The sequence below is a fragment of the Streptomyces varsoviensis genome (assembly GCF_000718635.1).
Lineage (GTDB): Bacteria > Actinomycetota > Actinomycetes > Streptomycetales > Streptomycetaceae > Streptomyces > Streptomyces varsoviensis.
On sequence record NZ_JOBF01000027.1, the window covers coordinates 114813 to 165847 of the forward strand.

At 72.3% G+C, this 51035-nt stretch carries 33 protein-coding genes (1 of these 33 only partly in view); 24 read left to right on the forward strand and 9 right to left on the reverse strand.

Annotated elements, in window-relative coordinates:
• Nucleotides 1-269, forward strand: partial view of a hypothetical protein gene (locus IF55_RS30325; protein ID WP_048832761.1) — the 3' portion only. It extends 79 nt beyond the left edge of the window; the window shows 269 of its 348 coding nt (coding positions 80-348); the start codon falls outside the window, past its left edge; it ends in the stop codon at nucleotides 267-269.
• A gap of 356 nt (nucleotides 270-625) precedes the next feature.
• Here IF55_RS30325 and IF55_RS30330 read toward each other — a convergent pair whose 3' ends face one another.
• A complete protein-coding gene (locus IF55_RS30330; protein ID WP_211270058.1) occupies nucleotides 626-1027 on the reverse strand; it encodes a GNAT family N-acetyltransferase in 402 nt (133 codons plus the stop codon).
• Between the two features lie 287 nt (nucleotides 1028-1314).
• Here IF55_RS30330 and IF55_RS30335 point away from each other — a divergent pair, with 287 nt between their 5' ends.
• Nucleotides 1315-1602, forward strand: a complete 288-nt coding sequence (locus IF55_RS30335; RefSeq protein WP_030877546.1) for a hypothetical protein — start codon at nucleotides 1315-1317, stop codon at nucleotides 1600-1602.
• Between the two features lie 4 nt (nucleotides 1603-1606).
• Here IF55_RS30335 and IF55_RS30340 read toward each other — a convergent pair whose 3' ends face one another.
• Complete coding sequence (locus IF55_RS30340; protein WP_078645524.1) at nucleotides 1607-3070, reverse strand: MFS transporter; 1464 nt, start codon at nucleotides 3068-3070, stop codon at nucleotides 1607-1609.
• Between the two features lie 248 nt (nucleotides 3071-3318).
• Here IF55_RS30340 and IF55_RS30345 point away from each other — a divergent pair, with 248 nt between their 5' ends.
• Nucleotides 3319-4107, forward strand: coding sequence for an AraC family transcriptional regulator (locus tag IF55_RS30345; RefSeq protein ID WP_048832763.1), 789 nt, complete (start codon nucleotides 3319-3321; stop codon nucleotides 4105-4107).
• Nucleotides 4108-4422: 315 nt separating this feature from the next.
• Here the strand turns inward: IF55_RS30345 and IF55_RS30350 are convergent, their stop codons facing one another.
• Entirely contained in the window at nucleotides 4423-5385 is a 963-nt protein-coding gene (locus tag IF55_RS30350) for an NADP-dependent oxidoreductase (protein WP_030877540.1), read from the reverse strand.
• A 196-nt stretch (nucleotides 5386-5581) separates the two neighbouring features.
• Here IF55_RS30350 and IF55_RS30355 point away from each other — a divergent pair, with 196 nt between their 5' ends.
• Nucleotides 5582-6655 (forward strand): GlxA family transcriptional regulator, encoded by a 1074-nt coding sequence (locus IF55_RS30355; RefSeq protein WP_030877537.1) that lies wholly within the window; start codon nucleotides 5582-5584, stop codon nucleotides 6653-6655.
• Nucleotides 6656-6761: 106 nt separating this feature from the next.
• Here IF55_RS30355 and IF55_RS30360 read toward each other — a convergent pair whose 3' ends face one another.
• Nucleotides 6762-8984 carry a hypothetical protein gene (locus IF55_RS30360; RefSeq protein ID WP_157854281.1) on the reverse strand — a complete coding sequence of 741 codons (2223 nt, stop codon included), beginning with the start codon at nucleotides 8982-8984 and terminating at the stop codon, nucleotides 6762-6764.
• Nucleotides 8985-9655: 671 nt separating this feature from the next.
• Between IF55_RS30360 and IF55_RS30365 the strand changes: the two genes are divergently transcribed.
• Both IF55_RS30365 and IF55_RS30370 read left to right on the forward strand, forming a co-directional pair.
• Nucleotides 9656-10117 (forward strand): DUF3995 domain-containing protein, encoded by a 462-nt coding sequence (locus tag IF55_RS30365; protein ID WP_211270054.1) that lies wholly within the window; start codon nucleotides 9656-9658, stop codon nucleotides 10115-10117.
• 71 nt (nucleotides 10118-10188) lie between these two features.
• Entirely contained in the window at nucleotides 10189-10737 is a 549-nt protein-coding gene (locus tag IF55_RS30370) for a GrpB family protein (protein WP_037963101.1), read from the forward strand.
• Nucleotides 10738-10822: 85 nt separating this feature from the next.
• On the opposite strand, the gene IF55_RS30375 is transcribed toward IF55_RS30370, so the two are convergent.
• Nucleotides 10823-11800, reverse strand: coding sequence for a LacI family DNA-binding transcriptional regulator (locus tag IF55_RS30375; RefSeq protein WP_030877530.1), 978 nt, complete (start codon nucleotides 11798-11800; stop codon nucleotides 10823-10825).
• Between the two features lie 168 nt (nucleotides 11801-11968).
• On the opposite strand from IF55_RS30375, the gene IF55_RS30380 reads away from it, so the two are divergent.
• The 4 genes from IF55_RS30380 (at nucleotide 11969) to IF55_RS30395 (ending at nucleotide 17616) form a co-directional block, all read left to right on the forward strand.
• The gene (locus tag IF55_RS30380) at nucleotides 11969-13465 is read left to right on the forward strand and encodes an NCS2 family permease (RefSeq protein WP_245661515.1); all 1497 of its coding nucleotides are present in this window, start codon (nucleotides 11969-11971) and stop codon (nucleotides 13463-13465) included.
• 53 nt (nucleotides 13466-13518) lie between these two features.
• Nucleotides 13519-15450, forward strand: a complete 1932-nt coding sequence (locus tag IF55_RS30385) for an adenine deaminase C-terminal domain-containing protein (RefSeq protein WP_078645527.1) — start codon at nucleotides 13519-13521, stop codon at nucleotides 15448-15450.
• 351 nt (nucleotides 15451-15801) lie between these two features.
• A complete protein-coding gene (locus IF55_RS30390) occupies nucleotides 15802-16557 on the forward strand; it encodes a Clp protease N-terminal domain-containing protein (RefSeq protein WP_030877524.1) in 756 nt (251 codons plus the stop codon).
• 243 nt (nucleotides 16558-16800) lie between these two features.
• Nucleotides 16801-17616: an SAM-dependent methyltransferase gene (locus IF55_RS30395; RefSeq protein ID WP_030877521.1), complete on the forward strand. Its 816-nt coding sequence runs from the start codon at nucleotides 16801-16803 to the stop codon at nucleotides 17614-17616.
• 175 nt (nucleotides 17617-17791) lie between these two features.
• Here the strand turns inward: IF55_RS30395 and IF55_RS30400 are convergent, their stop codons facing one another.
• On the reverse strand, nucleotides 17792-21850 hold the full coding sequence (locus IF55_RS30400) for a DUF7927 domain-containing protein (protein ID WP_051776096.1): 4059 nt from the start codon (nucleotides 21848-21850) through the stop codon (nucleotides 17792-17794).
• A gap of 413 nt (nucleotides 21851-22263) precedes the next feature.
• A complete protein-coding gene (locus IF55_RS30405) occupies nucleotides 22264-22668 on the reverse strand; it encodes a hypothetical protein (protein WP_157854280.1) in 405 nt (134 codons plus the stop codon).
• A 241-nt stretch (nucleotides 22669-22909) separates the two neighbouring features.
• Between IF55_RS30405 and fabI the strand changes: the two genes are divergently transcribed.
• From fabI to IF55_RS30470, 13 genes are all read left to right on the forward strand, one after another.
• Nucleotides 22910-23785: an enoyl-ACP reductase FabI gene (gene fabI, locus IF55_RS30410; protein WP_048832767.1), complete on the forward strand. Its 876-nt coding sequence runs from the start codon at nucleotides 22910-22912 to the stop codon at nucleotides 23783-23785.
• A 254-nt stretch (nucleotides 23786-24039) separates the two neighbouring features.
• Nucleotides 24040-25140 (forward strand): MDR/zinc-dependent alcohol dehydrogenase-like family protein, encoded by a 1101-nt coding sequence (locus IF55_RS30415; RefSeq protein WP_245661517.1) that lies wholly within the window; start codon nucleotides 24040-24042, stop codon nucleotides 25138-25140.
• Between the two features lie 42 nt (nucleotides 25141-25182).
• On the forward strand, nucleotides 25183-26529 hold the full coding sequence (locus tag IF55_RS30420) for an NAD(P)/FAD-dependent oxidoreductase (protein ID WP_030877505.1): 1347 nt from the start codon (nucleotides 25183-25185) through the stop codon (nucleotides 26527-26529).
• Between the two features lie 64 nt (nucleotides 26530-26593).
• Entirely contained in the window at nucleotides 26594-33346 is a 6753-nt protein-coding gene (locus tag IF55_RS30425) for a type I polyketide synthase (RefSeq protein WP_048832768.1), read from the forward strand.
• The gene (locus tag IF55_RS30430; protein ID WP_078645531.1) at nucleotides 33343-38010 is read left to right on the forward strand and encodes a type I polyketide synthase; all 4668 of its coding nucleotides are present in this window, start codon (nucleotides 33343-33345) and stop codon (nucleotides 38008-38010) included. The genes IF55_RS30425 and IF55_RS30430 overlap by 4 nt, the downstream gene beginning before the upstream one ends.
• A complete protein-coding gene (locus tag IF55_RS30435) occupies nucleotides 38007-39686 on the forward strand; it encodes an NAD(P)/FAD-dependent oxidoreductase (RefSeq protein ID WP_048832772.1) in 1680 nt (559 codons plus the stop codon). Before IF55_RS30430 ends, IF55_RS30435 begins: the two co-directional genes overlap by 4 nt.
• A 53-nt stretch (nucleotides 39687-39739) precedes the next feature.
• Complete coding sequence (locus tag IF55_RS30440; RefSeq protein WP_030877494.1) at nucleotides 39740-41167, forward strand: FAD-binding oxidoreductase; 1428 nt, start codon at nucleotides 39740-39742, stop codon at nucleotides 41165-41167.
• 98 nt (nucleotides 41168-41265) lie between these two features.
• On the forward strand, nucleotides 41266-41520 hold the full coding sequence (locus IF55_RS30445; RefSeq protein ID WP_048832774.1) for an acyl carrier protein: 255 nt from the start codon (nucleotides 41266-41268) through the stop codon (nucleotides 41518-41520).
• Nucleotides 41517-43004: a beta-ketoacyl-[acyl-carrier-protein] synthase family protein gene (locus IF55_RS30450; RefSeq protein WP_211270055.1), complete on the forward strand. Its 1488-nt coding sequence runs from the start codon at nucleotides 41517-41519 to the stop codon at nucleotides 43002-43004. Before IF55_RS30445 ends, IF55_RS30450 begins: the two co-directional genes overlap by 4 nt.
• Nucleotides 43005-43093: 89 nt before the next feature.
• Nucleotides 43094-43813: an ABC transporter ATP-binding protein gene (locus IF55_RS30455; RefSeq protein WP_030877486.1), complete on the forward strand. Its 720-nt coding sequence runs from the start codon at nucleotides 43094-43096 to the stop codon at nucleotides 43811-43813.
• Nucleotides 43813-44550 carry an ABC transporter permease gene (locus IF55_RS30460; protein WP_030877482.1) on the forward strand — a complete coding sequence of 246 codons (738 nt, stop codon included), beginning with the start codon at nucleotides 43813-43815 and terminating at the stop codon, nucleotides 44548-44550. Before IF55_RS30455 ends, IF55_RS30460 begins: the two co-directional genes overlap by 1 nt.
• 165 nt (nucleotides 44551-44715) lie before the next feature.
• Nucleotides 44716-45339: a TetR/AcrR family transcriptional regulator gene (locus IF55_RS30465; protein ID WP_030877479.1), complete on the forward strand. Its 624-nt coding sequence runs from the start codon at nucleotides 44716-44718 to the stop codon at nucleotides 45337-45339.
• A gap of 188 nt (nucleotides 45340-45527) precedes the next feature.
• Complete coding sequence (locus tag IF55_RS30470) at nucleotides 45528-46217, forward strand: LuxR C-terminal-related transcriptional regulator (RefSeq protein WP_063764066.1); 690 nt, start codon at nucleotides 45528-45530, stop codon at nucleotides 46215-46217.
• A gap of 192 nt (nucleotides 46218-46409) precedes the next feature.
• On the opposite strand, the gene IF55_RS30475 is transcribed toward IF55_RS30470, so the two are convergent.
• Nucleotides 46410-47939: an AMP-binding protein gene (locus IF55_RS30475; RefSeq protein ID WP_030877473.1), complete on the reverse strand. Its 1530-nt coding sequence runs from the start codon at nucleotides 47937-47939 to the stop codon at nucleotides 46410-46412.
• Complete coding sequence (locus IF55_RS30480; protein ID WP_030877470.1) at nucleotides 47939-49084, reverse strand: acyl-CoA dehydrogenase family protein; 1146 nt, start codon at nucleotides 49082-49084, stop codon at nucleotides 47939-47941. The genes IF55_RS30475 and IF55_RS30480 overlap by 1 nt, the downstream gene beginning before the upstream one ends.
• A gap of 531 nt (nucleotides 49085-49615) precedes the next feature.
• On the opposite strand from IF55_RS30480, the gene IF55_RS30485 reads away from it, so the two are divergent.
• Nucleotides 49616-50926: a cation:proton antiporter domain-containing protein gene (locus IF55_RS30485; RefSeq protein ID WP_052405177.1), complete on the forward strand. Its 1311-nt coding sequence runs from the start codon at nucleotides 49616-49618 to the stop codon at nucleotides 50924-50926.
• The last annotated feature ends 109 nt before the right edge of the window (nucleotides 50927-51035 follow it).

The following is a 51035-nucleotide window of genomic DNA, read 5'->3' on the forward strand; positions in this document are numbered from 1 at the left end:
GCCTCTACACCGCCCTGCGCACCACCGCCCCCGGAGCGCGAAGAGACCAGCTCATGACCGACCTGGCCCGAGCCGGCCGGCGCCTCGCCGCCGTGGTCGAGGCGACCCCGTCTACGGCGTCCCCGTCTTCGGCCGCTTCTGTTTCCGCTTCTGCTCCCGCCTCCATGCCGGTGGGTGGCGGGGTCGTGCCGCCCCGGTCGCGGTGGCAGCGCCGCCGCGCCTTGGCTGCCCGTGGCGCCGGCTGGCTCGCCGCGCGTACGGGGCCGTGAGGCGGGGGCGGCATCGGGCTCGGGATCGGGAGCGGCGACTTGGTACGTACCGGGGGCGGCGGGGCGGTTCGTGGTGCCGGTGCTGGTACGTACCGGGGGCGGTGCGAGGGTGGTGATGCCGGCCTTGGTCCGTACCGCGTTGAGCGGAGCGGCTTGGAGTACCGGCGCTGGTCCGTACCACCGGGGGCGGCTCGGGTCGCCGGCGCTGGTCCGTACCACGATCGGGCCGACGCTTCGTCACGCCGACTCTGGTCCGTACCACATGCGGTCCGGCGGTTGAGGAATGTCGGACTTGGTACGTACCGCGCGGGGCTGGACGTCCCGGTTCCGCCTCCGGGGCATCCCGGCTCCGCCTCCTACCGAGAGGTGGCCGGTGTCCAGCGCATGGTCATGTCGGGCAGGCTCTCCATGTTGCGGCTGCCGTCATTGGTGTCGAGCACGGTGAAGCCGTGGCGCTCGTAGAAGCGGCGGGCGTCCGTGTTGAGCTGGAAGACGCGCAGCGACATGCCGCCGGGGCTGTGCCGCCGGGCCTCGTCGAGCAGGAGCGTGCCGATGCCGCGGCGGCGGACGTCCGGGCGCAGATAGAGGTGTTCGAGCATGTCGCCCTCCAGGGCGGCGTAGCCCAGCACCTCCGCGCCGAGGACCGCCACCCACACCCGGCACTCCTTGAACACGATGTGCTCGATCCACCACACGACCTCGTCGGCGCCGCGCCGCTGGGCCGGAAGGTACGGCATCGTCGCCGCGCGCGACTCCATATGAATACGCGCGATCACCGCAGCGTCCGCCGTGCCCGCGTCCCGTATCTCCACCCCGTCGCCATGATTCACGGGCCGACCCTACAACGGCCCGCTGTCGGCGGTCCGGGCCCGTCTGCCGGGAAAGGCGGGAACGCGCCTTCCGAGGGGCGTGAATTCCTGGGAACATCCAGGGCCACGGTGACGGAGCGGAAATACGGACGTACCGGCTCCATGGCGCATCACAGCGCATCAGCGCATCAGCGCACCGGCGTACCGAAGCACTGGGTTACCCGGAGGAGGGCATCATGCCCGAGGTGACAGTGAACGGTCGGACATTCACCTACTACGAGAGCAGGACCGGCAGCCGAGCCGTTGGGATCAGCGCCAACGGGGTCGCGAATTCGCAGCACGAATACCGGTTCCGGCCGGACCCGCACACGCAGCGCGATTACAACAGCCGGCAGGCGGAGTTCTATCGGGCGGCCGCCGAGGCCGCCGCCGGGCTCTTCACGCTCCAGGACGGCGTGGCGCGGTGGCCGTCCGACGGCGCGTTCAGTTGGCGGGGACAGGACTACGACCTGGAAACCCGGTAACGCGTCAGGGCTCCCCGCGCGCGGCCGGCGACTTGGCGTGAGCGTCGTGCGAGGCCGGTGTGTCGAGTGAGGTTGGCGCCTCGTGTGACCCCTGTGCGCCGTCTGACCCGTCAGAGTCCGCAGAACCGCCGGAGCCGCCGGAGCTGCCGGAGCCCTCTGAGCCGCCCGAGGCCCGTATGGCGTGTGACGTGTGCGAGGCGTGTGTCGCCGCGTGGGCGTCGTAGCGCCAGAACGGGCGTACGGCGAAGGCCCCGATGAGCACGAGGCCGACGCACAGCACGGCGCTGCCCGACCAGGCGATGCTGAAGGTGGTGGCCGCGGCCATGGCGCCCGCGCGCAGGTCGCCGAGGCGGGGGCCGCCGGCCACCACGACGGTGAAGACGCCCTGCATGCGCCCGCGCATCTCGTCCGGGGCGTACGTCTGGAGGATCGTCTGCCGGTAGACGGAGCTGACCAGGTCGGCGGCGCCGGCGAGCATGAGGAGTGCGACGGTGAGCCAGAGCGTACGGGAGAAACCGGCCAGGGCGATGCCGGTCGCCCAGCCGACGACCGCGAGGGTGAGCGCCACCCCCTGACGCCGCACGCGGGAGATCCAGCCGCTGCACAGCCCCGCCAGCAGCGAGCCGATGGCGATCGCCGAATACAGCAGTCCGATTCCGCCGTGGAAATGCGTGGCGGCCGCCTGGGGGAAGAGCGCTTTCGGCATGGCGAGCACCATGGCGGCGATGTCCACCGCGAACGACATCAGCAGTATCGGATTGCCGCCGATGAAGCGGAGGCCGTCGAATACGGCCCGGGCACCCGCCTTGACCACCGTGCCGGCCGGTTTGATGGAAGGGAGCCGGAATGTCGCGTACAGGGTCGCGGTGAAGAGGAGTACATCGGCGCCGTACGCGTAGGCGAACCCATGCGGGAAGGCGATCAGGATTCCCGCGATGAGCGGTCCGAGGATCTGCCCGATATTGCCGACCGTGAATTGCAGCGTATTGGCGGCGGGCACCAGTTCGCGCGGCACGATGCGCGGGATGATGGCGCCGCGCGCCGACGAGGAGGTGGCGAAGGCGGCGCCCTGCACGGCGACGAGGGCGAGGAGCAGCGCCTCCGACCGGACGTTCAGGAGGGTCTGGACGAGGAGGAGGATCGTCACGGCCCACGTCACGAGCGACGAGCAGAGGGAGAGCAGGCGGCGGTCGACCGCGTCGGCGATGGCGCCGCCGTAGAGGCCGAACACGACGATGGGTGCGAATCCGGCGAGTCCGGCCAGACCCACGTACATCGACGAGTGCGACATCGAGTAGATCTCGACGGGGACGGCGACCTCGGTCAGCATCGTCCCGATCAGTGAGGCGCCCTGACCGATCAGGACGCGCCGGTAGGCCGGGACGGCCAGCGGGCGCGTGTCGAGGGCGGCGCCACGGAGGCGGGCCGCTATGCCCGTGGGGCTCTTCGGCTTGTCGACCACTGTCACCGGAGCCCGGCCTCCGGCTCGCTGGTACGGAGCTGGGGCGCGGCCACGGAGTCGTAGTACGTCCGGGGCGGGAGCGGCCGGGACGTACGACTCCGTGGGCTGGTTCGGTGGCGCCGCCGGAGCGACGCGCTGGGTGTGGTGTGCATGCCGTCACTTTGCCAGCGGGGCATGGCGGCGCACTTCCATTATTCTGCCTACTTGTGTCGAAGAATGGCCAAGCGCACGGCGGACCCACGACCCCGACCCCAATGCCGGTCGCGGTACCGGTCCCGATCGCGACCGCGCACGTCCATGCGGCGGGCGAGGTCATCGACCGCCACCGGCACGACTACCACCAGCTCCTCTACGTCAGCACCGGAGTCACATCGGTCCGGACCGAGCGCGGGACCTGGGTGGTCTCCAGCAACCGGGCCGTGTGGACCCCGGCGAAGATGTGGCACGAACACCGGGTCTACGGCGAGAGCATGATCCACACCATCGGCTTCCCGCCGGGCGACGCCCCGCTGCCCGACGGGACGCCGACGGTGCTGGCCGTGGACGGCCTGCTGCGGGAACTCTTCATCGCCTGCACCGACCGGGACCTGCCGGAACCCGAACTGCGGCGCCTGCGGGCCGTGGTCCACGACCGGCTGCGCCGCGCGGACGTGCAGCCGCTGCGGCTGCCCACTCCCCAGGACCCGCGCCTGGCCCACGCCTGCCGCGCGGTCGAGGAGGACCTGAGTCGCCCGCGGTCCCTGGCGTGGCTGGCCCGCCGCGTCGGGGTCGGTGAGCGGACGCTGACCCGGCTGTTCCGTACGGAGTTCGGCACGACGTACCCGCAGTGGCGGACCAGCACCCGCGTCTTCCACGCCATGGTCCAACTGGCCGAGGGCGCCAGCGTCACCGGCACGGCCCGCCGTTGCGGCTGGGCCACCACCAGCGCGTTCATCGACACGTTCGCCCGGACCATGGGCCAGACCCCCGGCGCGTACCGCAGCGCGGCCGTCCGCACGGAGGCCATGGACCACCCGCCCGAGGAGCACGTACACCGAAGGTGAAGGCATCCACCCCGAACCATCCCGCAGCGGACTCTCGCAGCAGGTGTCCACGTCGATGACACCACCCTCCACCGACGGCCCGGCCCACATCGAGTGGCCCCCGAGCCGCAACGGAATCGGCTGCCCGGGGTGGTGGGCCCCGGGTCTCGCCTGCCACCCGGCCCGGCAGCGTCGCGGCTCCGAGCCCCGAGCCCCGCTGCTCGTAGCCCGCGGCGAGCGTACTTGCCACGACCAGCGCCGCCGGTCCCGCCATGACGGCGGGGCCGGGGCCTGGTCTGTGTGGCGGGCCCGGCTGACCTCTCCGGTGAGGGGGCGTCAGTCGGTCGTGGTGAGGACGAGTTTGCCGCGGGTGCGGTTGGTTTCGCCTTGCCGGTGGGCTTCGGCTGCCTCTTCCAGCGGGAAGGTGCGTTCGACCTCGACGCGGACGGCGCCGGAGTCGACCAGGCCGGCGATGGCGGTGAGCGCGGTGGCGTCGGGCTCGACCAGGAGAGGGCTCGTACGGACGCCCGCTCGCGCGGCCGCGTCGGCCAGGTTCTGCGAGACGCCGCTCGGGACGGAGATGACGAGGCCGCCGCGGCGGGTCGCCGCCACGGACCGTGCGTCGGTGTCGTCCTGGGGGCCGACGAGGTCGATGACGACGTCGACCTCGCCCGTGGCCTCCTCGAAGCGCTGCCGCGTGTAGTCGATGGTCTCGTCCGCGCCCAGTTCCCTCAGCCAGGCGTGGCGCGGCTCGCGGGCGGTCGCGATCACCTCGGCGCCGAGGTTCTTGGCGAACTGCACCGCGAGATGGCCGACGCCGCCGGCCGCCGCGTGCACCAGCACCCGCTGGCCGCTCGTGACGCCCGCCGTGTCGACGAGGGCCTGCCACGCGGTGAGCGCGGCGAGCGGCAGCGCCGCGGCCTCGACGTGCCCGATGGACGCGGGCTTACGGGCGAACTGGCGGGACGGGGCCGTGACGAACTCGGCGTAGCCGCCCGCCGGCCGCGGGAACCACGGCATGGCGTAGACCTCGTCGCCGGGCGCGAGCGTGGTGACGCCGAAACCGACCTCCTCGACGGTGCCGGAGACGTCCCAGCCGAGGATCAGCGGCATCCTCTGGAGCCCCGCCATCCCCTGTCCCGCGCGGGTCTTCCAGTCCACCGGGTTGATCCCGGCGGCGTGCACGCGCACCAGCACCTCGGTCGGCAGCGGCTCGGGCCGCGCGACGCGACCGGGCGTCAGCACCTCCGGCCCGCCGAACTCCTCGATCGTGACGGCCCGCATCGTCTGCTCGCTCATGCTCTCCTCGCTCATGCTCATGCTCATGCTCGTTGTCGTTTCGCGTGTTCACCGTTCGGGTGCCCGCTGCTCGCGGCCGTACGTCCCGTACGTCCCGACGCGCTATGTCCCGTCCGTCCCGACGCGCTGACCAGCCTCTCCGCTGACCGTGATCGCGGCGAGTGGCCGTACGGCCATCTGTCGTACCATTACGGCCATGCCGCACCGTGTCGTCGTGCTCGCCCTCGACGGGGTCATACCGCTGGACCTGGGCATACCGGCCCGCGTGTTCAACGGGGCCCGCGGCCCGGACGGGGCGCCGCTCTACTCCGTGTCGACCTGTTCCCTCGGCGGCCGGCCGGTCCGTACGAGCGAGGACTTCCGGATCGTCGTCGACCACGACGAGTCGCTGCTGGAGACCGCGGACACCGTGGTGATCGCCACCCAGGAGCCCGAGGAGCGCCTGGTCGCCACCGGCAGGCTGCCCGAGGACGTGGCCGCCGCGCTCGACCGCATCCCGCCGCGGGCCCGCGTCGTCAGCCTGTGCACGTCCGCCTTCCTGCTCGCGGCGGCCGGACTGCTGGAGGGCCGGCGGGCCACCACGCACTGGGCGCTGTGCGACCTGTTCGCGCGGCTTTTCCCCGGCGTCGACGTCGACCCCGACGTGCTGTTCGTCGACAACGGGCGCATCCTGACCTCCGCGGGCGGAGCCGCCGGCATCGATCTCTGCCTGCACCTGGTCCGGCTGGACCACGGGGCGGCGGTGGCCGGCGCCGCCGCGCGGCGGTGCGTGGTGGCGCCGTGGCGCGAGGGCGGCCAGGCGCAGTTCATCGAGCACCCGGTGCCCGAGGACGCGGACCGCTCCACCTCGGCCACCCGGCAGTGGGCCCTGGACCGGCTGGCCGAGCCGATCACCCTGGAGGACATGGCCCGGCACGCGCACATGAGCGAGCGCACGTTCACCCGCCGCTTCCGCGGCGAGGTCGGCACCAGCCCGCTCAGATGGCTGCTCCAACGCCGCCTGGTCCAAGCCCGCGACCTCCTGGAATCCACCGACCTCACCGTCGCCCGCATCGCCACCGCCTGCGGCTTCGGCGACCCGGTCGCCCTGCGCAAGCACTTCCACACCCACCTCGGCCTCTCCCCGCTTGCTTACCGCCGCGCCCACTCTGCCCCGGAGCCGGAGCGGCCACAGGCGGAGGCGGCAGCGGGAGTGGGGGTGGGGGTGGGCGTGGGGATGGGGGTAGAGGCCGAGGTGGTCGCGGATGCGGTGTCGGGGCGGGTGGGGTGAGCGGCGGCGCGGTGACCCGTCGGCCTGGCGGCCCGGCGGCACGGTGACCCCTCGGCCTGGCGGGCCGGCTGCCCGGCGGACCGGCGGGGGCGCGGCCGGGGGCGCCTCAGAGGAACTTCTTGAACGCCCAGAGGTAATCGTTTTCGCCTGTCTCGGACAGGACGACCCGCCCTGGGACGCCCTCCTTCTGCGCCAGTTTCTTCTTACTGCCTTCCAATTGCAGAAGTCCGATTTCGGTGTGCTGGTAGAACTGCGCTGGATCGCCGCTGTACAGTTCGCCGTTCGCGTTCAGCCTGAGTCGGACCTGCCCCCATCCGACGTCGTACTTGTTCTGGAAGGCCACAGAGAAGGGTTCGTTGTAGGCGAGTTTGTCGTACGGCGGCTTGAAGTCCTTCTTCGAGATGCGGACCTGCTGTTTGGGCGCCGACGTCACCAGAAGCAGCTTCTTCTTGTCGTCGCTCACGCTCAGATACGTCGAGGACGAACTGAGCAGGACCAAGTAGTAGTCGTCCTGGGGATTGACGGGATTGCCGTCGACGTCCAGGACGAATTCACTCACAGGGTCCACGGGTTTCTCGTCGGGTGTGACGAAGCAGATGTCGGCCGCGCACAGTCTGCTGCCCGCCGGAAATTCCAGCGTGTATTGACCCTTCTTTTCGAAGTCGTGCGTGCCGAAGTCCATGTAGACGTATCTGACGTAGTTCTCCTTGTCGAACCCCTGTTTTACGCCGGTTCGGTTCCAGAAGGTGTTGTTGTTGTCCCGTGTGTCGTGGATGATGCGGTATTTGACCTCCTTCTCTGCTTCCATCGGGTGTCCGGTGATCGAAGTCCCATTGAGTTTGATCTGGTCGGGGATCGGGTCGCCCGCGTTGCCCTGGCTCGGATGATCGCTGTGCACGCTGGCGAACAGGCAGCGGATGGTGAACTGCTCGGTGTCCGCCTTGTCGCGGTCGATGGAGGCTTTGACGCTGTATGGTGACGTGGCTTTCTGCGGAAGGCGCTCCGAACCGAGATGGAACGGCTGGAGAATCGTGGTCTCGGGCAGATTCGGGCGGATCTGGAGATCCAGCCCCTTCTTGTCGATGGTGCCCGTTCCCTGTACCGGCTTGATCTCGTTCTTGTAGCGGCGGGGATTCATGTAGGCGTGTCCCCGCATCACCCGCATGACCTTCATGATTCCCGACAGGGTGTGCTGGGTGTCCAGCTTGTTGTTTCCTGTCGGGTCTTTTCCGATGAGGCTGTCGGTCCGTCCGGCGCTGCCCTGGTAGTAGTAGAGGAGCGGCAGTTCGAACAGGATCTTCTGCATATTGACGAAGAAGTCCCAGGCCGTCGTGGAGAGCTGGTTCTTGAGGTCCCCGACCTCGGGCGGCTTCAGTCCCCATTCTTGGTGGAAGATCAGTCGATCGCGTACGGCGGTGCAGTACAGCGACATGGTCAGGCAGTAGATGAAGACGAGTGTCTCCCCGCCTTTCTCGGACGACTGGGACTCGCACTTCGAAAGAATGGTGCGCGCTCCTTGCGCGACGAACCCGTACTCGTCGTTGACCCGCTTCCGCCAGTAATCCTTGTCCTCCGGCTTCGCGTTCTTGTATTCGGTGAGGGCGGTCGTATAGGGGACCGCGTGCTCTTGGAAAGTCTTGTAGGCCGCCAGGATGTCGTTCTTCACCACGTCGCTGATCTCCTTGGCGACGTACACCTTGGTCCACTCGACGATCTTGTTGAGCTTGTCCTCCAGCGTCACCTCCTGATAAATCTGCCCGCGCCACCAACTGAAGAACTTGTCCCATAGGAAACTGACCGCACTTCCACCGGGAACCTTGCCCAGCGAGAAGATCGTCTCAATCCCGGTCTTCATGGCGGCGTTGAAGTAGTCGAGATACTTCTCCAGGTAGCCATCGGTCTCCTCGAACACGAGGTCGTCGTTCTTCTGCACCTTCCAGTCGGCGGGGAAGATGTCAAAGGAAACATCGACGAATCCGGAGGAGATTTCCGACGCTCCGGCGAGCCGAGCATTCCCATTGCCGGCGGGGGCCAGGCAGATGGTGTCACCGAACCCTGCCGCGTTGATCCGGTCGCCTTCGTAGACCCAGACCGGCTCGCTCCCGTCCAGCGGGCCGAGCCGGAGCACACAACGATCCTTCTGATCGAAGTCCAGAGCCTTGTTGTAGTGCCTGTTGGACAGGCGTCCCCCCTTGCAGGTCCAGATCAGCTCAGCCCGTGCCGCGGCCTCCTGCGGCCTCAGTTTCACCGCGTCACCGGATTGCGCGGCCAGATACAAATTGCTGGACCGGTGACGAATCACGAATGCCTTACCGTCGGGAAATCCCACATGAATCACCTTCTGTGCGCGTCGTCTGGCAGGGTGTGCAGAACCGAGGTGCATTCGAGGGCGATAGACGGCGGCCTGCCTATGCGGGACAGAGACCCATCAGCTCACCATCCATGACCAATGGCCCTCATTGCCGATGCCCTTGCACAATCCCCGTCACCGATCACGCGCCAACCCGGAGCGATCACTTTTCACCTGTCCGAGCGCCCCGACCCGTTTCCTTAACCCATGCGCCGCCCAGCACTTGCGGTCAATGCTTGGGCCGCCGCATGGCGTTTGTCGTGGCTGAGCTGGGGAGGGGCTTGAAGACGACGCCGCCAGTGGGGCCCGCGAAGCCGGTGGTCGGCCTATTCGGCGACGGGGTTCGACCCGGGCGACCCCTGGCTGCGATGCGGTCCATCAGGTCCTCGAATGCTGCCTGCCAGCCGGAACCGCGAGCAGTGACCAGCAAGGCCCAGTTCGAGGCCGCGATGTCGGCTCGGGAACGGAATCGGCCGCACGGGAGCTGGAACAGGCCACGCAAGCCGCGGAGAACATAGGCAACGGAAGGGCCGTGTAGGCCGGGAAAGCTGAAAAATGGCATGCTGCCCGCTATGCGTCAAGATCTGCGGGACAAGACGGAGTCGGGGGCACGGGGGAGTGTCGCAGGGGTGTCGGGGAGCGCTGGGGGGATGTGGGGGTGGATTGCCTGCGGGTGGGCGGTCGCGTTCGCCGGGCTGCATTTCTTCTGGGGGCTCGGCGGTAGCTGGGGCTTGAGCGTTTCCGCGGGCCCGCTGGCCGACGAACGTCCCCTCTGGTTCGTCGTGGTGGGACTGTGGGGCGTGGGGGCGCTGTGCCTGGTCGGCGGCGTCCTGGGGCGGCTGCTCGCCGGGCGGCGGCGGCCCGGGCCGGTGGGGCGGGTGCTCGCGTTCCTGGGGTGGTGCGTCAGCGCCGTGCTGCTGGGGCGCGGCCTCGCCGTCGAGGTGCTGCTGCTGACCGGTGACTCGGGGCCGGGGCCGGGCGTCAGTTCGGCTCAGCGCCTGTGGACCCTGCTGTTGTGGAACCCCTGGTTCCTGCTCGGCGGCCTCATCTTCGGCCTCGCCGCGTGGGAGTTCGGAAAGGCGCGAGGGGGCAGTCGCGGTAGCGCTCCCTGACGGCCGTACGTCCCGGGGTCACGCCCGCCCGGGCCCTCGGCGAGCGCTTCGCTTCGCTACCGTCGGGCGGCATGAGCGATCTCGACGAGCCGATTCACCTTGCGCCGCACGATCCGGCCTGGGCGGCGCGGGGGCGCGAATTGGCGGAGGCCGTGGCGGCGGCGCTCGGCGGGCTGGCGGTGGAGGTGGCGCATATCGGGTCCACGGCAGTGCCTGGTCTGGTGGCCAAGCCGATCATCGACATCCAGGTCGGTTGCCCGAACGCCGAGGCCACGGCCGTCGTCCGGCGCCTTGAAGGTCTCGCCTACGAGCACTTGGGCCAGGCCGGCGTCCCCGGCCGGGAGTATTTGCGCCGGCGTTCCGGGCAGCCCGGGCAATCGCAGTCCGGGCAGCCGGTCAATGTTCATGTCGTGGAGCGGCGCGGGCGGCTGTGGGTCGACAACCTTCTCTTCCGCGACTATCTGCGCTCGCACCCGGAGGCCGTGTCCGAGTACGCGGCGGCCAAGCGGTACGCCGCCGAGCGGGCGCCGCACCTCCTGGCTTACTCGGAGCTGAAGGCCCGGACCGTAACCCGGATCATGACCGCCGCCCGCGCCGCAGCTCGTTCCCCTGTGACGTGACCTCCCGCCGCGCCGCAGCTCGTTCCCTGAGACGCGACCTCCCGCGGCACCACGGCCCGTTCTCCCACGGGCCCTGCCCGCCCCCCTACCGCCCCGGCGCCCGCCCCGTCGACTCTCGCGGGTGCACGCGCGTCGGGAGGAGCGTGCGGACCGTGCGGCGGGTGCCGTCGCGGACTTCCAGGAGGCGGGTCACGGCGAGTGCGCCGGCCTCCTCGACCGGGACGTCCAGGGCGGTCACGGACGGTACGGTCGCGCCGAGCGCGGTGAGGTCGTCGGCGGCGGCGAGGCTCACGTCCTCGGGCACCCGCACGCCCGCCGCCGTCAGCCCGTGCAGCAGGCCCAGCGCGAGATAGCTGTTGTACGCGACCACGGCGCCCGCCCCGGCCGGCAGCTCGGCGGCGGCGCCGATGCCCGCGTCGAAGGTCGGGGGCAGCGGCCCCAGTACGCGCAGCCGGGCCCCCGCCTCCTCGATCTGCTCCGCCATGGCCGCGCGCCGCCGCCCGTCGGCCCAGGAGCCGGGCGGCCCCGATACGTACACGATGTCGCGGTGGCCCAGCTCCAGCAGGTGGCGGACCAGCGCGGCGGTGCCCGACGCGGTGTCGAGGACCACCGCCGGCAGCCGGCCTACCCGGCGGTCGACCAGGATCAGCGGGCGGCGGTCGGCCAGCTCCCGCAGGGCCGCGTCCGAGCCCACGGGCGCGACCAGCACCACCCCGTCGACCTGTTCGGACAACCGCGCCACCAGCGCGGCCTCGCGCTCGGCGCTGTACTCGGAGACCGTGAGCAGCAGGTGGTTGTCGGTCTCCTCGGCCGCCCGCTGCGCGCCCAGCACCAGCGGGGCGAAGAACGGGTTGGCGAGGGTCGGCACCACCAGCCCCACCATGCCCGTACGGCCCGTGGTCAGGGCGCGCGCCGCCCGGTTGGGCTGGAAGCCGAGGCGCGCCGCCGCGGCCCGTACGTTCTCCAAGGTGGGCCGCGCCACCAGCTCGGGGCGCATCAGCGCGCGCGACGCCGTGGCCTTGGACACGCCCGCCTCGCGGGCCACGTCCGCCAGTGTCGACACCGTCCGCCCTCCCCTCCCCGCCGGGCCCGGGCGCGTCCCGGGGCCGACCCATGTCATCCTATCTGCAACCGCTCTCTGCAACCGGTTTCATCGAAGGTGTGCGGCGACCGGCCAGCGACCGAAGATCCTTCCTCCGACCGAGGTCCACCGAGGCCCACCGAGGTAGCCATGCCCCACTCTGACGGGACGCCCGTACGGCCGTACGCGGAGCCGCCCGCCGGGCCGACCACCGGACCCGGCGGCCCCACCGACCCCTCCACGACCACTGACCCTTCGGGTTCCCCCGCCCCCACCGACCCCTCCACGACCTCCACCCCTTCTGATCCCGCAGGCGACCCCGGCTCCTCCGGCCCCGCCCCCGGCTTCCTGGAGCGCCGCTTCCACATCCGCGCCCGCGGCAGCAGCCCCCGCACCGAGGCCGTCGCCGGGCTGTCGATGTTCATCGCCGCGGCCTACGCGGTCGTCGTCGTCCCCGGCCAGCTCGCCAAGGCCGGGGTCCCGCACGGCCCCGTCACCACCGCCGTGATCATCGCGATCGTGCTGGCGACGCTGGCCATGGGCCTCTTCGCGAACCTCCCGTTCGTCCTCGCGCCCGGCCTCGGCGGCGTCGCCCTGCTCGCCGTGACCATCGTCGGCCAGGACCACGTCCCCTGGGACGCCGCGCTCGGCATGGTCCTGTGGTCCGGCGTCGCCTTCCTCGTCCTGACCGTGCTCGGCATCCGCGACCTGATCACGCGGCTGATGCCGCAGAACCTCAAATACGCCATCAGCGGCGGCCTCGGCCTCTTCATCGCCCTCCTCGGCTTCAAGGACAGCGGCTTGGTCGTCGCAAAGCCCGCGAGCAACGCGCTCGCGCTCGGCGACCTCTCCCGGCCCGCCGCGCTGCTCGCGCTCGCCGGGCTGGTCCTGCTGACCGCCCTGGCCTCGCGCAAGGTGCCCGGCGCGTTCCTGATCACCATCGCGGCCGTGACCGTGGCGGGCATCCCGTTCGGCGTGACCGAACTGCCGGGCCACTTCTTCGGCGCCCCGGACAGCCCCGCCTCCGTGGCCTTCCACATCGATGTGTTCGGCGCGCTGAAGCCCGAGTACTTCCCGTACATCTTCGCGTTCTTCGTCTCGGAGTTCTTCTCCATGACGGGCACGCTGCTCGCCGTCGCCGACCGGGCGGGCCTCACCGACAAGGACGGCAACGTCCCCGGCATCCGGCGCCCGTTCTACGTCGACTCCGCCGCCGTGATCGGCGGCGCCGGGCTCGGCGCGCCCAGCATGACCGCGTACCTGGAGTCCTCCGCCGGCGCGGACAGCGGCGGCCGTACGGGCCTGTCCTCGGTGGTCGCCGCGGGCGGCTTCGCCGCGCTGCTGCTCGTCACCCCGTTCGCGACGCTCATCCCGTCCGCCGCCACGGCCCCCGTGCTGATGTACATCGGGCTCACGATGCTCGGCGCCCTGCGCAACGTCGACTTCAAGGACCCGACCAACGCCGTCCCGGCCGCGCTCACCGTCGCCACCACCGTCTTCTGGGGCAACTTCGGCACCGGCATCGCCGCCGGGCTCGTCGCCCACGTCCTGGTCAAGGCCGCGTCCGGCCGATTCCGGGAGATCCCCTGGGGGCTGTGGGTCGTGATGATCCCGCTCGGCTACTACTTCTACACGCTGCTGCCATGAGGGTTCCGCGCTCCCAAGACCCTCTCCCGACCTCCCCAAGGAGTGTGCATCCCATGGATTCCACGACCGAGCAGCCGCAGCAGGCCCAGCAGGCCCATCAGCCACAGTCGCAGCAGCCGCAACAGCACCAGCAGGCCCAGCAGCACCAGCAGCCGCACGACGTCCGGATCAGCGGCGGACGCGTGGTGTCGACCTTCACGGGCGAGGAGTTCGCCGCCGACGTCCTGCTGCGCGGCGACACCATCAGCGGCGTGCTGCCGCCCGGCGCGCCCGGTGCCGCCCTTGAGCACGTCGACGCCACGGGGCTGCTGGTCGTGCCCGGTTTCGTGGACGCGCACATGCACATCGAGAGCTCGTTCCTCACGCCGCGGACCTTCGCGGCCCTGACCCTGGCCCGCGGTACGACGACGGTGCTCGCCGATCCGCACGAGATCGTCAACGTGGCGGGGGCGCGGGCCATGCGCTGGATGATCGAGGCGGGCCGCGGCACCCCGCAGACCCAGCTCTGGGGCGTGCCCTCGTGCGTACCCGCGCTGGAAGGGCTGGAGCACGCCGGGGCGAGCCTGTCCGCCGACGACATCGCCGAATTGCTGCGCCTGCCCGGCGTCGTCGCCCTCGGCGAGGTCATGGACTACCGCGCCGTGGTCGCCGACGACCCCCGGATGCGCGGCATCGTCGCCGCCGCCCGCGCACAGGGCGTGATCCTCGACGGGCACTGCCCCAACCTCAGCGGCGCGGAGCTCAGCGCGTACATGGCCACCGGCGTCGACTCCGACCACACCAAGAACCGCACCGAAGTGGTCCTGGAGAAGGCCCGGATGGGCATGCTGATGATGCTTCAGGAGAAGTGCCTGCTGCCCGAGACCATCGAGGCGCTGCTCGCGCTGCCCCAGTTGCCGCCGCTGTGCCTGGTGACGGACGACCTCGCGGCCGACCACATCCTCGGCGCCGGCCACCTCGACCACATCGCCCGGGTCGCGGTACGCGCCGGCCTGCCCGCCGCCGCCGCACTGCGGGCCCTGACCTGGACCCCCGCGCAGCGGCTGCGGCTGCACGACCGGGGCGTGATCGCCCCCGGCAAACGGGCCGACCTCGTCCTCCTCCGCGGCGAACTGGCCGACTTCGACCCGGCCGTGGTCTTCGCGGGCGGGAGGGAAGTGGCTCGGGACGGGGCCGCTACGTACGAGGCGGCGACGTATGAGGCGGAGGCGTACGAGAAGGGGGCCTACGAGACGGGGGCGTACGAGGCCGCGACGCGCAAGGCGGAGGCGTACGAGGCCGGGGCGGACAAAGCGGATACGGAGGCGGCGGAGGCCGACGGCGGTCGCCCCGCGGCGGATACCCCCGACCCCCTCGCCGACACCGTGACCGTGGAGCCGCAGACGCCCGACGGCTTCCGGTGGCGGGTCGAACTCCCCGACGGCACGCATCGCTTCCGGGCCATGCGCGTCAACTCCCGCGACACGTACACCGAGGCGGCGGAGGTCGAACTCCCCGTGCGGGACGGGGAAGTGGCGTGGGAGGGGCGGACCGCGCTGGTCCGGGTGCGGAACCGCTACGGGCGTTCGGGCACGGTCTTCGCGCCGCTGCTGGGCCGCACCCTCACGCCGGGCGCGGTGGCGACCACGTACGCCCACGACAGCCACAACCTCCTCACCATCGGCACCTCCCGTTCCGCGATGGCGGCCGCCGCGGCGGCGGTCGTCGAGGACGGCGGCGGCGTCGCCGTGGTCCGCGGGGACGAGGTCGCGGCCCGGCTGCCGCTGCCGGTCGGCGGGGTGATGTCCCCCGCCTCCGCGACCGAGGTCGCGCGGCAGTCGCTGGCGGTGCGCGACGCGCTCACCGGCTGGGGCTGGGACCACCTCAACCCGTTCATGAGCGTGTCGACCCTGACGCTGGCGGTGTCCCCGAGCCTCAAGATCACCGACCTGTCCCTGGTGGACGTGGTCCGCCGCGAACCGAGCGGCGCCGTCGCCACTGCCTGAATCCCGACCCGACGGCCGCCGGTCCCAGGCCCTCTGGTCCGACGGCCGCCGGTCCCAGAGCCCCCGGCCCGAAGGCCCCAAGCCCCCCGGCCCGACGGCCAGCGGTCCCAGGCCCCCTGGTCCGACGGCCGCCGGCCCCAGAGCCCCCGGCCCGACGGCCGCCGGTCCCAGGGGCGGCGGCCCCCCAGGGTCGGCGGCCCGAGGGCCAGCCCCCGGTCACCGCTTCCGCCTGACGGCGTCCAACTTCGGAGGCGGGGCTTCCAGTTCTGCCTCGCGCCGGCCTCTAGGCGGCTAACCCCATTGGGGTTACCTTCGGGTTATTGCTGAGCCCCGATCCCGGAGGTGTGCGCGATGCCGAAGATCAACGTCTATCTGCCCGATGACCTGGCCGACGCGGTGAAGGAGGCCGGCGTGCCGGTCTCGGCCGTCTGCCAGCGCGCTCTGGAACAGGCCGTACGGCGGGTGACCGCCATCCGTGAGACGCCGCTGGCCGACCTGGACGGCGAACCGGCCGGCGCGCTGGCCCACTTCACCGCCAAGGCGCGGACCGTGCTCAAACTGGCGGTGGAGTGGGCGCGCGCGGCCGGCGCGCCGCGCCTCGGCACCGAGCACCTGCTGGGCGCCGTGCTGGACGAGGGCACCAACCTGGCCCTCCACGTACTGCGCGCCATGGAGATCGAGCCGGAGCAGGTCGGGCGCGAACTGGGCCGCCGGACGCCCGAGGTCCGAGGCGCCGACGTGTCCGACAGCGACCCGCGCCGCTTCGACGGGCCCGCGGCCAACGCCCTGGAGTTCGCGGTCACCGAGGCCACCTCGCTCGGCCACAACTACATCGGCTGCGAGCACCTGCTGCTCGGCCTCGTCACCGAGCCCGACGGAACCGCCGGCCGCGTCCTGCGGTCCATGGGCGCCGACCCGAAGCTCGCCCGCCGCGCCGTCACCGCCGCGCTGGCGGGCTACGTCTACCTGCGGGCCCAGGGCGGGCAGGGGCAGCAGCAGCCGGCGGACGCGGGGGCACGGGAGGCCCTGGCCGCGACCGTCCGTAAGGAACTCGAACCGCTGGGTGCGCGGATCGCGCGGCTGGAGGCGCACCTCGGACTCGCGTAGCCGGCCCGGACGACTCCTCCCGCACGCCGCCCGGGGCTGCCGCGAGGCGCGCTCGCCGGAGCCGTGCCCGTACGGTCCGCGCAGCTCACGACCGTACGGGCACGGCGACTGACCGGCGTGGCGCGGGAGTTCCCGGGCCGAAAGCCCGGGCCCCGCGCCGCCTTCCCGGGGGGCCACCGGTCAACTCCCAAAGAGGGCGGACTTACACTCCGGGGTGACGCAGAGCAATGTTTGAGGAGCGAGATGGCGCATCAGGGCTTTTCAGTGGACAGAATCAACACGGGCGAAGCGCACTCGGCGCGCGTGTACGACTACATCCTCGGCGGCAAGGACCACTACGACGTGGACCGCGACGCGGGTGACCTGATGTGCCAGGAGTGGCCCGCGCTTCCGATCCATATGCGCGCCAACCGGCAGTTCATGCACCGCGCCGCCCGGTACCTCGCCCGCGAGCAGGGCATCCGGCAGTTCCTGGACATCGGCACCGGCCTGCCCACCGCGCCCAACCTGCACGAGGTCGCCCAGGAAGTCGCCCCCGACGCGCGGATCGTCTACGTCGACAACGACCCGATCGTCCTGACCCACGCGGACACCCTGCTGACCAGCTCCGCCCAGGGGCGCACCGCCTACGTCGACGCCGATATGCGCGACCCGGACGCGATCATCAACTCCCCGGAGTTCCAGCGCCTCCTGGACCTGCGGGAGCCCGTCGGCCTCATGATCATCGGCATCCTGCACTTCATCCTCCCGCCGGACGACCACCGCCTCGTCCAGCGCCTCCTGGAACCGCTGCCCGTCGGCAGCTTCCTCGCCATGACGATCGGCACCGCCGACTTCGCGCCCGAAGAGGTCGGCCGAGTCGCCGCCGAGTACGGGCGGCGCGGCATGCAGATGCAACTGCGCACCCGCGCCGAGGCGGAGGCGTTCTTCGACGGCATGGACGTCGTCGAGCCCGGACTGACCCAGGTCCACCACTGGCAGCCCGACCCCGACCAGGAGCCCGTGAACGACCGCGACATCGCCATGTACGGAGCGGTGGCCCGCAAGACGCGCGCATAGCACGCCGCGGGCGGGGCCCGCGCGTTGGACGCCGAAGGGGCGCCCGTGGCCGGCTGCCACGGACACCCCTTGTCCGTACGGGCGCCCCTCCCAGGGGAGACGCTGCCCTCAGAGGCGGTCGCCCCCTTCAGAACCGGACGACGCCTCTGTCAGGTCCCTCCTCTCAACTGTCCTCTCAACTGTCGCCCCGCCGGCGCCTGCGGAGGACGACGGTGAGGCAGAGCCCCCCGAGCACCAGCGCGGCGGCGATCCCGGCCGTGGTGAGTACGGCGGTGCCGGTCCGGGCGAGGATGCCGGACGGGGACGGGTCGGACGGGGAGTCGTCGGACGGCGGGCCGCTGTCGCCCGGCGGAACGTCGCCGGACGGCGAGCCGCCGGGGCCCGGCCGACCGCTCGGGTGCGCCGAACCACTCGGCGAAACCGAACCACTCGGCGACGGCGAACCACTGGGGGACGCCGAACCGCTGGGCGACCCCGGACCACTCGGCGACGGCGAATCACTGGGCGACCCCGGACCACTCGGCGACGGCGAAGTACTCGGCGACCCCGGACCGCTGGGCGACGGCGTCGGGCTCGACCCCGGCCGCACCGTATGGTCGGTTTCGCACCCCTTCTCGGTCGCGCAGTGGCCGCGCTTGTCGTCGGGGGTGGTGACGACGTTGTGCAGCTCGGCGTCGCCGCCGCTGGTGGCGACGGTCACGGAGTAGGTGATCGTGGCCTTTCCGCCGACTGGTAGGTCTCCCTTCCAGACGAGCTTGCCGTCCTTGATCTCGGCCGTGCCGAGGGACGCCTTCACGTCACCGTTGTAGGCGGCATCGTCGAGGACCTTGGACAGATCGTCGACGACGGTCGCGTCCTTGACCTCGCCCGCGCCTTTCTGGGTCACGGTCACGGTGTAGGTGACCTTGTCGCCCGCCCGCACGGTCGAGCCCGGCTTCGGGTCGGCGGTCTTGGCGAAGACGTACGAGCCCATGGTGTGCCGGGTGGTGCAGTGCGGTGTGCTGCCGTCGTCGGCGGGCTCGCAGCCGGGGGACAGCACGGAGTTGACGAGTTCGGTGTCCCCGCCGGCCTTGGCGGTCACGGAGTAGGTGATCGTGGCCTCGCCGCCGACCGGGACGGTGCCGTTCCACGTCAGTACGCCGTCCTTGATCTCCGCCGTGCCGAGGGACGCCTTCACGTCGCCGTTGTAGGCGGCGTCGTCCAGGACCTTCGACAGGTCGTCGGAGAGCGTCGCGTCGGCCGGGGCCGTGCCCTGCTGGGTGACCTTGACCGTGTAGGTGATCTTGTCGCCCGCCTGTACGGCCGAGCCGGACTTCGGGTCGGCGGTCTTCTCGACCTTGTAGTTGGTCACCTCGATCCCGGCCGGGTCCGGCGGGATGACCGGCGGGGTCTTGGCGTCGGGCGGGGTGTCCGCCGTCGCGGAGGCGGTGTTGATGAGCGTGCCGGGCGCCGACTCGTCCAGCACGGTGCGGTACTCGTGCGACTCGCTCTTGCCCGGCTCCAGGGACGCGATCGTGAAGGCGCCCAACTCGGGGAACTTGTCGTCCGAGACCTTGACGTTCTTGAGCGTTCCCTCACCGGTGTTGGTCACCACGATCCGGTAGCGGACCTCGTCGCCGTGGCGGAAGACCGGATAGTCGGCCGCGTCGTTGGCGTCGTGCCACTTCCCGTCCTTGCCCTGGACGGACTTCTTCAGCGAGGCGGAGTAGTGGTTCGCCACGGTGATCGGCGCCGAGGTGCGCATCACCAGCTCGGTGTGGCCGGCCCGCGCCTGGGCCCGGTTGACGAGCTTGTCGCCGCCCTTGGCCCCGTCGGTGGCCACGGCGACCTGGAACTGCTGACGCGCGCCCGGGGCCAGCGAAGGCCCGATCACGCGCACGGCCGTCGCGTCCGGCGTGAACGTCCGCGTCCACCCCACCGTGTTCCCGGTGACGTCACCGGCCTTGCCGTTCGACGCGTGGCCCGGGTCGTCGGACAGCGACCCCGGGTCGGCGGTGGTGTAGTACACCGTGGCCCCCGCCGCGTCCGGTGTCACCTTCTCCAGCTTGTACGAGCCGGAGTACGACGTGCCGCGTTTGTCGCCCTTGTGCGGCAGGATGTCGATCGCGTCCGTGAACGCCTGCGCCATCGGGTCGTACGACCGCAGCGTCACCGTCCACGAACCCGAGCCCTTCCCGTCGCCCGCCACGTTCGGGATGAACGCGGCGTTCGGGGTCTTGCCGATCGTGGTGTATCCGTTGGTCGCCACCGTGACCTGCGCTGTCGCCGGCGCGGTGGTGACATCCCCGTACGAGGCGGTGGCCGAGTTGGTGAGCGCCTTGCCCGCGGGCACGGAGTCGGCGGTCACCGCCTGGTACGTCAGCGCGTGGTCCGTGTTGGTGGTCACGCCGTCGAGGGTCCAGGTCAGCACCTGCTGCCCCGACGCGTCGGTGGTCACCGCCGGTTCGGGCGTGGCGGACTTCGGAACGTACGTCACTCCGGCGGGGAGGGTGTCGACGATCTTGTAGCCGTCGACCGTGGCGGGGATGGCCCCGGCCCCGTTCGCCGAGTAGGTCAGCGTGAAGCCCGACGGGACGCCCGGGGTGACGACGGCTCGGTCGGCGGACTTGCTGATCGCGGGGGACGCCGTGGTGACGCGCACCAGATCCCGGAAGCCGTTGGTGCACGGGTAGCGGAGGCCGGGTGTGTTCAGGATGCAGCCGGTGCCGTTCCACCAGTTGTTGAGCGGGGTGTCCACGATGCCGGAGAAGAAGGTCCACACGTCCGTGCCGGGAGCGGTGCCCGGCTTGATCTTCTGACGGATGAGCTGGTTGATGTGGGGCTGGTCGGAGTACGCCTCCATCTGCCCCTGGGTCGCCGTCACCCGCACGGCCCGGACCTGGGTCGGATCGGCGGGCGGCGTCGTGCTCCACCCGTCCTTCCCGCCGCAGTCGAACCCGTTCGGGTCGTACGAGGCGCCGGCCGGATCGAGGTGCGCGTCGTCACCGGTGTAGTACTCGGTGGTCGCGCCCTTGACCCCCGCGGCGGGCGAGGACCACTGGAACCCGTCGAAGACGACGTACTTGGTGTCCAGCGCCGAACACATGCCGACCAGGCGGTCGTCGGGCCGGTCGGTGTGCACCTGGTAGGCGGTGTCCATGTACTGCCCGACCGTAGTGCCCGCCGCCACCCGGTAGGTGTCGTCCCACGTCGTGCCGCCGCTGCCGGTGTAGCCGCGCCCCCAGCCCGCGGAGTAGGTGCCGGGAGTGGTCCACGACTTGGACTCGCGGTTGTTCGCGGGGTCGTCCTCGGCCGTCTGGCCGGTGGTCGAGGTGTAGGTGGGGGCGCTCGCCTTCAGTTCGGCGGAGCCGCCGGCCTGGGTGAGTACGCGCACCCAGACCGAGCCGGAGGCCAGGGCCACCCGGTCGGACGGGAGCCTGGCGCCGGTCGAGTCGAGGGCCGGCGGGCTCGCCGGGTCGTAGTCGATGCCGGAGAGCGTGAGCTGGAACTTCCCCGGGCCGGTCGGCGTGAGCTTGCAGTCCTTCACGAAGGACGCCGTCTGCTTCGCCGGGTGGCCGCCGCCCGACCACGGGTGGCCGGTGGCCCGGGCGTCGATCGAGTACGGCGTGCACCCCTGCGGGGCCGCCTCGATCTGGCCGCCCTGCTGGGAGCCGATCTCCAGGTCGTACGTCACCGTCTGCGGTCCGGGGTCGCCGCCCTTGCCCTTGCTCAGCGTCCACTCGTAGTCGAGCTCGAAGTACTCCTTCGTGGAGGTGAAGTTCGCCGCGCCGACATCCCAGCGCATGTCCATGCCGAAGCGGTTGGTGATGTCCAGCGGCGGCACCGCGGCCTTCTGGTCGCCGATGCTCCCGACCGCCGTCACCTGGCCGCCGGTCGGCCCGTCGACCACCACCGGGGCCTGCACGACCACGGAGGTGCCTTGCCGGTGCGACCCCAGATCGCAGGTGAGGGTCTTCTTGTCGTCCGACAGGGACGACGCCGGATCGACGCCGGTCGTCGAGCAGACGTCCGGCAGTTTGTCGAAGACGCCGTTGGTCAGCGTCACGCCGAAGGTGACGTTGTCGACCATGTCATTGGAGGGGGCGGGCTGGTCGTCGTTGACGTTCACCCGCCACTCGGCCGTCACCACCGAGCCACTGGCCACCTTGGCCGGTGTGCCGTCGACCCAGCGGCCGGCGATCTCGTGCACCGGCTTCGCCGACGCCCCGGTCGGCAGGCCGAACACGGTCAGCATCAGGGCTAAGACCACGGAAAGCGACAACCAGCCGGACGGCCCGGGGCCGGATATCGGGAACGGGCGTCCCCCTGCGCCGTACGCGGAACCGGCGGCAGGGGGCCGCCGTCTCTGTGCTCTCACTCGCATCACCTTTTGAGTTCTCATGACACGGGCACGCGCGCCGCCACGGCCACGAGCGGCGGTCCGCGACCGCCGGGTGACACGAGGTCAGGCGCGCGTACGCCTGAATCGGCCGGCGGACGCCAGCACCTGAGCGAGAGTTAAACACGCATATGGGCGATTTAAAAGTATTAAAGGTCGTTTAGTTCGCGTCTTACCGGCTTCGTGACCGGTGGCCGCTCCGCCCCCTGCCGGAGCGGCCACCGGCCCGCGGACCCCGGGGTGCGCGCCCCGGGCCGTGGGAGGCGGGCTCAGTACTCGGTCATCGCGTGCACCTCGTCCGTTAGGGCGATGAACTCCGGCGACTGGAGCGAGGGGATCATCGAGCGCAGGCGCGCCACGTCGCCGCCCGGCCGGATCTTGCCCGTCACCAGGCCCACGAGGGCCTTCATCTCCCGCGTCGTCAGCTTGACGCTGGTCTTGTACGCCATCCGCAGCGAGCACATGGGCTGTTCCAGCGTGCCGCGCCGGGCCTCCACGAGCCGGCCGTCACGGATGCGGAAGTAGTACGCGATCTCGCCGCCCTCCGGCGCCTCCCGGATGATGTGCTGGATCTCCAGGTCGAGCCCCGGCTTCTCGGGCATTCGGCCGCCGCGCTTTTCCAACTCCGCCAGATACTCCGCGGAAAGGTATTTGATCTTCGGCGTCACAGGCATCACACACTCCGGCATGGCGTGTTCCAAGAACCTCGGTTCCGGCACCGTATCGGCTCGCGCCGCGCGAAATCGTCATCACTGCTGGGGAATCGGCGGCGCGGTCCCGCGCCCCACCCCCTCCCAAAGAATGAGGACGTGCGGCCGTATTCACCCGCTTCCGGCACGTGAATTCTGGAGGGCCGGAAGACGCCGAGGCCATGACGTCACGTCAGGTCAGCTACGGGAAGCGGGAGAGCCGACCATGCTGCTGGAGAACAAACGCCTTCTCGTCACCGGGGTGCTGACCGAGTCGTCGATCGCCTGGCGAGTGGCGCGCCTCGCCCAGGAGCAGGGCGCCGCGCTCGTACTCACCGGCTACGGGCGCGGGCTGCGGCTGACCGAGCGGGTGGCCCGGCGGCTGCCGGACCCGCCGGACGTGCTGGAGCTCGACGTGACCCGCGAGGACCACATCGCCGCCGTGGCGAAGGACCTCGACGCGCGGTGGGGCCGGCTCGACGGCGCGCTGCACGCGGCGGCCTTCGCCCCGCCGCACATCCTCGGCGGCGGCTTCCTGACCGCGCCCTGGCCGGCGGTCGCCGCGTCCCTGCACGTCTCGGCGTACTCGTTCGTGGCCCTCGGCCGGGGCCTCGGCGCGCTGCTGGCCGCGGCGGGCGGCGGCTCGGTGGTCGGCCTGGACTTCGACGGCCGCGTCGCCTGGCCCGCGTACGACTGGATGGGCGTCGCCAAGTCCGCGCTGGAGAGCTGCTGCCGCTACCTGGCCCGCGACCTCGGCGGCCAGGGAACGCGCGTCAACCTGGTCGCGGCCGGGCCCCTGCACACCGCCGCCGCGCGGGCCATCCCCGGCGCGGAGGCGGTGAGCGGGCCGTGGCCCGACCGCGCGCCGCTGGGCTGGGACCCCGCCGACGCCGAGCCCGTCGCGCGCGTCGTCTGCGCCCTGCTCTCCGACTGGCTGCCCGCCGTCACGGGCGAGATCGTGCACGCCGACGGCGGCGCCCACGCCATGGGCTCCGCCCCGAGCCCCCCAAGCGCTGCCCCGCCCTCGCCGGACGGCCCGCCCGCCCCACCGGCTCTCGCCCCGCGGCCACCGGGCCCCGCCCCGCGGTCACCGGGCCGCTGAGCCTCGGCCCGCTCGCACCAAAGGATGAGCGCTCATCCTTTGGTGGTGCCCGGTGAATTCATCAGGCCGACGGAAGACGGACAGAACCCTTCGAACGTAGATTTCCATGCGTTGCGCCAAGGGCCGACGAGTACCCGGCCGTGGCAGATTCCGAACTCACCGAGGGGCCTACTCAGGTGATCACCACCGATGCATGGGTATTGCATGCGGGACCCGCACACCAGGAATCCGGAGATCCTGTACCCGGAGAACTGGTGCGGGAAGAATTCAGTTTTCCGGATATCACCGAGAACGAAGTCCTGGTGGCGCCGCTCTACGGCTCCTGGGAAGCGAACATGAGCCACGCCCTGGACCGCACCCCGGTGGACGTGTGCCGCCAGCGCGGCGAGGACCGCATGGTCATCGGCAATTTCGGAGTCGTCCGCGTCGAGCGCCCGGGGAAGGCGGTCACCCGCGTCAAGGAGGGCGACCTCTGCCTGATCCAGGCGTTCGCCCGTACCGACCAGGACGGCTACGTCAAACTCGTGCACGCCTACGACGCCCCCGGCACCACGGGCGTCCTGGCCCGCCGCACGAAGATCGGCGAACACCTGCTGCTGCCCCTGCCCAAGGACACCCGCTACTCGCTCCAGCAGTGGGCCGCCTCCTACGGGCGCTACTGGACGGCATGGGACAACTGGAAGGTCGCCCACGCCTGCTGGCGCTCCCAGGTGCGTACGGACCCGGCGGACATGGACCCGCCGCCGCTCGCCTTCGGCTGGGGCGGCGGCGTGGCCGTGGCCGAACTCGAACTCGCCCAGCGCGCCGGCTTCCGCGCCGCCATGGCCTCCGGCAATCCGCGGCGGCTCGCCGAGATCGAGGCCAAGGGCATGATCCCGGTGGACCGGCGGCTCTTCCCCGACCTCGACCACGACGCGGACCGGATGGCCGCCGACGCCGGATTCCGGCAGCGCTACCGCCAGTCCGAGCGGACGTTCCTGAAGATTGTGAGCGAACTCAGCGGGCGCCGCGGGGCCGCCGTCGTCATCGACAACATCGGCCGGCCCGTGCACCGGGCGACCCTGCGGGCCCTCGGCCGCCAAGGGGTGCTCACCACCGTCGGCTGGAAGCACGGCATGCGGCTGGAGACCGTACGCGCCAACGAGTGCATCAAACGCCATATCCACGTCCACACCCACGCCTGCTGCTTCCACGACATCGAGGACATCCTCGAATTCCAGGAGCGGTCGGGCTGGATGCTCGAAGTGGGCGACCAGCGCGTCTACCGCTTCGACGAGATACCGGAACTCGCGCGCGACTACGCGACGGGACAACTGGATTCCTATTTCCCGCTGTTCCGCGTCGACGAGGAATGAACACAGAAGAAGAGAAGAAGAGAAGGACAGAAGGGGAGAGCTGTGTCTGAGGTTGACTTCGATATCGGCATCATCGGCGGGGGTCCGGCCGGCGCCACGGCCGCTTCCTACCTGTCCAAGGCCGGTCTGAACTGTGTAGTGTTCGAGGGCGATCTCTTCCCCCGCGAACACGTCGGCGAATCGCTGATACCCGCCACCACGCCCGTACTCGCCGACATCGGGTTCCTGCCGCAGATGGAAGAGGCCGCGTTCCCCAGGAAATACGGGGCCGCCTGGACCTCGGCCACCGAACAGTCCATCCCCACCATGGGGTTCAAGGGAATGTCGCACGGCTTCCGGGCCGCCGAGGTCGAATTCCACGAACGCGAACAGCTCGGCGTCAACCAGGACTACACCTACCACGTGGACCGCGGGAAATTCGACCTCCTGCTGCTCCAGCACGCGAACAGCCTCGGCGCCAAGGTCTACGAGGGCATCCGCATCCGCCGCGTCGACTTCTCCGGGCCCCGGCCCCGGATCATCTTCCCGCTCGGCGCCGGCGAATCCTCGGTCACGGTGCGCATGGTCATCGACGCCAGCGGCCGCGGCACGTTCCTCGGCCGGCAGCTCGGGCTCAAGGTCAGCGACCCGGTGTTCAACCAGTATGCCGTCCACACCTGGTTCGACCGCCTCGACCGCTCCGCCCTCGCGGTCAACAAGGAACAGGCGGACTACATCTTCATCCACTTCCTCCCCGTCACCGACACCTGGGTCTGGCAGATCCCGATCACCGACACCGTCACCAGCGTCGGCGTCGTCACCCAGAAGAAACACTTCAAAGCGTCCAGCTCGGACCTCGAAGGCTTCTTCTGGGAGTGCGTCGGCAGCCGCCCCGACCTGCGCGACGCCCTCAAGAACTCCCAGCAGGTCCGCCCGTTCAAGGCCGAGGGCGACTACAGCTACGCCATGAAGCAGATCTGCGGCGACGGCTGGGCCCTCGTCGGCGACGCCGCCCGCTTCGTCGACCCGATCTTCTCCAGCGGCGTCAGCGTCGCCCTCAACGGCGCCCGGCTGCTGTCCGGCGATGTCATCGCCGCCGCGGAGAAAGGCGACTTCAGCAAGGGCTCGTTCCACACGTACGAGACCAAACTGCGCCGCGCGGTCGGCAACTGGTACGAGTTCATCTCCATCTACTACCGGCTGAACATCCTGTTCACGGCCTTCGTGCAGGACCCGAAGTACCGCATGGACGTCCTCAAGATGCTCCAGGGCGACGTCTACGACGACACCGAGCCCAAGGCGCTCGCCGCCATGCGCGAGATCACCCGGCAGGTCGAGGAGAACCCCGACCACCTGTGGCACAAGCACCTCGGTTCGCTCCGCGCCCCCAGCGCGGCGCCCCTGTTCTGACCGTGATCTGACCGTACGACCGTCCACCGTCCGGGCCGCAGCAGTTGTTGGAGGGAACGCGCCGATGCACGAAGCGATCGCCATGGTGGGAGCGGGCTGCCGGTTCCCCCGCGGGGCCGACGCGCTCCCGGAGTTCTGGCGGCTCCTGCGCACCGGGACCGACGCCATCGAGGAGGTCCCGCCGGAACGCTGGGACGTGGACCGCTACTACGACCCGGACCCGCGCCGGCGCGGTGCCATGTACAGCAGGTGGGGCTCGTTCCTGGCCGGCGTCGACCGGTTCGACCCGGCGTTCTTCGGAATCGCGCCCCGCGAGGCCCACGAGATGGACCCCCAGCAGCGGCTGCTGCTGGAGGTCGCCTGGGAGGCCCTGGAGGACGCCGGCCAGTCGCCCACCGCCCTGGCCGGCACCCGGGCCGCCGTGTTCACCGGCGTCATCGGCATGGACTACACCCTGCTGCACGCCCGGCAGGCCGGACTGGACGGCATCGGCGCCTGGTACGCCAGCGGGCGCGAGTTCAGCTTCGGCCCCGGCCGAATCTCCCACGTGCTCGGGCTCCAGGGCCCCAGCATGTCCGTCAACACCGCCTGCTCCTCCTCGCTCGTCGCCGTCCACCTCGCCTGCCAGAGCCTGCGCGCCCGCGAGGCCGACATCGCCCTCGCGGGCGGCGTCAACCTGATCCTCTCCCCGGAACTCAGCATCTTCCTGTGCAAGGTCCGCGCCATGTCCAGCGACGGGCGCTGCAAGCCCTTCGACGCCGCGGCCGACGGCATCGTACGAGGCGAGGGATGCGCCGTCGTCGTACTCAAACGCCTCTCCGACGCGCTCGCCGACGGCGACGACATCCTCGCCGTGATCCGCGGCTCCGCCGTCAACCACGACGGCGCCAGCGCCGGGCTCACCGTGCCCAGCGGCGCCGCCCAGCAGCGGCTGCTCACCGACGCGCTCGCCGCCGCGGGCGCCGCGCCCACCGACATCGACTACGTGGAGGCCCACGGCACCGGCACACCCCTGGGCGACCCCATCGAAGTGGGCGCGCTGCGCACCGTACTGGGCGCCGGCCGCCCCGAGCACCGCCCGCTCGCCATAGGCTCCCTGAAGAGCAACTTCGGCCACATGGACGCCGCCGCGGGCGTCGCCGGACTGCTCAAGGCCGCCCTGATCCTCCGGTACGGGCAGCTCCCCGCCACCCTCCACATCCGCGAGCGCAACCCGCGCATCCGCTGGGACTGGCCCGTCACCGTCCCCACCGAACTCACCCCGCTGCCCGCCGCCGACGACGGCCGGCCCCGGCTCGCCGGCATCAGCGCCTTCGGCCTCAGCGGCACCAACGCCCACGTGATCATCGAGGCGGCGCCGGAGGGGGCGTGGGGGGCGACGGCTCGCGCCGCGGAAGGGAACACCGCCGGGGCGCCGGAGCGCTCCCGCCCCCGCGTCCCGGAGCGTCCCGGGCCCGTGCTGCTGCCCATCTCCGCGCGTGACGGAGCGGCCCTCACCGCGCTGGCCCGCTCCTACCGCGACCGGCTGACCGGGGAAGCGCCGCCCGCTCCGCGCGACCTCGCTCACACGGCGGGCGTGCGCCGCGCGCACCACGCCGAGCACCGGCTCGCCGTCACCGGCGGCAGTACGGCCGAACTCGCGTCCAAGCTGGGCGCGTTCCTCGACGGCGAGGCGCCGCAGGGCCTCAGCACAGGCGGCCGCGACCTGGAGAACGACGGGGCGGGGGAGGGGCCGGGGATCGTGCTGGCCTTCTCCGGGCAAGGGGCCCAATGGCCCGGCATGGCCCGCGAACTGCTCGCACCCGACAGCGGCCAGGGCGGCGGCCACGACGACAGTGGCCAAGGCAGCGAGTACGGCAGCGGCCACGACACCGGATACGACGCCTTCCGCGACGCGTTCGACGCCTGCGACGCGCTGGTGCTGGAGCACGCGGGCTGGTCGCCGAGGGAGGAGACCGCCAGGCCCGCGGACGAGTCCCGGCTGCACCGCACCGAGTACGCACAGCCCGTGATCTTCGCCGTGCAGGTGGCGCTCGCCGCGCTCTGGCGCGCCTGGGGCATCCGGCCCACGGCCGTCGTCGGCCACAGCATGGGCGAGATCGCCGCCGCGTACGTCGCGGGCGCGCTCACCCTCGACGACGCCGCGCGAGTCGCCGTCCACCGCGGCCGGCTGCTCGCCGCGTCGGCCGGGCGCGGCCGGATGGCCGTACTCGACCTCCCCGAGGACGCGGCGCGGCGCGCCCTCGGCCCGTACGAGGGGCTGCTGTGGCCGGCCGCCGCCAACAGCTCCCGCACGACCGTGGTCTCCGGCGACGCGGAAGCGCTGGGCAAACTGCTGGCCGACCTCGCCGGCCGGGGCGTCGGCTGCCGGGCGCTGCCCGGCGACTACCCGTTCCACAGCCCGCCCATGGAGCCCTACCAGGCGCCGCTGGCCGAACTGCTCGACGGCCTGCGGGCCGCGCCGCCCACGGTGCCCGTCGCCACGACCACCCCGGCGGGGGACGACAGCGGCGATGGCGACGGCGACGGGCGGCTCTTCGACGCCGCGCACTGGGTCCGCAACATCCGCGAACCCGTCCGCTTCGCCGCCGCCGTCGACACCCTGCTGGCCCAAGGCCACCGCACCTTCCTGGAAATCGGCCCGCACCCGGTCCTGGCCCTGCCCCTCACCCACGCCTTCGAGGACAGCGGCATGGAGGACGGCCTGGTCGTACCGTCGCTGCGCCGGGATGTGGCCGCACCGCGGACGCTGCTCACGTCGCTGGGCGCGCTGTACGCGGCCGGTGCCGAGGTCCGCTGGGCCGCGGTGCCGCCGACGGGCGGGCGCCCGGTGAAGCTTCCGTCCTACCCGTGGCAGAAGCAGAGGTACTGGATCAGCCCCGGCGCGCCGGGGGAGCGGGCGGGAGAGCGTGCGGGGGAGGGAGGCGAGGCGGCCTCCACCGCGGAACGCGTGCTGCGGCCTGCCGATGAGCCCGCGCCCGTACGCTCAGCGGAGCCCGCGCCCGTACGCTCGCCAGGGCCCGAACCCGTACGCGCGCTGGAGCCCGAGCCCGTACCACCGCCGTTGGCCGAGCCCGCGCCCGTACCCGACCCCGCCGCCGTACGTGCCACAGTGCCGTCCGGTCTTCCGGGCGCGCGGAGCGAGGTGGCCGAGACCGTCGCGCGGGCGGCGGCCGACGTGCTGGGGCATGAGCCCGGGGCGGTTCGGCGGCGGCAGGGGTTCGCCGACATGGGGATGGACTCCCTCACGTCGCTGGAGCTGCGTACGGCGCTCCAGGCCCGGTTCGGGCCGCTGCCCGCCACCGTGGCCTTCGACCATCCGACGGTCGAGCGCCTGACGGACTACCTGTGGGCCCGGCAGGGCGCGCCGGGGGCGGCCGAGGCCGCCGACGAGCGGCGGAACGACGCCGCGCGGCAGAACGACGCCGCGCCGCGCGTGCCACGGTCCGGGTCGCAAGGGCCCGAGCCCATCGCGGTCGTCGGCGTCGGCTGCCGCTTCCCGGGCGGCGCCGACGGGCCGGACGGCTACTGGCGGATGCTGCGCGACGGCACCGATGCCATCGCGCTGTCACCGCCGGGCCGCTTCGACGACGGGAGCCGCTGGCTGGGGGCGTGGCTGGACCGGGTGGACCACTTCGACCCGCGGTTCTTCCGGATCGCGCCGCGCGAGGCGAGGGTCATGGACCCGCAGCAGCGGCTGTTCCTCGAAGTGGCCTGGGAGGCGCTGGAGCACGCGGGCCAGACCCCCGAGCGGCTGGCCGACACGCGGACCGGCGTGTTCGTCGGCATGAACTCCCACGACTACGCGGAACTCATCGCCAACGCCCCGCGGAACGTCGACGCGTTCTTCGGGACCGGCAACTCCTTCTGCTCCACCGCCGGCCGTCTCTCCTTCTTCCTGGGGGCGCACGGCCCGAGCCTGGCCGTGGACACCGCCTGCTCGTCGTCGCTGGTCGCCGTGCACCTCGCGGTGCGCAGCCTGCGGAGCGGGGAGAGCGGCCTGGCGATCGTCGGCGGCGTCAACGCCATCCTGCGGTCCACCATCCACCGCGCCAGCCGAGCGGCGGGCGCGCTCGCCGCCGACGGGCGGTGCAAGACCTTCGACGCGGCCGCCGACGGCTACAACCGCGGTGAGGGCTGCGGGGTGGCCGTACTCAAACCGCTCGGCAAGGCGCTCGCGGACGGCGACCGGATTCTGGCGACCATCCTCGGCTCGGCCGTCAACCAGGACGGCCCGAGCAGCGGCCTCACTGTGCCCAACGGGCCCGCGCAGGAGGCCCTGGTCCGCGAGGCGCTCGCCGACGCCGGGGTCGCGCCCGCCGAGATCGGGTACGTGGAGGCGCACGGCACCGGCACGCCGCTCGGCGACCCGATCGAGCTCCAGGCCCTCGGCGCGGCCCTCACCCCGGGCCTCGCCACGGGTCCCGGCGGGACACCCGAAAGGCAGCGGATCGCGGTCGGCTCCGTGAAGACCAACTTCGGCCACCTGGAAGCCGCTTCGGGGATCGCCGGCCTCATCAAGACCGTACTGATCCTGAACCGCGGCGAGATACCGCCGCACCTCCACTTCGAGGAACCCAGCCCCGAGATCCCCTGGCGCGACCTCCCCTTCGACGTGCCGACCGCCACCACCCCGTGGCCGTCGGGCCGCAGCGCGGCAGGGGTGAGCGCCTTCGGCTTCAGCGGCACCAACGCGCATGTGGTGCTGGGGAGTTCACCGATGGAGGCGGAGGATCGTGGGGTGAAGCGGGGCGGTGGTGGCCGGCCGTATCTGTTGCCGCTGTCGGCGGCCGGCCCGAAGGCGCTGGCCGCGCAGGCCGCCAACTACCGCGCGCTGCTCGTCGGGGGCGAGAGCGTCGGTGCTGATGACGTGGCGTCACCAACGGACGAGCACACCACAGCGGCCGGAGTCCCGCTGCACGACGTGTGCTTCACCGCGAGTACGCGCCGCGCGCACCAGGCCCACCGCCTCACCGTCGTCGGCCGTACGCGTGCCGAACTCGCCGACCGGCTCGCCGAGTTCGGGCGCGGGGAAGCGGGGGCCGGCGTCTCCACGGGCCGGGCGGACGGCGGGGCGGAACGGAAGGTGGCGTTCGTCTTCTCCGGGCACGGGTCGCAGTGGCCGGGTATGGCGCGGCTGCTGCTGCGCCAGGACCCCGCCTTCCGGGAGGCGTTGGCCTGGTGCGACGCGCACCTGGCCCCGTACACCGGCTGGTCGGTCCTCGATCACCTGGAACGCGGCGCCGACACGCCCTCGGGCCCCCGTCAGCAGGAACTGATCTTCGCCGTGCAGACGGCGCTCGCCCGCCGCTGGCAGGCGCTCGGCATCCGGCCCGCCGCCGTGCTCGGACACAGCATGGGCGAGGTGGCGGCGGCCCAGGCGGCCGGGGTGCTGGAGATCGTGGACGCGGCGCGGCTCATCCACGAACGCGCCGCCGTCCAGGAGCGGCTGGCCGGCAACGGCGCCATGGGGGTGGTCGGGCTGCCGGCCGCCGAGGCCGCCGCGGCACTCGCCGGGTACGAGGACCGGCTGTGGGTGGCGCTCGACAACAGCGCCCGCAGCACGGTGCTCTCCGGCGCCGCCGACGCGCTCGACGAGGTACTGGCCGCCCTCAAGAAGCGCCGCGTCTTCGCCCGCCGCGTCGACGCCGCGGGCGCCGGGCACTGCCCGCTCGTCGAACCCCTCGACCGGGAACTGGCCGACCGCCTCGCCTGGCTCCGGCCCGCCCCCGGCGACCTGCCCTGCTACTCCGCCGTGACCGGCGGCCCGCTCGGCGGAGAGGCGTTCGACGCCGCCTACTGGGGCCGCAACCTGCGCGACCGCGTACGGTTCTCCACCGCCGTACGGGCCATGGCCGCCGACGGCTTCGACACCTTCGTCGAGATCTCGCCCCATCCGCTGCTGCTGACCTTCATCGAACAGGACCTGCGCGACCTCGGCGCCATGGGCCTCCTCGTGCCGTCCCTGCGCCGGGGCGGCGACGACTTCGCCGTCATGCTCGACTCGCTCGGCGCCCTGCACGCGCACGGCGTCCCCGTCGACTGGGCCGGCATGTACCCGGCGGGCGGCCGCGTCGTCGACACCCCGGCGTACCCCTGGCAGCACAAGAGGTACTGGCTGGCGGGCGGAGCGGAGAGCGGGGCGGCGACGGCGGCCGACTCTGGTGTAGCGGACACCGTCGAGGCCGGGGCCCGGCCGGGGGACGACGCGGATGCCGCGGACCCCGCGGCCACGCCCACCACGGACCACGCCATCGCCCTCCGCCGGGAGCTGGCGGCGCTGGAGCCCGAGGCGCGGCACGACGCCCTCGTGGGCCATGTGCTGGCCGAGGCGGCCGCCGCGCTCGGCGCTGACTCGGACGACGAACTCGACCCCCGGCAGGGCTTCTTCGACCTGGGCATGAACTCGGTCACGTCGATGGAGATGAAGCGCGCCCTCCAACGGCGGTTCGGGTGCTCGCTGCCCAACACCCTCATCTTCGAATGCCCCAACGCCGAGGCGCTCGCCGAGTACCTGGCTACGGACGTACTCGCGACGGACGTGTCCGAGACGGAAGTGCCCACCACGGAGCCCGGCCCCGGCCCCGACCCCGACCCCGAGTCGCCCCCGGCCCGCGCCGGCATCGGCGCGCCCGCCCCGGAGGCCGCCCCCGACGCCCCCGGGCACGGCGACGATCTCGCGGCCCGCTTCGAGCGCGAGATGGCCGGGGTCGATGACGCCCTGGGCCTCGGGCGCCCGGCCCGTACCCGCGCGCACGCCCGTACCCGGGCCCAGGCCCGTACCGACATCACGTACCGCGGAGAGGCGGAGCAATGACCGGAAGGGACATGGACGACCGGGCCAGGCTGGCCCAGGCCCTCGACCGGATCGCGCAGCTACGGACCCGGCTGGAGCAGTACCAGCAGACGGACGGGCCCGTCGCGATCGTCGGCATGGGCTGCCGCTTTCCCGGCGGGGCGGACTCCCCGGAGGAGTTCTGGCGGGTGCTCAGCGACGGCGTCGACACCGTGCGGCGCTTCCCGGCCGAGCGGGGCGACGCGGACGCCGTGTACGACGCGGACCCCGAGGCACCGGGCAAGGCGTACTGCGTGGAGGGCGGATTCATCGAACGGCCCGACGCGTTCGACGCCGAGCTCTTCGGCATCTCACCGGCCGAGGCCGTGGCGATGGACCCGCAGCAGCGGCTGGTGCTGGAGGTGGCGTGGGAGGCGCTGGAGCGCGCGGGGATCGCCCCCGACGGCCTGACCGGCAGCGCGACCGGGGTCTTCCTCGGCGCCAGTACCAGCGACTACGCGCGGATGCGGCAGCAGCTCGCCGAGGCGGCCGATGTGGACGCGTACCAGTTGATGGCCGAGCCCGCGTTCCTGGCGGGGCGCGTCGCCTACCACTTCGGGCTGCGCGGCCCCGCGCACGTCGTCGACACGGCCTGCTCGTCCTCGCTGCTCGCCGCCCATCTCGCGTGCCAGAGCCTGCGCCGCGGCGAGTGCGACCTCGCGCTCGCCGGCGGGGTGAACCTGATGCTGACGCCGTACGGGTTCGTGCTGGTCAGCAAGGCGGGGGCGCTCGCGCCCGACGGGCGCTCCAAGGCGTTCGCGGCGTCGGCCGACGGCTACGCGCGCGGCGAGGGCTGCGGCGTCGTCGTACTGAAGCGGCTGACGGACGCGGTCGCGGACGGCGACCCGGTGGTGGCCGTCATCCACGGCAGCGCCGTCAATCACGACGGGCGCTCCAGCGGCATCTCGGTGCCCAGCGGCCCGGCGCAGCAGGAGGTGATACGGGCGGCCCTCGCCGACGCCGAGGTCGCGCCCGCGGGGATCGGGTACGTGGAGGCGCACGGCACGGGCACGATGCTCGGCGACCCCATCGAACTCCGGGCGCTGGAAGCGGTGCTGGGGCCGGGCCGGCCGGCGGAGCGGCGCGTGTACGTCGGGTCGGTGAAGACGAACGTCGGCCACCTGGAGGCCGCCGCCGGCGCGGCCGGGCTGATGAAGCTCGCGCTCTGCCTCCAGCACGGGCGCATCCCTCCCAGCCTTCACTTCACCGAGCCCAACCCCAACGTGGACTGGGACCGGCTGCACCTCACCGTGCCCACCGCCCCCACCCCCTGGCCCGCCGCGCCGGACGGCCGCTACGCGGGCGTCAGCTCCTTCGGCGTGAGCGGCACCAACGTCCACCTGATCCTGGGCGAGGCCCCCGCCCCCGAACCGCCCCCGGCCCAGCCGGCCCTCGCGGCGCCTCGCCGCTCCCACGAACTCCTCGTCCTGTCCGCCGCCTCCCGCGCCGCCCTCGACGACCTCGCCGCCCGCTATGCCACCCGCCTCGGCCTCCCAAGCGAGCCCGCCGCCGGGAACGGAGCGGTGAGCGGGCCCGTAGGACAAGGCGGTTTTACGGACGCCGGCCCGGCGACGGTCATCGGCGAGGCGAGCCGCGGTGACCGTGCCGTCGAGCCGGCCGTCCGCGGCTGGTCGGGTGGGGACGCTCGTACGGGGGCGGGTGTGGGTGTGGGCTCGGCTGGGGGTGGCGGTTCGCTCGCGGACATCTGCCGGGCCGCCGCCCTGGGGCGGGCTCAACTTCCTTATCGGCTTTCGGTAGTTGCTCCTTCTGTTGCTGGGCTCGGCTCCCAACTTCGGCAGTTCGCCGCCGGGCGGAGTGCGCCGGGCGTTGTGAGCGGGCGGGCCGCGCCCCGGCGGCGAGCAAAGATTGCGTTTCTGTTCACCGGTCAGGGCAGCCAGTACCCCGGCATGGGGCGCGGGCTCTATGAGACCGAACCCGCCTTCCGGGCCGCGCTCGACGAGTGCGACGCCCTGCTGCGCGGACACCTCGACCGGCCGCTGCTCGACGTGCTGTACGGGGAGCCGAAGGACACCGCGCTCCTGGACCGCACCGCGTATACCCAGCCGGCGCTGTTCGCCGTCGAGTACGCGCTGTCCCGGCTCTGGCACTCCTGGGGCATCCGGCCCGGCGCCGTACTGGGCCACAGCGTCGGGGAGTACGCGGCGGCCTGTGTGGCCGGGGTGTTCGGCCTGGAGGACGCGCTCACGCTGGTCACCGCGCGCGCCTCGCTGATGCAGCGGCTCTGCGAGCCGGGCGCGATGCTCGCCGTGCCGCTGCCCGCCGCCGAGGCGGCGCGGGAGGCCGAGGCCGACGGCGGGCCCCTCGCGCTGGCCGCCGTGAACGGCGAGCGCGAGTGCGTGCTGTCCGGCGCCGCCGACGCCGTCGACCGGGTGGCGGCCCGCCTCGCCGGGCGCGGGGTCCGGGCGCGGCGGTTGCGCGTCTCGCACGCCTTCCACTCGCCCCTGGTCGAGCCGGCCCTCGCCGAGCTGCGTGCCACCGCCGCGCGCGTCGCCTGCGCCGCGCCGCGCGTCCCCGTCATCTCCAACCTGACCGGCGAGGCCGTCGGCCCCGACACCCTCGCCGACCCCGACTACTGGTGCCGGCACGCCCGGCGGACCGTGCGGTTCGCCGAGGGGCTGCGCACCCTGGACCGGCTCGGGTTCACCGCCTTCCTGGAGGCCGGGCCCGGCCGCACCCTGCTGGGCCTCGGCGCCACGGCCCTCCCCGGGCCCGACCGCACCTGGCTCGCCTCGCTGCGCCGCACCGCCGACGACGCCGAGCAGATCCGCACGGCGCTCGGCGGCCTGTACGTGCTCGGGGCCCCGGTGGACTGGCAGGCCGTGCACGCCGGCACGGGGGCGCCCGTGGTTCCCGTGGACCTGCCCACCTACGCGTTCCAGCGGCAGCGGTACTGGTTCCAGGAGCGGGAGGCCGCTGTGCCCGGGGGCGACCGTACGGCCGCGGCCGTGCCCACGGCGCGTACCGCCGAGGCCGCGGGCGAACCCGACGGCGGTGCCGCCCCCGACCTGCTGGCGCGGCTCACCGAAGCGGACCCCGGCGCGCGGCCCGGACTCGTCGCCGCCCGCCTCCGGGACCTGCTCGCCGCCATGCTGTGGACCCCCGCCGAGGAGCTCGACGCAGGCGCCGACCTGCTCGAACTCGGAGCGGACTCGCTGATGGTGATGCAGGTGGTGACGGCCTGCAAGACCGAGCTGGCGATCAGCCTCTCGCCGCGCGAACTCTTCGAGCGGCCCACCGTCGCCGACTGGTCCGCGCTGATCACCGCGCACGCCGAACGGGACCACGAGCTGCCGGGCGCCGCCGAGCGCGGCGCCACGGCGGCGGGGCCCGACTGGACGGACCCGGCCGTGCTCCGGGCCGACGCCGTACTCGACCCGGACATCCGGCCCTCCGCCGGCCACGCCGAACCGGGCGACGCCTGGCGCGACCCCTCCGACGTCCTCCTCACGGGGGCCACCGGCTTCGTCGGCGTGTTCCTCCTGGACGAACTGCTGCGCTCCACCGACGCCACGGTCCACTGCCTCGTACGCGCCGACGACCCGGACGCCGGCCTGGAGCGGCTGCGGTCGGCCGCCGAACGCTACCTGAACTGGCGCGAAGGGGACGAGAAGCGGATCGTGGCGGTGCCCGGCGACCTGTCCCGGCCGCTCCTCGGCCTCACCGAGGACGCCTTCGACGCGCTCGCGCACCGCGTCGACGCCATCTACCACAACGGCGCCAACGTCAACTTCATCCACAGCTACCAGCAGCTACGGGCCGCCAATGTCCAAGGCACCGAGGAGATCCTGCGGCTGGCCTGCCGAGGGCCGCTGACCCCCGTCAGCCACGTCTCGACATTCGGGGTCTGGGGCGTGCCCGAGGACCTGACCAGCACCTTCGCCGAGGACGACGACCTCGGCCGGGCCGGGCGGCTGCCCAACGGCTACCTCCAGACCAAGTGGGCGGCGGAGCGGCTGGTCTTCGCCGCGCGGGAGCGGGGCGTGCCGGTCAACATCTACCGGCTCGGCCAGATCATGGGCGACTCGCGCCGCGGCACCTGCGTCACCACCAGCTTCACCTGCTCGGTCATCAAGGGCTGCGTCCAGTTCGGCACGGCGCCCGAACTCGACATGCTCGTCGAGATGACCCCCGCCGACTATGTGAGCCGGGCCCTCGTGCACGCCTCGAAGACGGCCGGCTTCGGGCAGAACTTCCACCTCCTCAACCCCGAGCGGATCACCTTCGCCGAACTCGTCGGCTACCTCCAGCGGGGCGGCTGGCGGGTCGGCCGGCGGCCGGGGCCCGAGTGGGTGGCGGAGTTCCGCGCCGGGGTGGGGCTGGAGGACAACGCGCTGTCCCCGCTCATCGACACCATCAGCGAGATCGTCCGGGTCGGCCAGGACTCCATGACCTACCGCGTCGACAACGTGCGGCGCGCACTGGACGGCAGCGGCATCACCTGCCCGCCGCTCGACGACGCCCTCCTCGACACCTACTTCGGCTGGATGGTGCGTACGGGCTTCCTGCCCGCGCCCGAGGGGCCCGCACTCGATGGGCCCGTATCCGAGGGGTCCGCGTCCGTGCGGTCCGTACGTGATCCCGTACCCGGCCAGTCCGCCGAGCGGCCCCGGAAGGAGAAGCCATGAACACGCCCGACCGCGCACCCCGACCGCCGCACCGCCGCCCCCAGGACGGGGACCTCCGTGATGTCGTCATCCTCGGCGGCTCGCTGCCCGCGGCGACCCTGGCGACCGTGCTCGCCGCGGGCGGCGCGCGCGTCACGGTCATCGACGCCGCCCAGCCGCCGCCCTTCCCGCCCGGGGAGATGGGCGTGCACGCCGCCGGGCTCTTCCGGGTGCTCGCGGAGCGGTACAAGGCGCCGGAGCTGGCCCGGCTGGCGACCGTGAAGGACATCCACACGCACGTCACCCGGACCGTCGGCGCCGAGCACTGCCACAGCTTCGTCTACCACCGCGAGGGCCGGCCCCAGGACCCGGCCGAACTGCTCCAGGTCTGCCCGCCCAAGGGCGCGCCGCCCGAACCGCACTTCCACCGCCCCGACATCGACGCCTACCTGCTGCGCTGCGCGCGGGAGCGGGGCGCCGACGTGCGCCGGGGCGGCAAGGTCAGCGGGGCGGCGGCGGGCCCGGACGGCGCGGCCGTGCGGCTCTCCGACGGCACCGAGGTCCGGGCCCGGTACCTGGTGGACGCCTCCGGGCCCGACTCGCCGCTGGTGTCCGCGCTGGGACTGCGGCAGGAGCCCGCACCCTTCGCCACGGCCAGCCGGACGCTCGCCGCCCATATGACGGGGGTACGGCCGTTCGCCGACGCGGTCGCGGACCGGGCCGCCGCCTACCGGCCGGCCCTGCCCTGGCACCGGGGGAGCATGCACCACCTCACGGACGGCGCCTACCTCGCGGTGCTGCCGCTGGGCAACCACCCGGACTCCACGGGCGGGCTGTTCAGCGTCGCCCTGACGCTGGACGCCCGCCGGTTCCCGCCGCGCGAGGGGCCGGGGCGGACGCCGGAGGAGGAGTTCCGCGCCTTCGTCGCCCGATTCCCCACACTGGTCGACCAGTTCGCGTACGCGGCGGCCGAGGGTCCGTGGCTCGCGACGGAACGGAACCAGTACGCGGCGAGCCGCACGGTCGGCGACCGCTGGTGCCTCATCGGGGACGCGGCGGGCTACGTCGACCCGTTCATCTCGCGGGGGCTCGGGCTGACCCTGGAGGCCGTGAACGCCCTCGCGCGGCGGCTGCTGGACGCCGTGCGGGACGGCGACTTCTCGACTGAACGGTTCGCCGAGGTCGGCGAGTTGACGCGCGATCAGCTCGCCGCCAATGACGAGCTGGCCGCCATGGTGCACGCGTCGCTGTGCGACCCGGCGCTCGTACGGGCCGTGCTCTTCGTCCTCGAAGCCGGCTTCCGCTTCGGCGGGTTCCCCCTCCTGGCCGCGTGGTCCGAACTCCGCTCGACGGGCGGCGACGCGGCCCTGCGGGCCCTGGAGACGGTCCCGCACCGCGGCCACGTCTTCGCCGGACACGAGGGCTATCACCGGCTGTTCACCGCGGCCGGGGCCACGTGCGCGGCGGTCGCCGCCGGGGAGCTGGACGCCCGTACCGCGAGCGAGCGGATCTTCCGGTCCGTCCGCGAGGCGGAGTTCGTGCCCGCCGCCTTCAAACTCGACGACCCCGCCGCCCGCTCGCTCCGGATCACCCCGGTGACGCTGCTCAGGCTCGCCCTGTGGAGCGTCACCGGCGCGCCCAAGGACATCGCCCCGCTGGTCCGCGCCGGGATCAAGAGCGTGCTGAAGGGCGGATGAGCACGCTGCCCGTACCGACCCCACGCCCGTAGCGAATGACTCAAGGAGCACGCATGGCAACCTCCGCACGTTTCGCCGGTACGGTCCTCGCCCCCGGGGACCCCGGATTCGAGGACGCGAGCCGCACCTGGAACGCGTGCTTCGCCTCCCGCCCCCGCGAGGTGATGGTGTGTCACAGCACGGCGGAGGTGGCGGACGCGGTGCGCGAGGTGCGGGAGCGCGGCGTATCGTTCCGGGTCCGGTCGGGAGGCCACTCCATGGCCGGGCTGAGCAGCGTCGAGGACGGGGTCGTCATCGACCTCGGCGGCCTCGACGCCATCTCCCTCAGCGCGGACCGCTCGCTGGTGACCGTCGGCGGCGGAACCCGACTCGGCGACATCTACCGGGAGTTGTGGCGGTCCGGCGTGACGGTACCGGCGGGCACCTGCCCGCGCATCGGCATCGGCGGCCATGTGCTGGGCGGCGGCATGGGCGTGCTGTCCCGCTCCCGCGGCGCCCTCGTCGACCACCTCGCCGCCCTGGAGTTCGTCGACGCCGAGGGCCGGGCGTACCGGGTGGACGAGAACGAGCACCCCGACCTGTTCTGGGCCTGCCGGGGCGGGGGTGGCGGGAGCTACGGCATCGCCACCTCGTACACGCTGCGCACGTCCCCGGTGGACGAGGTCACCCTCTTCACCCTGAGCTGGAACTGGGAACGGTTCGCCCCCGCCGTACGGGCGTGGCAGAGCTGGCTGGCGTCGACCGACGACCGGGTCAACACCTTCCTCTCGCTCTTCCCGCGCCAGCAGGACCTGGTGGCGGCCTTCGGCGTGTACGACGGGCCGGCCGCCGAGTTCGAGGAGCTGCTGCGGCCGCTGGTCGCCGCCGTACGGCCGCAGGACCAGGTCGTGGAGCCGATGCCGTTCATCCAGGCCGTCGACACCGTGGAACTGCTCCAGGGCGAGGCCGCGGCGGCCGACCAGGTACGGGCGCAGGGCAGTTCGGCCATCATCGGCGGGCCGCTGGACGGCGCGGCCATCGCCACCCTCCAGCAGTTCCTCACCGACCCGCCGAGCCACCGCTCCGAGGTCGCCGTCTACGGCATGGGCGGGGCCATCGCGCGCCCGGCGCGCACCGACACGGCGTTCGTGCACCGGACGGGGCTGATGGCCTTCGAGTACCGCACCGACTGGGACCGGTCCGAGGACGACGCGAAGAACCTCGCCTGGATCAAGGCGCTGCGCCACGCCATGGCCCCGCACACCACCGGCGCCGCGTACGTCAACACCATCGACCTGGCCCTGGAGAACTGGCTCTGGGCCTACTACGAGGAGAACCTGCCGCGGCTGATCGAGGTCAAGCGCCGCTACGACCCCGGCGACGTCTTCCACCACCCGCACAGCATCCCGCTCACGGTCACCGAGGCGGACATCGCCCGGTACGGCATACCGGAAGCGGTGGCCGCACGGCTGCGGGCGGCAGGGCTGACGGACCGTCAGTAGGGCCAATGGAGCCTATGTCTGACGGCACGTCACCAAGTGTCGCAGACACATACCAGCACACCCTTCACCACTCCAGCCGACCGAGGAGGTCGCACACCATGGCACACACCGAGCAGGAGATCCTGGCGGGCGTCGCGGAGATGCTGCACGACATCTGCGGCATCGCGCCCGCGCGCAGCACCCCGGACAAGTCCTTCGTCGACGACCTGGACGTCGACTCGCTGTCCATATACGAGATCGGCATGACGACGCAGGACCGGTTCGGCGTCGAGGTCCCGGACGAGGACATGCGGGGCCTGCGCACCGTCGGCGACCTCGTCGCCTATATCCGGGGAGCGGGGATCACGGCATGACCGACGGCCGCCCCGCCGCCGCCTCGGGCCGCCCTGCCGCCGGCACCGGTAGGTCCCTTGGGTCCCTCGCCGATGGCGGCCCGGCTGCTGGTGACACCTCCGTCGGCGACTCCGTGGGCGACGGTCGCCCCTTCGCCCACGGCAGCCCCGTCGGCCACGGCGGCCCCGTCGCCGACGACCGTGAGGTGGTCGTCACCGGGCTCGGGGCGGTCGGGCCGGTGGGCGGTGACGTCCCGACGCTGTGGCGGGGGCTCCTCGCGGGCGCCTGCGGCGTGCGCCGCGTCGAGGAGCCGTGGGCGGCCGGGCTGCCGGTGCGGATCGCCGCGCCGGCGGCCGTGGAGCCGGCCGGGCGGCTGGCGGTCCACGAGACGCGCCGGCTGTCCCGTGTGCAGCAACTGGCCCTGCTGGCCGCCCGCGAGGCGTGGGCGGACGCGGGGGCGCCGGAGCCGTCGCCCGAGCGGTTCGCGGTCGCGGTCTCCTCGGGCGGGGGAGGGGTGGCGGACCTGCTCGGCCAGGACGAGGTGCTGCGGGAGCGCGGCTGGCAGCGGGTCTCGCCGCTCACCCTGCCGAGGTACATGGCGAACGGCCCCGCCGCCTGGGTCGCCCTGGAGTTCGGCGCCGCGGCCGAGCTGCACGCGCCCGCCGCCGCCTGCGCGTCCGGAGCGGACGCGCTGGCGCGGGGGCGCGAGCTGATCCGGTCCGGGCAGGCGGACGTGGTGCTGGCGGGCGGCGCCGAGGCGATGATCCACCCGGTGATCGTCGCGGGGTTCGCGGCCATGCGCGCGCTCTCCCGGCGCAACGAGGACCCGATGGCCGCCTGCCGGCCGTTCGACGCGAAGCGCGACGGTTTCGTCCTGGGCGAGGGCGCGGCCGTTGTGGTGCTGGAGTCCGCCGGGCACGCGGCCCGGCGCGGGGCGCGCGGCTACGCGGAGCTGGCCGGCGCGGGCCGTTCCGCGGACACGTACCACATCGCCAACCCCGACCCCTCGGGGGCGGGCGCGGTGCGCGCGATGCGCCGGGCGCTCGCCGACGCGGGCGCGGAGCCCGGCGAGATCGCTCATGTCAACGCGCACGCGACCGGCACGCCGACGGGGGACGTGGCGGAGGCGATGGCGCTGCGCGAGGTGCTGGGGCCGGGCCTCGGCGGCGCGTCGGTGACCGCGACCAAGTCCCTGACCGGTCATCTGCTGGGCGCCGGCGGGGCGTTGGAGGCGGTGATCACCACCCTGACGCTGCATCACGGCATCGTGCCGCCGACCGCCAACCTCGACGAGCCCGACCCCGTCGTCGCGGCGGATGTCTCCCGCGCCGTGGTCACGGGCGGCCCCGCGGTGCTCCCGGAGGGCGGGGAGCGCGGGGGTGCTGCGAGGGCTGCGGGCGGGGGTGCGTCGAGGACGGCCGGCGGGGGCGCGCTCGCGGCGCTCAGCAATTCGTTCGCCTTCGGCGGCCAGAACGTCTCCTTGCTGCTGCGCCGCCGGACGTGACGGCCGGTGCGCACGCGCTTCCCAGCCGGAACTTTTTCATCTACGGTTGAATTCAACGTTGGGTGAGTTTTCCTGCGAGGAGAGATCACATGAAGACCGCGATCGATGTACAGGACCTCGTGGTGGCCCGCGGCGGGAAGGAGGTGCTGCACGGCCTCTGCGCACGCGTCCCGCACGGCGGGATCACCGGACTGCTCGGCCCGAGCGGCAGCGGGAAGACCACCCTGATGCGCTCCATCGTGGGCGTGCAGCGCGTGAAGTCGGGACGGGTCACCGTGCTCGGCGAGGCGGCGGGCACCCCGTCGCTGCGCCGTAAGGTGGGCTACTTCACCCAGTCCCCGAGCGTCTACACCGATATGACGGTCCGTGAGAACGTCCGCTACTTCGCCAGCTTCTACGGGCTCGGCGCCGCCGCGGCCGACGAGACCATCAAAGAGGTGGGGCTCCAGGAGCAGGCCGGCCAGATCGTCCGTACCCTCTCCGGCGGCCAGCACAACCGGGCCTCCCTCGCCTGCGCCCTCGTCAGCCGCCCCGAACTGCTCATCCTGGACGAGCCGACGGTCGGCCTCGACCCCGTGCTCCGCGAGGAGCTGTGGGCGCACTTCCGCCAACTGGCGGCCGACGGAGCCACGTTGGTCGTCTCCAGCCACGTCATGGACGAGGCCAACCGCTGCGACCGGCTGATCCTCATCCGAGAAGGGGCCGTCGTCGCCGACGACACCCCCGACGCCATCAAGAAGCAGGCCGGCACGGACGACCTGGACCGGGCGTTCCTCACGCTCGTCCAGGAGAAGGCGGAGGTGGCGTGATGTCGCCGCGACTGACCCTGAGCACGACGGCCCGGGTCCTCGGGCAGCTCCGGCACGACCGGCGCTCCGTCGGCCTGCTGATCGGCGCGCCGCTGCTGCTGCTCACGCTGATCTACTTCATGTTCGAGAAGAACGGCGCGACCCTCGACCGGGTCCTGCTGATCATGCTCGGCGTCTTCCCGTTCCTGCTGATGTTCCTGGTCACCAGCATCGCCATGCTGCGGGAACGCACATCGGGCACGCTGGAGCGGCTGTTCACCACCCCGCTGGGCAAGCTGGACCTGCTCTTCGCCTACGGGCTCGCCTTCGGCCTGGCCGCCACCGTCCAGGCCATCGTGGCGACCACGGTCGCGTACTGGCTGCTCGACCTCGACACGGCCGGCAACGGCGCGCTCGTGGTGCTCATCGCCGTCGGCAACGCGCTGCTCGGCGTCGGCCTGGGCCTGCTGTGCAGCGCGTTCGCCCGTACCGAGTTCCAGGCGGTGCAGTTCCTGCCGATCGTGGTGCTGCCGCAGATCCTCCTCTCCGGCCTCTTCGTGCCGCGCGCCGAGATGGCCGGCTGGCTGGAGGGCGTCAGCACGGCCATGCCGCTGGCCCATGGGGTCGAGGCGCTGCAACAGGTGGGCGCGTCCGTCGACGCCACCGCGGACCTGTGGCGCGGCTACGGCGTGGTCATGGGGTGCGTGGTCCTGGCCCTCGTGCTGGCCGCCAGCACGCTGCGGCGGCGTACGGCGTAGGCGGGCGTACGGCGCAGGCGGGCGAGGCGTACGGCGTGGGGGGCGTACGGCGTAGGCAGGCGAGGCGTACGGCGTAGGCGGGCGTACGGCGTAGGCCCGGACAGGGGCAGGACGGCGGCAAGAGCGAGGGCAAGGCTCGGCTCGACTCGGAAGACGGGGGCGCACGTGCGGGGACGCAGCGGCCGACGGCCCGGCAAGCCGGACACGCGCGGCGCGATACTGGCCGCGGCCCGCGAGATCTTCGCCGAGCGCGGCTACGACGGCTCGTCCATCCGCCATATCGCGGCGAGCGCCGGCGTCGACCCGGCGCTCGTGCACCACTACTTCGGCAACAAGGAAGACCTCTCCATGGAGGTCGTCAAGGCGCCCATCGAGCCCGCGGCCGTGATGGAGGAAATCTTCGCGGAGGGCATCGAGGCCGCCCCCGAAAACGTGGTGCGCGCCTTCCTCGGCGTGTGCGAGGGGCCGGTGAGCGGCCCCGCCTTCCTCGGGCTGCTGCGCGGCGCGGTCGCGCACCAATGGCAGGCGCTGCTGCTGCGCGAGTTCTTCACCACCCAGATCGCCCGCCGGGTGGTCCGCCGGCTCGGGACGGCCGTCGACCCGGCGGAGCTGCCGCTGCGGGCCTCGCTGGTTTCGAGCCAGTTGTTCGGCCTCGCGCTGGCCCGGTACGTGCTGCGCATCCAGCCGCTCGCGGACGCCCCGCGGGAGGTCGTGGTGGCCGCGGTCGCGCCCAATATCCGCCGGCACATGATCGGCGCACTGGACGCCGGGGATCGCGAGGCCGTCTGAAATCCGCCCCTCGGAGCGGGCCCCGATATTGATCGTTTCCGGCGGAACAGACGGCTCAATATTACGAGTCGGTATAATTCACGGACCCCGCGGAGCGGTAACTCATCCTGTGACGAAAGGTTCCCCTACGGCCCTCGTCATGTTATCTTGACTAAGCGATGAGGCGCAGTACGGGGGTGCTTTACTGCATGCGCATATTAGTCATCAGTGATAGAACGGTTATCAGGGCCGGTTACCGCATGCTCTTCGAAGGTAAGCCGGATCTTGAGGTTTCCGGAGACGCCGGAGATATGCCGCAGATCGAGAACAGCGTGAATGGTCTGCGGCCGGATGTAGTCGTCATAGATTCCGAGACGAATTCGCTGGACGCGGCCGAGGTGATCCAGTTCCTCGGGGCGGCCGTGCCGAGCGCCCCGGCCCTGGTGCTCGTGGGCGAATTCGACGACCAGGTGCAGCGGCTGCTGCGGGCCGGCGCCCGCGGGCTGCTGCTCAACCGCTCCTCCCCGGCCGAGATCGTGGCCGCGGTCCGGCTGGTCGCGGCCGGGTATTCGCTGCTCTTCCCCTGCCGCGGCCGGCGGCTCGTCGACTGGTCGGCCCCGGCCGACGGCGAGGAGAAGGGGCCCGGCCGCGAGCGGCTGGGCAGGCTCACGCGCCGCGAGGTGGATGTGCTCCGGCTCATCGCCCGCGGCTGTAGCAACGCGGAGATCGCCGACGTGCTCTTCGTCAGCGAGAGCACGGTCAAGTCCCATGTCCAGCGCATGCTCGACAAGCTGGACCTGCGTAACCGGGTGCACGCGGTGATCTACGCATACGAGATCGGCATGGTCCGCACGGCCGGTCTCGCCGCCGCCGGGCTCCCGGTGGCGCCGGTGGGCTGAGAGCGGGGGCCGGAATCACCGCGGCCGGCCCCCTTCCGTGAACCCCTTCGATTTCCCGGATTCCGAGCTGATTTCCGAGATCTCAGGTCTTGGAAATCAGATCCGAGATCTCAGGTCTTAGAAATCAGGTCTCAGTAGTTCTCGGGCCTCGGATTTCTGGAATTTCCGGGAAGGTGGATGAAGGGTCATGGATCATTGGCCCGGGGTGATGTCCCGGGCCATTCGCATGCGGTCCTTCTTCCCGTTCAGGGTCCGGGGCAGCTCGTCGACCACATGCAGCGCGTCCACGATCATGTAGGAGGGCAGCCGCGCCGCCGAGAACTCCTTGAGCCCGAGGAGCGACACCCGCGCGTCCGGCGCGCGCTTGGTGACCACCGCGTGCAGCGCCGCCTCCAGCCCCGACCCGACGACGACCACCGCCGCGTCCGCCACCGCCGGATGGGCGCCGATCACGCTCTCCACCTCGCCCAGCTCCACCCGCTGCCCGCGCACCTTGACCAGATGGTCGCGGCGCCCGGCGAACTCCAGGTCACCGCCGTCGCCGACCCGCACGATGTCCCCGGTCGCGTACGGGCCGGTGTGCGGCTCCCGGCCCCAGTAACCCAGCATCACCGTCGGCCCCGACACCAGGAGTTCGTACTCCCCGTCCCGTTCCTGCGGCACCAGCGTCACGGAGTCGCCTGAACACACCGTCCCGATCGGCAGCGCCGCCGACCGCTCCGCCACATCCGCCGTCACCTCGTACGACGTGCACACATTGGTCTCCGTGGGCCCGTACCAGTTGAACATCCGCACCTCCGGCCACCGGGCGCGCAACTCCTTGACCTGTGGCAGCGGAAACGGCTCGCCGGCGAAGACGCACACCCGCAGCGCGGGCGGCGGCGCCTCCTCGAAGAGCCCGCCCTTGGCCATCATCAGCGACAGCGCGGACGGCACCGAATACCAGACCGTCAGCTCGTTCCGGCGCAGGAACGTGACCAATTGGTCCGGTGCGTAAGCGAGTTCACTGGATATCAGGTGGACCGAGGCTCCGGCGTGGAACGCGGCGTAGAGGTCGAATACCGAGAGGTCGAAGTTGAACGGGGCGTGATTGGCGAGCCGGTCGGAGGGGCCGAGCCCCAGCAGCTCGCAGGCCCACGTCACGAACGCGAGCGCGTTGCGGTGGCTCAGGCAGACGCCCTTGGGCTCCCCGGTCGAGCCCGAGGTGTAGAGGATGTAGGCGAGGTCATCAGGGGCGCCGGGGCCACCGGGGCCGCCGGGGCTGTCGGGGATATCGAGGTCGTCGAGATCGTCGGGACTGTCGAGGTCGTCGGGGCCGGCGGGGCCGTTCACGGGTCCCAGCAGTTCCTCGAAGGTCGCCAGCGGGCCCGCCTCCCACGGGGCGTCGGCGGTGCGCGCCGCGCCGCTCGCGTCCGTGACGGTCAGCGCCGCGCCGCACCCCCGGCCGATGAGCGCGGCACGGGAGGGCGGATTGGAGTCGGCCACCGGGACGTACACCGCGCCGAGCCGCAGGCACCCCTGCATCAGCGCCACGGCCCGCGTGCTCTTCCCCGCCCACAGCACCACCCGGTCCCCGGGCCGTACGCCGCGCGCGGCCAGCGCGGCGCGGCAGCGGTCGGCGAGGGCGTCCAGCTCGCCGTACGTCAGCCGCCCGTCGGGGCCGTGCACCGCGAGCGCTCCCGGATCACGCCGGGCCGCGTCGATGACGAGCTGATGCAGCATCACAGCCCCAACTCCTTCGCCGCCAGCTCCTTTTGGATCTCCGACGTGCCGGAGAACAGGAGGCTCGGGACGGCATCGCGCAGCTCGGCCTCCACGCCGAATTCGGTGAGGTAGCCGCGCCCGCCGCAGATCCGTACCGCGTCGAGGGCGTTGGCCACCGCTCCCTCGGACGCGGCGAGCTTGGACAGCGCCACGGCGAGCCGGGCGGGCCGCCCCTGATCCATCTCCCAGCAGGCGCGGTAGAGGAGCAGCCGCGCGCTCTCCAGGCGCATCGCCATGTCGACGATCCGGTGCGAGACCGCCTGAAAGCCGGTCAGCCGGCGGCCGAACTGGCGCCGCGACCGGGCGTGTTCCGACGCCCGCTCGACCAGCCGCGCCATCATCCCCACGTACCCCGCGAAGAGGCAGGCCCGCTCCCAGCCCATCGAATGCTGGAAGACCGTCGCCCCCATGCCGGGCGCGCCCAGTACCGCCGTGTCGGGTACGAAGCAGTCGGCGAAGGTCACCGCGGACGCCGGAGTGGAACGCAGCCCCATCTTGTCGAACGGCTGCCCCGCCCGTACGCCCGGCGTGTCGGCCGGCACCACGAAGGCCGTCTGACCGAGGTGGCCGGCCTCCGGGTCGGTCGTCGCGTAGGTGACGAAGACGTCGGCGGCGGGGCCGTTGCTGACGAAGCTCTTACGGCCGTTGAGCACATGGCCGCCGGCCACCGGTACGGCCGTCATCCGCAGCCGGGAGACGTCGGAGCCCGCCTCGTCCTCGGTCATGGCGTTGCCCGCGACGACCTCGCCGGAGCACATGCCGGGCAGCCAGCGGGACTTGAGGTCGTCGGAGCCGAACCGGTCGAGGGGCACGGCGCAGGCGAAGAGGTGCGCGCTCGCCGCGAAGACCAGCCCCGTGTCCTCGCACCCCTCGCCCAGCGCCTCGTAGAGCCGCGCCGTGTCCAGCGCGCCCAGCCCGACCCCGCCGTACTTGTCGGGCAGGCAGGCCCCGAGCAGCCCCATGCGCCCCAGCGCCGCCCAGTCCGTACGGGCGAACGGTTCGCGCGGCGGCCGGCCGGCGGGACCTGCGGGGAAGGCCGCGCGCACCGCCTCCAGGGTGCGTCGGTGCCGCTCTTCCTGATCAGCGCTCCAGCCGAAATCCATGAGGCTCCCCGTGGCGTGGTGTGGTGTGGTGTGGTGATGCGGCATCAGTAAGCGGCCAACGCCGCTATGGATGCCGGAGGTTGGGCGGTGTGGGGGGATGGCGTTGGGCTGGCGGCGGGGCGCCCGGGCCGTCGGGCCGACGGTGCGGCCGGGTGTGCACCCGGCGCCGGACCGATCCGCCCGCGGAGCGCTCGCGCGCTCCACCCCCACCCGCGCAAGGCTCCGTGTGACGCCCCGCCCGCCATCACCGTGCCACGGCGAGAGCGTGAACCGCGGCCCGGAGGGCGGTAATTCATCCCTTCTGCTGGGCATCATCCTCGCGGTCACCGCAACGGTGCGGAGCGCCGGGCGGCGGGTTTCCCTCCCGTGACCGATGGCGGCGGCGCCGGAGGCTCGGAAGAATTCCCACCCTCGTGCGGGGAGTTCCCACGAGTTCCCACCCTCATGTGATGGCCGGTCGCGCCGCGGAGGCGCACCGAGGCGGCTGGAGGACAGATGGCGGCGGAAGGGCTTCCGACAGAGGCGGTGGCCATGGCCGATGTGGCGATCGTGCTGCTCGCGGGCCGGCTGTTCGTCCGGCTGAGCAAACGGGTCCGCCAGCCGCCGGTGGTGGCCGAGATCGCCATCGGCATCGTGCTCGGGCCCAGCCTGCTCGGGCTGCTCCCCGGCGACCTGCCCGGCCGGATCTTCCCCGCCGACGCCCGCCCGATGCTCGCGGCGGTGGCGCAGGTCGGGCTGCTCCTGTTCATGTTCCTGGCCGGCTGGGAGATGGACCTCGGCCGGCTGCGCGGCCGCGGCCGGTCCGTCGGAGCGATGGCCGGACTCTCCATGGCCGTGCCGTTCGCGCTCGGCGCCGGGGCGGCGGCCCTGCTCGCCGGGCGCTACGCGGGCGAGGGCAGCGGCACGACCGCCTTCGTCCTCTTCCTGAGCACGGCCTTCGCCATCACCGCCTTCCCGGTGCTGGCCCGCATCATCACGGACAGCGGGCTCACCGGAACCCGAGTGGGTTCCATGGCCATGGCCTGCGCCGCGGTGGGGGACGTCCTGGCCTGGTGCGTCCTGGTACTCGTGGTCGCGGTCTCCGAGTCCGACGGGCCGGGCCACTTCTTCACCGTCGTCGGGCTCACCGCGGCGTACGCGCTGGCGATGGTCCTGGTCGTACGGCCGCTGCTGCGGCAGTTGCTCATCCGCTCGCCACGCACCGCCTCCGGCGCGAACCTGCTCGTCCTGATCGCCTCCGGCGTCTTCCTGTCCGCCTGGACGACCTCCTGGATCGGCATCCACGCCATCTTCGGCGCGTTCGCCTTCGGACTGATCATGCCGCGCGAGGCGCGGGAGCGGCTGCACCGACGCGTGGCGACGCCGCTGAGCGGGATCGTGACGCTGCTGCTGCCGGTGTTCTTCATCGTGACCGGGCTCTCCGTGGACGTGGGGCTGCTCGGCCTGGGCGGCCTGGCGGCCCTCGGGCTGATCCTGCTGGTCGCGGTCGTCGGCAAGTACGCGGGGACGGTGCTGCCCGCCCGGATGTCGGGGATGTCGTGGCGGGACGCCGGGGCGTTCGGCACGCTGATGAACACCCGCGGCCTCACCGAGATCGTCATCCTCTCCATCGGCCGCGAACTGGGCGTCATCGACCAGGAGATGTTCACCATGATGGTGCTCATGGCCCTGGTCACCACGGCCATGGCCGGCCCGCTCCTGCACTGGCTGGGCGTCACCCGGCCCCCGGCCCCGGTGCTCGCGTCGGTCCCTGACGCGGCGTCGGGTGGGGAGGGGCCGGCCGGGGCGCCGCCGGGGGAGGGGGACGGGGGGCCGTCGGCTACGGCGAGGGTGGGCCCGTGACGCGTGCTCAAGTTCAGTCGCGGGGGCTGGCGTTACGGTATCGGGCGCTCGTACTGGGGGGTGGACTGCGCCTGTGGCACGGGGTCGCTGACGGCGGAGGGCTGGGGGC

Excerpts from the sequence above, each read along its gene's own strand:
- IF55_RS30380 (WP_245661515.1), top strand. The coding sequence starts at position 11,969 with ATGCCCCACTCTGACGGGACGCCCGTACGGCCGTACGCGGAGCCGCCC.
- IF55_RS30485 (WP_052405177.1), top strand. The coding sequence starts at position 49,616 with ATGGCCGATGTGGCGATCGTGCTGCTCGCGGGCCGGCTGTTCGTCCGG.
- IF55_RS30390 (WP_030877524.1), top strand. The coding sequence starts at position 15,802 with ATGCCGAAGATCAACGTCTATCTGCCCGATGACCTGGCCGACGCGGTG.
- IF55_RS30335 (WP_030877546.1), top strand. The coding sequence starts at position 1,315 with ATGCCCGAGGTGACAGTGAACGGTCGGACATTCACCTACTACGAGAGC.
- IF55_RS30365 (WP_211270054.1), top strand. The coding sequence starts at position 9,656 with ATGTGGGGGTGGATTGCCTGCGGGTGGGCGGTCGCGTTCGCCGGGCTG.
- IF55_RS30475 (WP_030877473.1), bottom strand. The coding sequence starts at position 47,939 with ATGCTGCATCAGCTCGTCATCGACGCGGCCCGGCGTGATCCGGGAGCG.
- IF55_RS30350 (WP_030877540.1), bottom strand. The coding sequence starts at position 5,385 with ATGAGCGAGCAGACGATGCGGGCCGTCACGATCGAGGAGTTCGGCGGG.
- IF55_RS30430 (WP_078645531.1), top strand. The coding sequence starts at position 33,343 with ATGACCGGAAGGGACATGGACGACCGGGCCAGGCTGGCCCAGGCCCTC.
- IF55_RS30450 (WP_211270055.1), top strand. The coding sequence starts at position 41,517 with ATGACCGACGGCCGCCCCGCCGCCGCCTCGGGCCGCCCTGCCGCCGGC.
- IF55_RS30400 (WP_051776096.1), bottom strand. The coding sequence starts at position 21,850 with ATGCTGACCGTGTTCGGCCTGCCGACCGGGGCGTCGGCGAAGCCGGTG.
- IF55_RS30405 (WP_157854280.1), bottom strand. The coding sequence starts at position 22,668 with ATGCCTGTGACGCCGAAGATCAAATACCTTTCCGCGGAGTATCTGGCG.
- IF55_RS30470 (WP_063764066.1), top strand. The coding sequence starts at position 45,528 with ATGCGCATATTAGTCATCAGTGATAGAACGGTTATCAGGGCCGGTTAC.
- IF55_RS30460 (WP_030877482.1), top strand. The coding sequence starts at position 43,813 with ATGTCGCCGCGACTGACCCTGAGCACGACGGCCCGGGTCCTCGGGCAG.
- IF55_RS30440 (WP_030877494.1), top strand. The coding sequence starts at position 39,740 with ATGGCAACCTCCGCACGTTTCGCCGGTACGGTCCTCGCCCCCGGGGAC.
- IF55_RS30425 (WP_048832768.1), top strand. The coding sequence starts at position 26,594 with ATGCACGAAGCGATCGCCATGGTGGGAGCGGGCTGCCGGTTCCCCCGC.
- IF55_RS30330 (WP_211270058.1), bottom strand. The coding sequence starts at position 1,027 with ATGGAGTCGCGCGCGGCGACGATGCCGTACCTTCCGGCCCAGCGGCGC.
- IF55_RS30455 (WP_030877486.1), top strand. The coding sequence starts at position 43,094 with ATGAAGACCGCGATCGATGTACAGGACCTCGTGGTGGCCCGCGGCGGG.
- IF55_RS30445 (WP_048832774.1), top strand. The coding sequence starts at position 41,266 with ATGGCACACACCGAGCAGGAGATCCTGGCGGGCGTCGCGGAGATGCTG.
- IF55_RS30435 (WP_048832772.1), top strand. The coding sequence starts at position 38,007 with ATGAACACGCCCGACCGCGCACCCCGACCGCCGCACCGCCGCCCCCAG.
- IF55_RS30395 (WP_030877521.1), top strand. The coding sequence starts at position 16,801 with ATGGCGCATCAGGGCTTTTCAGTGGACAGAATCAACACGGGCGAAGCG.
- IF55_RS30370 (WP_037963101.1), top strand. The coding sequence starts at position 10,189 with ATGAGCGATCTCGACGAGCCGATTCACCTTGCGCCGCACGATCCGGCC.
- IF55_RS30355 (WP_030877537.1), top strand. The coding sequence starts at position 5,582 with ATGCCGCACCGTGTCGTCGTGCTCGCCCTCGACGGGGTCATACCGCTG.
- fabI (WP_048832767.1), top strand. The coding sequence starts at position 22,910 with ATGCTGCTGGAGAACAAACGCCTTCTCGTCACCGGGGTGCTGACCGAG.
- IF55_RS30385 (WP_078645527.1), top strand. The coding sequence starts at position 13,519 with ATGGATTCCACGACCGAGCAGCCGCAGCAGGCCCAGCAGGCCCATCAG.
- IF55_RS30480 (WP_030877470.1), bottom strand. The coding sequence starts at position 49,084 with ATGGATTTCGGCTGGAGCGCTGATCAGGAAGAGCGGCACCGACGCACC.
- IF55_RS30345 (WP_048832763.1), top strand. The coding sequence starts at position 3,319 with ATGCCGGTCGCGGTACCGGTCCCGATCGCGACCGCGCACGTCCATGCG.